The 57,671-nt window shown below is 38.1% G+C and carries 35 protein-coding genes (2 of these 35 only partly in view); 14 read left to right on the top strand and 21 right to left on the bottom strand.

What is annotated here, in order from left to right; all coding sequences use genetic code 11:
• From trxB to AAY42_RS01340, 21 genes are all read right to left on the bottom strand, one after another.
• Positions 1–582: the 5' portion of a thioredoxin-disulfide reductase gene (gene trxB, locus AAY42_RS01440; RefSeq protein ID WP_055392230.1), read on the bottom strand. The gene continues 393 nt to the left of window position 1, outside the view; 582 of the gene's 975 nt are visible here — the first part of the coding sequence; its start codon is at positions 580–582; the stop codon falls past the left edge of the window.
• A gap of 600 nt (positions 583–1,182) precedes the next feature.
• Positions 1,183–3,177 (bottom strand): protein-disulfide reductase DsbD family protein, encoded by a 1,995-nt coding sequence (locus tag AAY42_RS01435; RefSeq protein WP_055392229.1) that lies wholly within the window; start codon positions 3,175–3,177, stop codon positions 1,183–1,185.
• 128 nt (positions 3,178–3,305) lie between these two features.
• Positions 3,306–4,067, bottom strand: coding sequence for a formylglycine-generating enzyme family protein (locus tag AAY42_RS01430; RefSeq protein WP_055392228.1), 762 nt, complete (start codon positions 4,065–4,067; stop codon positions 3,306–3,308).
• A gap of 92 nt (positions 4,068–4,159) precedes the next feature.
• Positions 4,160–4,696, bottom strand: a complete 537-nt coding sequence (locus AAY42_RS01425; protein ID WP_055392227.1) for a DUF1097 domain-containing protein — start codon at positions 4,694–4,696, stop codon at positions 4,160–4,162.
• Positions 4,697–4,737: 41 nt separating this feature from the next.
• A complete protein-coding gene (locus AAY42_RS01420; protein ID WP_055392226.1) occupies positions 4,738–5,961 on the bottom strand; it encodes a Tm-1-like ATP-binding domain-containing protein in 1,224 nt (407 codons plus the stop codon).
• Between the two features lie 61 nt (positions 5,962–6,022).
• Positions 6,023–6,859 carry a phosphoenolpyruvate hydrolase family protein gene (locus tag AAY42_RS01415; protein WP_055392225.1) on the bottom strand — a complete coding sequence of 279 codons (837 nt, stop codon included), beginning with the start codon at positions 6,857–6,859 and terminating at the stop codon, positions 6,023–6,025.
• Positions 6,860–6,928: 69 nt separating this feature from the next.
• Entirely contained in the window at positions 6,929–8,374 is a 1,446-nt protein-coding gene (locus AAY42_RS01410) for a sulfatase family protein (protein ID WP_082433293.1), read from the bottom strand.
• Positions 8,375–8,390: 16 nt separating this feature from the next.
• The gene (locus AAY42_RS01405) at positions 8,391–9,947 is read right to left on the bottom strand and encodes a sulfatase family protein (RefSeq protein WP_082433292.1); all 1,557 of its coding nucleotides are present in this window, start codon (positions 9,945–9,947) and stop codon (positions 8,391–8,393) included.
• A 9-nt stretch (positions 9,948–9,956) separates the two neighbouring features.
• Positions 9,957–11,462, bottom strand: coding sequence for a sulfatase family protein (locus tag AAY42_RS01400; RefSeq protein ID WP_082433291.1), 1,506 nt, complete (start codon positions 11,460–11,462; stop codon positions 9,957–9,959).
• Positions 11,463–11,592: 130 nt separating this feature from the next.
• Positions 11,593–15,150 carry a TonB-dependent receptor gene (locus AAY42_RS01395; RefSeq protein ID WP_082433290.1) on the bottom strand — a complete coding sequence of 1,186 codons (3,558 nt, stop codon included), beginning with the start codon at positions 15,148–15,150 and terminating at the stop codon, positions 11,593–11,595.
• A 96-nt stretch (positions 15,151–15,246) separates the two neighbouring features.
• Positions 15,247–16,434, bottom strand: a complete 1,188-nt coding sequence (locus AAY42_RS01390; protein WP_055392221.1) for a FecR family protein — start codon at positions 16,432–16,434, stop codon at positions 15,247–15,249.
• A gap of 228 nt (positions 16,435–16,662) precedes the next feature.
• Positions 16,663–17,223 carry an RNA polymerase sigma factor gene (locus AAY42_RS01385; protein ID WP_055392220.1) on the bottom strand — a complete coding sequence of 187 codons (561 nt, stop codon included), beginning with the start codon at positions 17,221–17,223 and terminating at the stop codon, positions 16,663–16,665.
• A gap of 333 nt (positions 17,224–17,556) precedes the next feature.
• Positions 17,557–20,190: a hypothetical protein gene (locus AAY42_RS01380; RefSeq protein WP_055392219.1), complete on the bottom strand. Its 2,634-nt coding sequence runs from the start codon at positions 20,188–20,190 to the stop codon at positions 17,557–17,559.
• A gap of 13 nt (positions 20,191–20,203) precedes the next feature.
• Positions 20,204–21,712 carry a nucleoside hydrolase-like domain-containing protein gene (locus tag AAY42_RS01375; protein ID WP_222836829.1) on the bottom strand — a complete coding sequence of 503 codons (1,509 nt, stop codon included), beginning with the start codon at positions 21,710–21,712 and terminating at the stop codon, positions 20,204–20,206.
• A gap of 23 nt (positions 21,713–21,735) precedes the next feature.
• Positions 21,736–23,310: a 3-keto-disaccharide hydrolase gene (locus tag AAY42_RS01370; protein WP_055392218.1), complete on the bottom strand. Its 1,575-nt coding sequence runs from the start codon at positions 23,308–23,310 to the stop codon at positions 21,736–21,738.
• Positions 23,311–23,428: 118 nt separating this feature from the next.
• Entirely contained in the window at positions 23,429–25,720 is a 2,292-nt protein-coding gene (locus AAY42_RS01365; RefSeq protein ID WP_055392217.1) for a right-handed parallel beta-helix repeat-containing protein, read from the bottom strand.
• A 35-nt stretch (positions 25,721–25,755) separates the two neighbouring features.
• Positions 25,756–27,144, bottom strand: a complete 1,389-nt coding sequence (locus tag AAY42_RS01360; RefSeq protein ID WP_055392216.1) for a sulfatase family protein — start codon at positions 27,142–27,144, stop codon at positions 25,756–25,758.
• Positions 27,145–27,174: 30 nt separating this feature from the next.
• Positions 27,175–28,044, bottom strand: a complete 870-nt coding sequence (locus tag AAY42_RS01355; protein WP_139063606.1) for an SGNH/GDSL hydrolase family protein — start codon at positions 28,042–28,044, stop codon at positions 27,175–27,177.
• Positions 28,045–28,237: 193 nt separating this feature from the next.
• Positions 28,238–29,428 (bottom strand): redoxin family protein, encoded by a 1,191-nt coding sequence (locus tag AAY42_RS01350; RefSeq protein ID WP_055392214.1) that lies wholly within the window; start codon positions 29,426–29,428, stop codon positions 28,238–28,240.
• Between the two features lie 73 nt (positions 29,429–29,501).
• Entirely contained in the window at positions 29,502–30,443 is a 942-nt protein-coding gene (locus tag AAY42_RS01345; RefSeq protein ID WP_055392213.1) for a family 43 glycosylhydrolase, read from the bottom strand.
• Positions 30,444–30,490: 47 nt separating this feature from the next.
• On the bottom strand, positions 30,491–31,900 hold the full coding sequence (locus tag AAY42_RS01340) for a sulfatase-like hydrolase/transferase (protein WP_055392212.1): 1,410 nt from the start codon (positions 31,898–31,900) through the stop codon (positions 30,491–30,493).
• A gap of 443 nt (positions 31,901–32,343) precedes the next feature.
• Between AAY42_RS01340 and AAY42_RS01335 the strand changes: the two genes are divergently transcribed.
• From AAY42_RS01335 to AAY42_RS01275, 14 genes are all read left to right on the top strand, one after another.
• Complete coding sequence (locus tag AAY42_RS01335) at positions 32,344–32,901, top strand: RNA polymerase sigma factor (protein ID WP_139063604.1); 558 nt, start codon at positions 32,344–32,346, stop codon at positions 32,899–32,901.
• 124 nt (positions 32,902–33,025) lie between these two features.
• Positions 33,026–34,153, top strand: a complete 1,128-nt coding sequence (locus AAY42_RS01330) for a FecR family protein (RefSeq protein WP_055392210.1) — start codon at positions 33,026–33,028, stop codon at positions 34,151–34,153.
• 174 nt (positions 34,154–34,327) lie between these two features.
• A complete protein-coding gene (locus tag AAY42_RS01325) occupies positions 34,328–37,669 on the top strand; it encodes a SusC/RagA family TonB-linked outer membrane protein (protein ID WP_175288709.1) in 3,342 nt (1,113 codons plus the stop codon).
• Between the two features lie 11 nt (positions 37,670–37,680).
• Positions 37,681–39,318 (top strand): RagB/SusD family nutrient uptake outer membrane protein, encoded by a 1,638-nt coding sequence (locus AAY42_RS01320; protein ID WP_082433289.1) that lies wholly within the window; start codon positions 37,681–37,683, stop codon positions 39,316–39,318.
• Between the two features lie 536 nt (positions 39,319–39,854).
• Complete coding sequence (locus tag AAY42_RS01315; RefSeq protein ID WP_082433288.1) at positions 39,855–42,269, top strand: glycoside hydrolase family 95 protein; 2,415 nt, start codon at positions 39,855–39,857, stop codon at positions 42,267–42,269.
• Between the two features lie 20 nt (positions 42,270–42,289).
• Positions 42,290–43,489 (top strand): hypothetical protein, encoded by a 1,200-nt coding sequence (locus AAY42_RS01310; protein WP_055392206.1) that lies wholly within the window; start codon positions 42,290–42,292, stop codon positions 43,487–43,489.
• Between the two features lie 158 nt (positions 43,490–43,647).
• Entirely contained in the window at positions 43,648–45,174 is a 1,527-nt protein-coding gene (locus AAY42_RS01305; RefSeq protein ID WP_082433287.1) for a sialate O-acetylesterase, read from the top strand.
• A 32-nt stretch (positions 45,175–45,206) separates the two neighbouring features.
• Complete coding sequence (locus AAY42_RS01300; RefSeq protein WP_055392204.1) at positions 45,207–46,838, top strand: alkaline phosphatase D family protein; 1,632 nt, start codon at positions 45,207–45,209, stop codon at positions 46,836–46,838.
• 27 nt (positions 46,839–46,865) lie between these two features.
• Positions 46,866–48,398, top strand: a complete 1,533-nt coding sequence (locus tag AAY42_RS01295) for a sulfatase family protein (protein WP_055392203.1) — start codon at positions 46,866–46,868, stop codon at positions 48,396–48,398.
• A 48-nt stretch (positions 48,399–48,446) separates the two neighbouring features.
• Positions 48,447–49,994 carry a sulfatase family protein gene (locus tag AAY42_RS01290; protein WP_055392202.1) on the top strand — a complete coding sequence of 516 codons (1,548 nt, stop codon included), beginning with the start codon at positions 48,447–48,449 and terminating at the stop codon, positions 49,992–49,994.
• Positions 49,995–50,277: 283 nt separating this feature from the next.
• On the top strand, positions 50,278–51,132 hold the full coding sequence (locus AAY42_RS01285) for a glycoside hydrolase family protein (protein ID WP_175288708.1): 855 nt from the start codon (positions 50,278–50,280) through the stop codon (positions 51,130–51,132).
• A 736-nt stretch (positions 51,133–51,868) separates the two neighbouring features.
• Entirely contained in the window at positions 51,869–55,072 is a 3,204-nt protein-coding gene (locus tag AAY42_RS01280; protein ID WP_055392200.1) for a galactose-binding domain-containing protein, read from the top strand.
• Positions 55,073–55,316: 244 nt separating this feature from the next.
• The gene (locus tag AAY42_RS18675) at positions 55,317–55,469 is read left to right on the top strand and encodes a hypothetical protein (RefSeq protein WP_470295034.1); all 153 of its coding nucleotides are present in this window, start codon (positions 55,317–55,319) and stop codon (positions 55,467–55,469) included.
• A gap of 219 nt (positions 55,470–55,688) precedes the next feature.
• A protein-coding gene (locus AAY42_RS01275; protein WP_055392199.1) for a galactose-binding domain-containing protein crosses the window boundary here: on the top strand, positions 55,689–57,671 show its 5' portion. Its footprint extends 1,278 nt past the window's final position; the window shows 1,983 of its 3,261 coding nt (coding positions 1–1,983); its start codon is at positions 55,689–55,691; its stop codon lies off the right edge, out of view.

Genomic DNA, 57,671 nt, shown 5'->3' with positions numbered 1-57,671 from the left:
TTGCATTGCTTTGGAGGCTCTCATATGATCTTTTCTAACGAGCATGGTCACCTTCTTACAGATATTAGCCAAATAGGAAGCCTCTTCTGCAGCGGTATCACCAGCGCCAACTATGGCAACTTCCTGCTCTTTGTAGAAGAAACCATCGCAAACCGCACAGGCAGATACCCCACCTCCGCGCAAGCGTTGTTCGCTTGGTATATTTAGATACTTGGCAGAAGCTCCAGTGGATATAATTACACTTTCCGCCTCAATTAATTTGCTATCATCAACAGTAATCTTGTGTATCCCTCCAATCTCATCACTAAAATCAACCGCTGTAACCATTCCAATGCGAACTTCTGTTCCAAATCGTTCCGCTTGTTGCTGCAATTGAACCATCATTGTAGGGCCATCTATCCCTTCTGGATACCCTGGGAAATTGTCCACTTCTGTGGTAGTGGTCAACTGTCCACCTGGTTCCATACCTGTATACATAACCGGTTTTAAATCTGCCCTTGCCGCATATATCGCTGCTGTATAACCCGCTGGGCCTGATCCGATAATCAATGTTTTTATTCTTTCTATTTTTTGTTCTGACATGATAAAATACTTCGCTATGGTTTGTTTTACAAAAGTAGGATTTTTGGGTACATCCTTACACTATATACCCAGTAGATTTATTCCCACTTATCCACATTTATCAGGTTCAATGGCTAAATCGAAAAAGAGTTTTTAGCTAAATAAAGAAGAGCTATTAAAATAGCTCTTCTTTATTGACAGGTAGGTTAAGCAAATGAAATTTCATGTGTGTTTTTTTACCGTTACAACCAAGGAGCTCAACCTCAAAACTCCCTGGCGCAACGGAAACCTCTTTTTAAACAAGATACTATTGCATAATATCCTATTCTTGGGAGGTTATAACTGTATTTTCAGGAATGAGGTTGATACTAAACTAGAGTAAACTTAATCTGTAATATCTCTAAGAGACGACCTTAATTAATCAATGGGGCATATCTCTTAACGGATAGGCATTTTGGATCTACAGCAATTAGTTCTGACTACACTTTAGATGCTTTATTTCTGTTATAATTAAAAAAGTGAATCATTTTCATGATTCACTTTTTAATATGAAGTTGAGATTACAGTTTGAAACATGAGTCTATCATTACCCTGCATATCAGCTAATTTTCTATTCTTTATTTATTCAAAATTAGCAACCCCTTCTTTCAACCATGTATAATATTCCTTTGCATCTGGCGTATAAGCCACGGGGTCAATTAGATTTTCTTCATCATGGTCCATCAGCACATAAAAGGGTTGCGAGTTCGTTTGGTATTTGATGGCCTGTAGTTCGCTCCATTTTTGGCCAATATACCTAAGCTTTTTACCGGGCTTTAATTGAGACTCGGCCACCTCATCCTTCGGCAGTTTTCGCTTATCATCAACATAAAGGGATATCAAGACAACATCATTTTTAAGTATGTTCAGCACTTTTGGTTTTATCCAGACATTTTGTTCCATCTTTCTACAGTTTACACAAGCATGACCCGTAAAATCGATCATCACCGGTTTCCCCACTTTTTTGGCATGGGCCAACCCAGTTTCATAGTCATTGAAGGCCAGTATATTATGGGGAGGCATTAAATGCGCTCCCTCTGGAATTTCACCATTATAGTTACCTGCTATACTTCCTGACCCTAGCTCTGTATACCCAACACCATAAGGAGATTCGCTATAATGCTGTGGTGGCGGGAACGCACTAATCAAATTTAAAGGCGCACCCCATAGTCCGGGAACCATATAAATGGTAAAGGACAGCACTACCAATCCCAATCCTAAACGACCCACTGAAATATGGGTCAAGGGCGAATCATGGGGCAATTGTATCTTCCCAAAAAGGTAAAATGCCAAAACACCAAAAATGGCAATCCAAATTGCTATAAAGACCTCTCTCTCCAACCAATGCAATTGCAACACCAAATCTGCATTTGATAAAAATTTGAACGCCAGCGCTAATTCCAAAAATCCAAGCACTACTTTAACCGTATTCAACCAACCTCCGGATTTTGGCAAGGAGTTAAGCCAGCCCGGAAACGCCGCAAACAAAGCAAAGGGCAATGCTATGGCCAAAGAAAACCCTAACATTCCAACAATGGGGCCGATTTGACTGCCCCCTGCGGCCGCTTCGACCAATAGTGTTCCCACTATAGGACCGGTACAGGAAAAGGATATTATGGCAAGCGCCAATGCCATAAAGAAAATACCGACCATACCTCCCCTGTCCGCTTGCCTGTCCACTTTGTTCGCCCATGAATTGGGCAGCATGATTTCAAACGCCCCCAAAAATGATGCGGCAAATATGAGTAACAATATAAAAAAGGCAACATTGAACCAAACGTTCGTCGATAACGCATTTAAAGCGCCCGCACCAAAAATGAAGCTTACCAAGGTGCCCAACAGAACGTAAATTATGATGATGGAAAGACCGTAAATAATCGCATTTCGAATACCGGCCGCCCTATTCTTGCTTTGTTTGGTAAAAAAGCTTACCGTCATGGGAATCATTGGAAATACACAGGGCGTTAACAAGGCCGCAAAACCAGATAGAAAGGCAATGATGAAAATACTCCATAACCCTCTGGAACTTTTCCTCTTTTGGGGCTTCTCTCGGGCTCCATCCTTCAACTTTTCATTTTCTGCAATTGAAGCTGTTTTTACTTCATTTGCGCTTGCGATGCTTCCAGCATTACTACTTGATATTTTAAATTCAAGCGTTACATAATTCGGAGGTAAACACTTTTCATCATCGCAGACCATATATTCGACTTCCCCTTCAATAGTGTATATCGTATCCAATACTTTTATACGTTGCCTAAATGCTGTTTTATCTTCAAAGAATTTAATTCGCATCCCAAAAACAGGATCATCGATAATATGACCTTCTGCTTCTTTCATTTCATCGACCAATTCATAGTTTTCTGAATCCTGGAACGAAAAGCTTGTCGGTATGGGTCCACCTTCTGGGACATTTTGGGAATATAAATGCCACCCCGCATCAATGGTAGCTGTTGCAATGATATCGTATTCATTATCGGATACCTTTTCAACCGATGTTGACCATTTTACCGGGTCTAGGATTTGTGAATGGACATTGTGACCAAATAAAATAAGTAAACCTATTATCAAATTTCTCATACTATGCAATGTTTTGAAAAAAGCTAATCTCATTTAAAAAAATAAAATAGACAGCCTTAGGGAATTAGTGGTACCGGGTTTGCGATTCAGTAACTTATTCCCAACAGGTCTCTCACACCTTGTTTAGTTTAATCGGATGACACCAAGCGAATACCAACAGTATCATGGCGTTCGTCCGAGGTTACGGATGTGCGATAGGCACTACGGCTACGGGCCGCGGTGTTGTAATGACCAAAACTACCGCCCCGTATGGGATGTTTCTCCCCTGTTTTTGGACCTTTAGGATCTGTTTGCGCTTCGTGCGAATAAGGTGCATACCAATCGCTGCAGTACTCCCATACATTACCGTGCATATCGTGCAGACCAAAGGCATTGGGGGCAAAAAGACCAACAGGCGTGGTTTGCCCTCTATATTCACCCTTTGCATTTCCATTGTATGGGTATTCACCATTGAAATTTGCTTGCGATGTAGTTAAGTTATTACCTGTATGAAACGGTGTGAGTGTATTTGCGCGACAGGCATATTCCCATTCGGCTTCGGTAGGCAAGCGACAGCCCATCCATTCAGCAAAATCTGTAGCATCTTGCCAACTTACAAATATGACTGGACGATTACCTCTTCCCCAATCTTTATCGCCTACTTTTTCTCTACCTATGGCCTCACAATACGCATCATATTGTTTGTAGGTTACCTCATACTTACTCATTTTAAAAGCACTGACCGTTACCTGGTGTTGCGTCTCTTCGAGATTCCTACCAACTTCACAAGGAGCACTCCCCATGATAAAGGTACCTGCAGGGATGGACACCCATTCTACTTTGGGCTTGGCCTGGGCGGTTGAAAACAGCCAAGCACCCATAAATACTATAATCAATACATTTTTCTTCATTTGGTTTAGTTTAGTTTAAAAAATCACCTACTCTTTTAAAGGATTTTAAGTGTTCTCCTTTATCTATTTTCTACAGTTATTAATCGTTTTGGTTATGCTCCGAGCTGCGTTGCTATTTTACCGCCCCAAGCTTCCGATATCCACCCCAAGGACAGTCCAATAATCAAACCGAGGACCGTGGTAAGGATCACCGTTGGGGTTATTGTCGCACCAAGCGCGAAAAAGGTAGAGCAACCGATAAAGGCCCCAGGGATAAAGGCCAATGCTCTGGTATGAGCCTGTAAGCACATTCCGGCAGCACCAATACCTACGCCGACCAAAGCCCCAAGGTAGTTGGAGTAACCCCCGATCAAAGTCCATATCAATACAATTATGATACCCCAACCGATCCCGGTCAGGTTGGTCGCCAGGCCGCTTACAAAGCCTGCCTTTTTTCCGCCCGCTGCGTAAAAAGTCGCCCAGCCAAGAAAACCAGCTGTCCCAATGCCTTTAAAATTTAGAGGTTCTTCGATTCCAAGGCCTCCGTAGATCACTTCAAGCAAGATCCAAGATCCTGCCAAAATCCCTACGCTGATACTTACTCCAATAAGTCCTTTGTTCAAACGTGATACTTTTTTGGTTTCTTCCATACTGTCTAATTTGGTTGGTTTTTGTTTATTTTCTTACCTCTTTAAATCATATCTAGAAGTACCTCCACTGCCTTATTTGAAAAAATAGGGTCATTGATGTTCGCATCAACTTCTATGATATCTATTTCTGACTTGAGCTTGCTTTTAAGGCCTTCGACAAACGCCTTGTCAGCTGCCGGGTCCCAAAAGAGTTGGGGCTCATTTTTATCATCTATGGAATCCAGTATTGAATACCCTTTTAACGGGATGATAAATGCCACTTTTCCTGTTGAGGCATTTGCCTTTTCAGCAAATATTTCCCCAAGTTTCCAATTTTCCTCCGCTGTGGTCCTCATCAAGGTCACCTGTGGGTTCCATTCGTAAAAAAGCCGATCTTTATATTTGGAAGGTATGGTATCGGGATTTCCGAAATTGCACATGTCTATACAACCCGGGGCTATAAGATGTGTTATGCCCGCTTTTCCAGGCGCATCCAACCTAGTAGATCCTGCATCGAAAACACCCCCGCAAAGGGTATCGGCCCATTCGGTCGTCGTAATGTCTAGTGTACCTTGTACAAGTCCCTGATCGATTAATTTTTCCATGGTTTTTCCTCCAGCACCCGTTGCATGGAATACCAGTACTTCATATCCCTTTAGGTTAAGCGCTTCCCGACAGGCATCGATGCAGGGCGTGGTATTTCCGAACATGGACGCTGCAATGGTAGGTTTTCCTTTTGATCGTTCACTTCTTTTTATTTCCAACATTCCAACCAATGCACCTACTGCATTCGTAAAAACGGACTCGCTAAGCGGATTCAGACCGGAGATATCGACCAAGGAAGGAATCATGATAATATCACTTATACCTACATAGGGAGAAACGTCTCCCGAAGCTACCGTTGATATGCAGATTTTAGGTACGCCATAGGGTAAAGGCTGCATGCCGGAAGTAACAACATTTGTACCTGCAGTGCCACCCATTCCTATAATCCCGTCAAATTTTTCCTTTGTATAAAGATTTTCGATGACTGTTCTCAAACCATTGGACATGACGGCAATGGCATTTCCCCTGTCATTTGCTTTTCGCAAAATTTCAATATCGGTTCCCCCTGCCTTTGCAACCTCGTCCGCTTGAATATCAACAGAAAAAGTATCTGTTGACCCCATTACACCAGTATTGACAGTTATCACCTGAAAACCTCTTTCTTTTATGAGATCTATTATGAACTTGTACTCCTCAGCTTTGGTATCAAATGCACCAACAACAACGACTTTTTTTGTCATAATGCTTCTTGTTTAGTTATCTTCAGTTTGGTTTATTGATCATCAAAATTCACAGATGCTTTTACTTTTTTAGGGTCATCGCCTTGAACTTTTTGATTTGTTCGGTAATGGCAATTTCCGTTGGAAGCCGCTCCATGGAACTGGCTCCATAGAACCCGTCAATTCCTTGTACCCTTTCCAGCACATATTGTGCATCATCGGGCATGGCTATTGGTCCACCATGGCATAACACGATAACTTCAGGATTGATTTTTTTACAGATATCTACAATCTCCTGGACCAACACGACACTTTCATCAAGCGATTTTGAAGTTTGTGCACCGATCGCTCCGCTAGTCGTAAGCCCCATATGTGCCACGATGATATCCGCCCCGGCTTCTGTCATTTGCACTGCACTCTCTTTGTCGAATACATAAGGTGTGGTAAGCATGTCCAATTTATGGGCAGCTCTGATACAATCGACTTCCAGATCATAGCCCATGCCAGTCTCTTCAAGATTGGCCCTGAAAACACCATCGATCAACCCAACTGTTGGAAAATTTTGAACTCCGGCAAATCCTAAGTCCTTTAATTCTTTTAAAAATGAATCCCTTAGCATGAAAGGGTCCGTGCCGCACACTCCGGCGAGCACGGGAGTGTTCTTGACTATGGGTATCACCTCATGGGCCATTTCCTTTACAATATCATTGGCATTGCCATAGGATAATAATCCGGCCAACGAACCTTTACCGGCCATTCTGAAACGTCCTGAATTATAGATGATGATTAGATCGGCACCTCCCGCCTCTTCGCACTTGGCTGAGAGTCCTGTACCTGCACCTGCCCCGATTATAGGTTGGCCTTCGACAATTTTTGCTTTTAATTGTTTGATAATTTCCAATCTTTTTATTGCTGCCATAGTTTTATATATGTTTATTAATTGTATTTATATGAATAATTTTTTTATGCCATTTTTCTAAAAGACTAACTAGTAATCTTCACCTTTTGCACTTTTCTCTTGTGACTTTTTCCAAGATTTCCACGATGCGCTCATTGCGTTTAATTTTTCTGTATTCGTTTTCGCAATATCCTTCGTTTCACCGGGGTCTTCATCGATATTATAAAGTTCAAAAGAGTCACCTGCGTCAGCGCTATATATTTTATACTTGCCCTTAATCAAGGCCGCTTGTTGTTGTATTGCAAATGCCATTTCTTGATCTCTGTTTTTTTCGGTATCCAAGACAAATGGTAATATGTCAATGCCGTCATAAGGCCGTTTGTATTTTGCAATATCGATATTGAGAATATTGGCAATGGTTGGAAAATAGTCCGATGTAAAACAAGGCGTATTTACTTTGCTTCCCCCCTTTATCTTCGCTGGCCATTCCATAATACCGGGAACCCGTACTCCGCCTTCATAGAGGCTTCGTTTTCGGCCTTTTAAACCGTTTGTTAAACCTTGTGTCCTTCCGGATGGGGAATCTCCTTCCGGACCATTATCGCTTGTATAAAAGAGAAGGGTATTGTCGGCAATTCCTAGTTCCCTGAGCTTACTTCTTAAACGACCTATTTGGTCATCCAAAGCGGTCAACACCCCATAATAGTGTTTTTGATCTTCGGAAAGCCCAGCATATTTTTCAGTATACTCCTCCCCTGCCAATACCGGTAAATGCGGTGTGTGGAACCAGATAATACTTAAAAAAGGTTGCTGCTTATTTACTGCCTGTTCTATAAATGGAATGGCACGATCCATGATGACACGTGAATCGTCACCCTCAAGATTCTCGCTAGCTATCTCGCCCAGGCCTGTCCAATAATATGTCCCGAATGGTTTTCCTTCGGTTAATCTTTCATTGACGTCTTCAGAAGTTTTAGGGGGAGTAACCATAGGATCCCAAGTGGGCACTTTTGACTCCGTCACAAAAGACACGTCAAAACCATGTTCACTTGGAGGGGCATAATGCTTCTCATTACCGGGTACGCCACCTCTATTGGCGTCACGGATGTCTTTGGTCAAGGTACCCAAATGCCATTTCCCGAAATGCCCTGTGGTATATCCCTGTTCCTTAACCATTTCCGCCAACGTGATTTCCTCTTTTTTTAAATGACCACAATTGGCATAACAAATCCCAAATCGTTCTGGATGTCTTCCAGTCATTACACTTGCACGGGTAGGAGAACATACGGATGAGGCAGCATAAAATCTGGTAAACTCTGCGCCATTTGCCACCATGGCATCTAGATTGGGAGTCATCAAATGTGGATGGTCGTTATAACCCATATCCCCCCAGCCTTGGTCATCTGCCATCAAAAGGATAATATTGGGACGTTCGGCTTGTGCCGTCTCAACTGTTGCATCTACTGTTTTCTTGTGTTCGTTGCACCCTATAAGCAGGCACATTACCATTAGAACCGATGATACTTTATTCTTCATCTTCTCCTTTTATTCATTAGGGTGTTTTATCCAAACCAAACCCTCGCATCTGTCTTTCTTCTTCTGCCAAACCTCTCAAATATTCCACTCCGGCTTTGTCGACTTTATCTTTCCAAGCAGGTAAAACCGGAACTCCCCAACCTTCCTTTTTTAAATCGGCTTCGTCATTATTAAGGGTCATTTGCGCGGCCATGAGGTCAGTCATCATTTGAAATTGCTCTTTGAACTCTGGCTGTTCTGCCAGATTGGTCGTTTCCAAAGGGTCGTTTTCCAAATCAAAGAGTTGGGTCACTACCTTATTGTCCACATTGTATTTGATTAATTTGTATCGTTCATTGCGAACTGCCCTTTGGAAGTTTTTATAGGCAAAGAACATTCCATCGCGAACTTGTTGTACGGTATCCATCAGTACAGGTTTTAAACTTTGGCCTTCTACGGTCTTGGGAATACTGGTCTCAGTCAAGTCACACAAAGTAGGGTAGATATCAAAAAGGTAGGCGAAGCAATCCGTGGTCTTTCCTTTGGGAATTCCGGGGCCTTTAAACAGTAGGGGTACATTAATGCTATGTTCATATAGATTTTGTTTGCCCATAAGCCCGTGTTGTCCAACTGCCAATCCGTTATCCCCGGCAAAGACGATAATGGTGTTCTCCGCAAGCCCTTTCTCTTCCAGTTTATTTAACACCCTTCCTATTTGGGCATCCAAATGGGTAATCATGGCATAATAGGCAGCGATATTTGCCCTGACCTCTTCTTCCGTCCTAGGATAGCCGGCAAGCCATTCGTCGCGTATGTCCAGTTCTCCATTATCGAAGGGGTGGACCTCTTTGAAATTTTTCGGTACCGAAATCGAATCAGGATCATATCTATCCAAATATTCTTTTGGCATTTCCCGCGGATCATGAGGCGCCTGAAACGCCAAATACATAAAAAACGGTTTTTCCGAATCGTATGTATCCAAAAACGTCACTCCAGCATCCGCATAAAGCTCCGATGAATGCTTATCCGAAGGCGTGTTCAAACGTTCCTCAGAATAATCTTTTCCTTTATCGAATTCATAGGTAGGTACTTGGTATTGACGGTGCATGCCACCAAAAAATATTTTTGAACCGTCGTCAAAACTGCGGACAAAAGCGTTTTTTCCATTATGCCACTTACCTATATGAAAGGTATGGTAGCCTGCATTACCAAGGGTACTAGGCAGAGTCGTATGAGTTGTATCTATTGTATTTCCTGTTGGATCTATGTTGAATAATGCTCTACCTGTCATAAGCATGGCCCTACTGGGAGCACATACCGCACCGTTCATGGCTCCCATGATATAGGCGTTCTTAAAGAACGTGCCATCAGCGGCTAATTGATCTAAGTTTGGGGTAATGACCTGGGAATTGCCGAGAGCATTAATCGTATTTCGCGTTTGGTCATCAGCCAAGAAAAAAATGATGTTCGGCTTCTTTTTAGAATCTTCGGTCGTGGACTTCACTTCCGTTTTTGGTTTGCACGAACCCAAAATAAGCATGGACAATACCACTATATATGTGTTAAACTTAGTGCAGGGAATTTTTATCTTCATCCGTTTTTTTTATTGTTTTTTAGCCTCTTTCAATAAATTGGTCAGCTCTGCGACCACTTCTGAATGCTCCATGTAAAGGTTTACCGTTTCATTTATGTCATTTTCCATATCATACAATGTGCCTTTTGCTCCACTTTCGGATGGGACAGTAAGCTTTGGTTCACTGAACCCTCCAGACCCCAACTGGGTGGTCATTTTCCATTTGCCTTTTCTAATGGAGAAAAAACCATCAAGTGAATGATGAATGGTGTAGTCACGAATCTGCTTATCTGTATCGGTCTTGAGATAGGCATTCAGCATATCATAACTGTCTTCGCCTGCTCCTTGAGGTAATGGTTTCTCTATTATTCCTGAAAGTGTGGCCAATAAGTCCGTGGTACAGATTACTTGATCAGAGCTTGAACCCGGGGCAATATTCCCTGGCCACATAGCTATATAGGGTACATGATGACCCCCTTCATAAATATCCGCTTTTTGTCCTTTAAATATATAATTGGCACGGTGCGTATATTTTTCTTTATCCTCTGGTGTCCAATGCGAACCGTTGTCTGATGTTACTACTATCATTGTATTATCCAATTGTCCAGATTTTTCCAAAGCGTGCACAACCTTGCCCACTGCATTGTCAACGTCCAACACAAAATCACCATAAGTACCAGCCTGTGATTTTCCATTTATAGCATCTGTGGGAAGCCAAGGCGTATGAGGCCCTGTAAGTGGAAAGTAGAGAAAGAATGGGTTTTTGGTTTTTTTCTGATTGTGGATATACGATACAGCTTTATCAGTGATGTTATCCAATACTTCCTCAAAAACAAAACTAGGGGATACTTCTCCTGCTCTCCAAAAAACACCTCGACCGTCTTCCTCTTCCGATTTTCCTTCAGTATAGGCTGTAGGAAGTTCAACCGCTTTACCATTCTCAATATAGAGATAGGGTGTCATATCCAAGGAGGCAGGGATTATATAGGAATACTCAAAACCGAGTTCTTTTGGACCGGAAATTGGCTTGCTAAAATCCACATTGCTATCATCACCTTTTTCAAAAACCATGGTCCACTCATATTTAGCAATAGGTTTCGCTGGATTTTTAGGTTGCCAGCCCAAACCAAGATGCCACTTACCTATACAAGCCGTGTTGTACCCATTATCTTTTAAAAACGAAGCAACAGTTACCCTGTTTTCTTCAATTAGCGGTTGATCATAGCCCCATAGCACACCTTTCTTTAGGCGACTGCGCCAAGCATATCGCCCAGTAATGATACCATAACGGGTTGGTGTACAAACTGATGAATTGGAATGTGCATCAGTAAATTGGATACCATTCTCAACAATACGATCCATACTAGGTGTTTTAATACCAGATTGTGGATTTAAGGAAGAAAGGTCGCCATAACCCAAATCATCAGCAAGTATGTAGACTACATTTGGTAATTTCTTTATAACTACTTTGCTATCCTGTGCCTCACAATATCCAAGAATCAATATTGATATTGGTAGAATTATCCATTTTTTCATAATCCATATAAATAAAAAGGCATCACTTACTACTTATAGAAGTAAAACTGATGCCTTTAACTTAAACTAACTCATCACACTCAAAGTTTACTTTAGCAAAGTCTTTTAGGTGTTTCAATACAATTTTTATTTAAAAACCATATCGTAAACCCATGGTGACTATAGGTTCCAATGATATCAATTGGAAAGACTCATTTGGATTATTCCTAAAGAAAGACCTTTGATCTGCACCAGTAACATTCTGAACTGCCAAAGAAAGTTGCATTCCATCAAATATATTGTAGTTGCCACGTAAATCTAATTGACCTCTTCCTTCTGTATACTCAGGTAACGATGTTAACCCCTGTCCTGAAAGTGTTCTTAAAAAGTTACTTCGTATGTTGTAGGCAGCCCGTAAACCGAATTTTTCGTTTTCAAAATAGGCAACCGTATTAAAATTGTGTTTTGAAGTACCTGGAAACGCATCATCTGCATTGATATCGTCATTATCGAAATCTGCAGTAATAAAGTTATAGTTAGCCTGCACACCAAAGTTTCTCAAACCATCTGAAATGATATCCAAAGGCTGATTGAATCCGGCTTCAAATCCAAATACCTTTGCGTTACCAATGTTTCTAGGTTGGGAAACTTCATAAGTCTGGCTTTGAAAGTCATCTAAAACTCCAGCTGCTTGCATCCCTGTAGTATCAAAACCTCCATCTTCCAGAACCTGATCAAACGGAACTAGAGATTGAACGTTTGTACCGACGTAATCAGATATATCTTTGTAAAAGACACTAAAAACAACGGCACCTCCAAAATTATTGTACCATTCTAAAGTGTTGTCCAATTGCCAAGTAGTATAAGGCTTCAACTCGGTATTGGGTAGAGAAACAGCGCCATTGGTACCGTCAAACAGTGAATTTAAATTATTCATTCCACTTAAGGCTCCTCCAGGGGTCAATTCATTGTACTCTGGTCTTGAAAGTGTCTTTACTACACTAAAGCGGTAGTTTAAGTCTTTATTTAATTCAAACTTTAAGTTCAATGAAGGTAAAACTTGCCATTGATCATCATTGACTTCAGACTGTACTCTACCCAAATTTATAGGACCTCCATTTTCAGCATCAGGATCATTAAGGGTTACAGTAGTAAATGCCTTACCTGTGTACTCCGTGCGAACGCCACGGAAACCTAAGTTACCAGAAATAGGAACCTTACCCCATTTGGTGCGTACATTCAGCTGTCCATAGATTGCCAAGGTCTTTTCTTGAAATTCAAATAGCGGTGCATTGTTCTGTAGACGCCACCCATCATCTGTTCCATCAGCAATAGTCTGTTCTTCAATAGTTTCAGCATCAAATATGTTAACATTCTTACCAAAAAGAGGGTGACTACCTGGATTGTAATTGAAAAAGTCTGAATATGTGCTTTCATAAGCACTTATATTAGCTCTGGGCCAAGAATCCATTAAACCATAGTTATTGCCTGGCAAAAAATTTGTTATGTATTCCCCAAAGGCATCATTGGCACTAACTGTTGGTACTGTACCCCCATTAGTAGATGCCAAATAATCAGATAACGGAGTTCCATCTCTTTGAACCGCTGCGACAAAAAAGTCATTAGTCGATAGTCTTGATCCAAAATCCAAAGAAACATTATCACTCAATTCCTTTGAAAGATCTAGTCTAAAAGCATTATTGGTGGCTCCCACATATCTATTCCACTGAACAATGGGTGCGGCCAAATCGTTACTTGTAATCGATGATATCCAACTTGATTGAGCATCTTGACCTAACTCAAATCGAGGATAATCCGAACTGTCAAACACAAAAGGCCCATTATTAAAAGGCTGACCAGCAGCAGCACTTCTTCCCCCAACTTCCAATATTTGATTAAAATCCAAGTTAGAATACGAGTAATCTGCCTCTATTTTCCATCCATTCCTTTCCCAAGTGGCATTTAAACCACCAACCCAAGTATCGTTTAAATTATCATACCAAGTAGTTTGGAATAACATATTTGCGCCTTCAGTAAGCTCACCTGTAGCACTATTGAAGGCCCCTTCTGTATTATACCCCTGCAAAAAATTATCTACAATACTAAGATTTCCAGGTGCAAATACTTTGTCCGGGGAAATTACCCCTGTTACTGCATTTGTACCGGGATTAGGTCTGATCAAAGCCCGATTACTATACGTTTCAAATCTTGAAAACTGTAGATCGGCTACTATGTGCAACGATTCAACTGGTTTCCATTCCAAAGCAGCCGACATAGCCAAACGATCTTGTTCTTCTCTAATCGGATTATTTGTGACGTTATTGGGAATCAAAACACCTGTATACTCGGTATCACCTCCAGCGTCACCATCCCATACACCATTACCATTGGTATCCTCTTTTAAATTTCTGGCCGTTATTCTCGAAAAAACTTGATCTCTCGCACGCTCATTGTTACTGGTAAGAAAAGATACATATGCCCCAAAAGTATCGTCTTTTGTTTTACCCCCTACTATTGCACTTATTCGAGGTGTAAGGGTAAGAAAACCATCATGTTGGACATCCGACTCACCACGGACATTTACTGCACCAAAAAAATTACTGTCATTTTTATAGCTTGCCGATAAAGGCCTAAGCGTTTGAAAATTCACAAGCCCACCCAAACCTGGTTCAATAAGACCTGCCTCTGATGTTTTATAAACAGTAGCGCCTTGAAGAATCTCTGGTGGTATTACGTCTACATTAAACTGCCTAAATCTACTAATGCCTTCAACACCAGCTGAAAGTGGTTGTCTACCATTGACTGTTACTTGAACAAATGCCGGACCAATACCCCTAATCGAGACACGTGAACCACCATCTTGCCCACCAGATTGGTCTTCTTGAATCTGAACTCCTGGAACCCTGCGAAGTGCATCACCAATATTTTCATCAGAATAGTTTCCAATATCTTGGGGAGAAATGGATTCAACAACACTTGTGGCTCTCCTTTTTGTCTGAATAGCCCGTTGTTCAGCACCACGGAAACCAACCAGGACAACCTCGTCCAAACCTGCTGCTGATTCTTCTAGAGTAACGCTTATAGTACTTTGTGACTTCACAGGAATCTCCACAGTGTTGAACCCTATGAAAGAAATCACAAGAATAGCATCTTCATTAGCAACTTCGATGGAAAAATTACCATCAAAATCGGCTTGCACTCCATTAACCGTCCCTTTTTCTATGATATTGGTCCCGGGCAACGGGTTACCAGAACTGTCCGTTACCGATCCAGTAATTGTGGTCTGCAGTTGTTCTGAACGCGAATTGGAACTATATGAAATACGTTTAGCAGTAACTTTTTTAGCCCTATTCTTCTTTAGGATAATGATGTTTTTCTTGACCTTAAAAAAAATATTGGTGTTAGCAAACAGGGTTTCAAGAATATTGGGAACTCTATCATTTTTTACATGGATAGAGACCTTTCTGTCAATATCAACTTTGGCATGATTGTACAGAAATTCGAATTCCGTCAACGATTCTATTTCATCAAATACCTCCTTAACAGTAACATTTTCAAGGTCTAAAGTTACTTTTGTTCTTTGTGAATATGTGTTGGCATTCAAACTAATCAACGAAAACAATACTAAAAGTGTAGTGAGTTTCATCTTTAAGTCATATTTAAACGACACCCTTTTGGGGAATGTCCCAAATATCTTGAGATTTTTCATAATTTAGTTTTTGTTGGGTTATTTTTTGGTTTTTTCTTCGGTAATCTTTGCTTTTTTGCTTTTCGATTCTTTTTTCAGTGTCATATTAATTTGTGTTTAGTTTAAAATATTGGTTATTATAATTTTGTTATCTTCTTTACTATATTCATAGGAGAAAGGGGTGTCTTCTCTAAAAGAATCTAAAATTTCACTAAGGTTTTTTTGATTGGTAAAAGAGGCGGAGTAAATCTGCTTATCCAAAAATGAGTAGTTATTCTCTATGGAAACATTGAAATGTCTTTCCAATCTCTTTCTAATATTGCTGAATGGGATGTTTCTGAATAATAGTATTCCGTCTTTCCAAGCTGTATAAACTTTGGGGTCCACTCTTTTTACTGAGATTTCTTTGGTCTCCTTGTCCCAATTGGCCAATTGTCCAGGTGTCAATAGTACCTGTTTGCCAATGTCTTCTTTATCACCAGTTTCATATAATTTGACAGACCCTTCGATTAGGACGGTATTAATATCTGTGTCTGTAGGATAGTGTGATACATTGAACTTGGTACCCAACACCTGCACGTTCATGGAATTGGCATTCACTATAAATGGGTGGTCCTTGTCGCTGGCAACATCAAAATAAGCTTCTCCCTTTAGAAAAATCTTTCTTTCCATGCCCTTAATGAAGTGCACCGGATACTTAATTGAACTGCCCGAATTGAGTTTTACATATGTACCATCCGACAGCGATACATCGAATCTTTTACCATTGGGCACAGTCAACTCATTAAAAATAATTTCATCAGGTACAGGACCATGGCCATAATTCAGATGGCTCCCATTTTGGACTCCAATAAGTTTTCCTTTGGAATCAAGGATTTTGCGCTGTCCTTTCTCCGATAGTATTTGGGTTTGCCCATTACCAAAAGTCAGGGTAATATGGTTGGGGTTTGGAGAAACTGATTCTTTATTATCGAACACTTTATTATAGCCAAAAGTAAGCCCTATGAACACCAGTAAAACTGCCGCAATCTTATAAAGATTAGAAGTATTTATTTTTTCTAGTGAAAGAAAAGGCTTTTTCTTGGTGTCATCAATTTGATCCCAAATTCTATCAAATAGCATTTCAGAATCATCATTACTTCTTCTTTCTAAACTTTTGGTGCTTTTTGAGAAATTCCCTATCACCTTTTCAAAGCTATCTCTGTTTTCGGGATTTTTTATCAAATCCATAAACAGCTCATACTCCTCTTCTGAAATAGTGTTATCTATGAATTTTTCTAAGAGGACTTTAAAGTTTCCTTTCATTATGTAGTGAAATAAGATTTTTTAGATTGCCATTATCATATATAATACACTTGAAAATTGCAAAAGTCCCAGCTAGTGTATTGTTTTTTTTAGGATATGCTAAAAGCCAATGGTCCAAGACCCATATACCAACAGTTGGTTCCCAACGAAACCCGATTAGTTCATAGGTATCCGATTAAACTGAATTTTAAACCCAAAAAGAAGAAGAGTTTAAATATGAGGTATTGATTATTGCGTCTGTAAGTGCGGACGAAGTTGTTTCTTAATCAATCGCAAGGTTTCCCATAAATGATTTTTTACCGTTTTAGGACTAATGTTCAACAGGTCGGCGATTTCTTGATTACTTTTTCCCTGTTGCTTTGATAAAATGAAAACGCTTCTTTTTTGCAAAGGAAGCCCTTCAAGGATATCGCTAAGGATAACATCATATTCAACGGACAAAATCATATTTTCCGTTTGATGGTTGGAGTGCTCTAGGTTTCTCCAAACCTCTTGTTTTAATGATTCTTGGTTAGCAACTTTTCGAAGATAATTATACGTGTGGTTTCTAGCTACGGTATATATATATGAATCAAATGAGCGTGTGCAATCCAATGTTTTTCTGTTCGTCCAAATCTTTATAAATACCTCTTGAAGAATTTCTTCAGCTACGTAGCCCGATTTTGTAATAGAGACGATAAAACTATACAACCCCTTTTCATATTGATCAAATATAGATTTAAAAGCAGATTTTTCTCCCCGTTTGAGGGCCAATAAAGTATTGTTGCTATTTGAGAGGGGCTTTTTCATTTTTTTTGACCAATCCAACAGCGCCCATATAAAAGGGGCTTTATTTTAATAAAATTTAAATTATTAGATGTCATTTTTAAGAAAATACTAATTATCAAGTATCAATACTGCGACTCTTTTATTATTTAGAAGATAAAATTAAGTTGTTGTTAGGTAAACATCCAATACGATGCATACTAATTATGATACTTTTTTTGCCTATACAAGAATATTGCAATGCATTTTCTGATCTTTAAATATTTCGGTGTCATTTAGAGAAGTGAACTGAATACTTTGCGTATTCATTTATTCTAAACATGTGTATTTTTTAATTTCAAAATGAATCAGATAGGCCTATCTTTCCAATTGAACAACAACATAGGGTATCTCTACCTCCAAATCAGGATATATTTTACCGTTTCCTTTGGTATCCATAACTTCTACAAAATACATAACGTCATATATTCCGTCAAAAAATTGACTTGGTATGGTAGCTTCATAAGTGTCAGAAATATCCGTTTTTTTCATTTCTAAAGATTTGTAATCTTCAAACTGGTTCACATGTCGATAGCGCAGGGTAACATTTTTAACCCCTGATGCATCTGACACAGAAACTTTGATTTTTAAGGGTTTGTTCAATGGGGCACTTTTAATATGCTGCAATTCAACCGTGGGTGGCTCCTTGTCATCTGAAGCCAAAATTTGGATAGGCGCTGTGGTCAAATCCCTTCCAGTCTTGGGGTCTTTGATTTGTGACCTCATATGCCTTAAATCTTTCAGTTCATCCAAGAGTCGATAATACTCCTTGTTCCAATGCCCTGGAAATAAATTTACATTCGAACCAAAATCTAATTGCTGATTATAAATATCCCCAGCTGTTTCGGCCATTTTCCCATAGGCTTCAACAGCATTGGATTCAAAGGAAATTGCCCTATCAAAAGCTGCTAGATTCCCTGTTTCATGATACAGATTATAATTAACTGCGGCCAATAAACGTTGTGAGTGATACTGTGCCAAGTACGCGAGCATTTTCAAATCGGTTATGGTAGAAATAAACTCATTGCCATGATAAGTTCCAATGGTCTTTTCTGCATTTTCAACCTCATGTAAAATTTCTTTGGAAATACTTGAAAACCACTTGCTCGTTTGACTTGGTAAAATTCTGAAAGAGGGTTTGTTTTTTAAAATAAGTGCCGCTTCCTCTTTGGGAGAGGCAAACTGCTGAATATCCGAAGGCTTGGAATTTAGTGCGAAATGCTGTAAATCCTCCATCCGTTGTAATTCGGGCCAACCTTGTGGGCTTGCAAAACGTGGATAGAGATAGCTGGCCGTTACAATTCTTGGCAATACTTTGCTAGCTTTGTGCAAACCGGTCATAATAGATTGCCCCGCTTCTTTTCCAAAGCGTTTACCAAACTCCATTTCCCAAATATCAGGTGCTGTTTCCGGATTATAGCTCACTCTTCCCATGACCTGATAATAATGCCAGTACCGCTCAAATTCATAGTCGTAATAGCGATTTGTTGGATTTAATAAATCCGTAACCTTGGCATCGTGCTTGCTTCCATTCATCTTAAAATACAAGGGCTCATTGAATTCAAAGCCAACGGCATCATACAGATGAGAACCTTCAGCGAACATTTTAACCCAATCAGGATCTCCCCAAAGGAACAATCTGGTGGTACCTCCAGACCATACTCGCCATTTGAAGCCATATTGTTTTGGATAACGAAGCATATCGGCATAGCCATGACGCCGATCAAACTGATTGTCTTTATTGATATGGGTAGGATGAAATGGCATGCCCATTTGTTCCATCCAATGTTTGGTCGCTACCCGAAAATCGGCACCAGTGGCAACACCATCATATAAGGTCTCATCAGGAACATCTTTTGCCCGAGCTTCAATTTTTATATTTGGATTCTCCTCCTTGAGCATAGTGAATATTTCCTTCCAAAACTGCAAGGCTACATCGCCAGTAATTCCGGCTTCCCAATGCATTCGAAACTGTACCAAATCAATTTCAGGGAAATTCCTGAAAAATTTTCGCATTGCTAATTTGGTATAGGGTATGAGGTTTTCCTGTGTTAATCCCCAAATAATATTATCCGGCAAATCGGGAGGGATATCGCCCTCGGCACTGACCATTGCTTTGTATCTGGGGTCGCGTTCGATTTGGTCCCAAAGACCCACACCAAACTCGATACCACGAGCATGCGCCATCTCAATGATCCTTTTTAAGGATGCTGTATTTTGTTTTTGCTGCGCTAAGGTGACATTCCCTATTTTAACAAAAGGATACCCGTCAACATTAAAAAAATTAGGATAAGCAGGTGCCATAAAATTCGGTTCTCGCATCTGGTTATTCTTATAACCAAAAATCAACAGAAATTGATTCAATCTATTTTCGGCCATCATATCAAAATAGGTTTCCCAATATTTCATATCGTGAAGCTTTTGTTCAAAATAACCTCTATGAAATGTACCTGCTGATACAGCTCGCTCTTTTACATTTGGTGTTTCTGAAGCATCTTTCACATATTCAAAAAGGTTTTCCGTGTTCTTGCTCCAAGAGATTTGTTTGGCAACATCTAATGCTGCATACATTAATCCAACCTCATCTGCACCACAAAGCACAAGTGCAGGTTTCCCTTTGAATGTTGTTTTTTTAATGCGAAGGGCTTCCTTTTCGTCTGGTAAGGTCAGTTGTAACTCCTGTAACAGTTGAGTTGCTTCGTTTTTTTCAGAAGACAAGCCTACTAAAATGTAGTAATCGGCTGCTGAATCAATGGATTCAGGATATTGATTGATTTGTACTCCAGAAGAATCAAGGGAAGTAACCATTGAATTTATACCATGAAATGATGGGGTATTCTTTTCAAAGAATGTACTTATTATTTGAACTTTAGGAGTAGGCGTTTCACAGGCCTGAAGTAGCAGTAAGACCAATATTGATAGATAGTGCAAAAAAATCCATTTTTTTGTCATTGGTATTTCTTTTTTAGTTGCCCACGCTAATTATAATTCGCCGATAATCGAAAAGGGAGGCAATTGGGTTCGTGTCCTTAACTTCTAAAATCAAATGAATTTCTTTGGTAGCTGCCCCAGTAGGCACATATAATACTGTTTTAGCTTTGGAAGGGTCCTCAATATGCGCATCACCTGAGTAGGTACCGGCTTCTTCGTATATCCACCAAGAATATTCTAATTTATCTGTATCTGGGTCAGTAGAACGGCTTGCATCTATATTAACTCCCTGCCCAGGAATAGCCTTGATAAAAATAATGTCATCACTTACATCATCAAAAAATGCGGCCATAGGGTGGTGATTCGCCTTATCAAAGGGTTGTGTACACCAATCCATTCTACAAATAAAATCATTGTACATGGCTTCTCGCCAACGCCATACCGGTACAAAGTTACTATTGTAGGTTTCTTGGTCTTTTTCATTGAACCAAGAATCACTTACATCATTATGTGAATAAAATGGGGCGTGTTTTAATTCATCAACGCGAACACTTTGGTGTCTTGACCAAACATCTGCTTGCTTTGTATTACTGTAGCGACCTCCCCAACCACCCCAAGAGGGATGATTAATATCAAAAAGACCCTTATTGACCAACCCAATCCACGGAATGGTTCCGCCACCTTCCATAAAACCAAAACGTTTACCCCATCGCCGTTCAGGGTATAAATCTCCAAGTGGGCCATGCCCCTTCATTACATTTTCAATGAGCCAATCATTTTGCCCACTATAACTGTAGTCATATTCGCCCCAAAAATGAGGCCCTATTTGTAAAGTGCCACTTTCAGGAGGACTTTTTGGCCCGCCATAGGAATAGGTTTGATAGTTACTACGAATCCAATGAATGGCTGGATATTGTTTACAAATGTATGCGCCTGCATTGTCTTGTGCTCCATTTTCAAACACTCTAAGTTTAGAAATGGTTTTATTTAGTTCTACTATTGAATGAGATAGTTCGTAATCGTGTAGAGCTTGGGCAAGGGTATTGGAACCTGCATTTACGGCAATCCAGATAGGTCTTTCATCGTCTTTCTCAAAAGCTTCTACCAGTAGTTTTGAACCATCACTTGATTTTCCTTCGCCAACATCTGCAATACCATATCCTTTTTGTCCCGCACGAACTATACTATGCAAATACTCTGGAGTATGCCAACCACTTGCATGTTTTTGAAGGTTTGGATATACTTTGGCATATGCATCAATAAGTTGGGTAAATAGCTCAGGGTGGGTAATTCTGTGATATTCATTCTTCATTCCTGGATTTATATACTTGCCAGTTACTGCAAGTAATCCTTCAAGTTCAAATTCGTTGGAACACATCAACATGTGAATCATTTGCTGCATTTCATCAGGCTCACATCCCATATCAGCTAAAATAAACAAGCGAGTACGTTCATTTTCCTGAGCAGTAACTTCAGAAAAGAAAAGAAGAAAAGTCAATAAGGAAATTATAAAAATTGATATATTTTGACTTACTATCTTCATTTATAAATTAACATTATGATGAATTATTCTTTTAGAAATTTCTCAGCTGGAATGATTTCATCAAATTCTTTTATTCGGATATTTCTATAAAAAATTTCAGCAGTTTCTGACTGAAACCCAAAAATTCCAGCTCCCGGTTCTAGATTAAAAGCCATATTTACAATTTCACCGTTTAGCTTATGGATAGCATACTGATCTCCCATAACAATAATCTCGCACTGGTTCCATTTGTTGTTCAATGCATTGAAATTTTCAGTTGGTGATGCAAAGTGTAACCAATGTTTTTTAGTGTAAAGCTTTCCTCCATCATTGGGATGTAGATAGATTTCCTCTTCGTTACAAAACCAGTCATAATCAGCTCCCGATGGTCTAATTAAATCACCCGTATGGTTTCTTGATGTTGTATGGTCATAACGGATTTGATACTCTATACCTGTTGGCCAAACCTTATCATTGATCACATGGTAATACACCCCAGCATCGTATTGCCATTTATCAAAATTATTGGCTATTCTATCCCCCCATTTGTATTCAAACCGGAGTATATATTTACTATAGGCCTTTTCTGAATAGATAAGTCCATGCGTATCATTTGCCCCCGTATTTAAGTTGTACTCTTTGGGAAACGAATCTCCAAATACATGAATCATTTCATTTTCTACGGTAAAAACCTTTTTAGCCAGCTCTAGGTCTCTACTACGAATTTTCAGATACCAACCATCAAGATTCTTCCCGTTGAAAATTGTTTTGAATCCTTTCTCTTCAGTAGTTAAATTTTCTGGTAAACCCCTCTTTTCATTATCAGATATAGCATCTAAAATAGGTTTGTAGTCTTGCCAACCTGCATTTTCGTTGCCTCCATTTTCGGCACCAGTAACTACCCACCATAACATACCAGAATCTGAAGAATCAAATGTTTTTTTGGCATTTCTATTGTACAACCATTGTAGTTTAGGGTTTTTGGAGTCGCGCATCCAGAATACGTTTTCTTTTTTGGTGTTCCATTCCGTTTTGTTCTGATTTTTAATCCGAATCGTTTTAACTCCAAGGGCTTTAATATCTTCCCAGGTATGCGTCATCTCCGGAGGGGAAACATGGTCTTCGTTAAACCAAGAAGAATGGGAGATACAGGTAATAAATTTTCGCTTTTCCGGATCCACTGCATTAATATATTGCCAAGGAACCTCCATTGGACCGCCAATACAAAACCATAGGGGGTTATTTTCCGTGGATTTTTCAGCTTCTTTCTTAAAATTTGCTATAGCTGCATCCAATTGTGTTTGGACATCAAATATTTTAGTAGAGTCAATATTGAAATGCCTAACACCTTTAGTAACGCTTTCCAGCATCTCCATATATTGACTGTCCTTGTTTTTTAGGTGGTTTGAATGGTCAAAATGTACCAGTTTCGACTTTAAACCTGTGCCTTCCAACAAAGCCAAATTCATTGCAGCTGCTACATAATCGTCTTTATCATAATTATTTCCATCATGTGAAATGGCAATTCTGCCTCCAGGATAGTTAATAACATTTTTGTATTGCGCATTAATGGAAGTAGCAATTAAAGCTAAAACAACTGCAATTAAATTTTGTTTCATTTTTTCAATATCATATTTAAGGTTGACGTATAATAGAATCGAGTTCGCATATTTAAATGTTATTATAGGTCAATCTTTGAGTTCTTATCAGTTCAAAAGATATAATATGTAAATGGATTTAATCATATTTTAAAAATATGAGTCCACAGTCGTCAGCAAATACGCGCCCTTCCCCATCTGTTGTTCTTCGAATAAATACAGTTGCACTCGTACTGGACGGACCTGTTTTGAAATGCAAGGTAGAACGCGCCCAATTCTGAGGGATGCCACGGTGTTTTCCAAAGGATGGACTAAGTGTCTCCATTTCTCCGTGGTCGCGTACGCCTAATTCGGCTCGCTCCTCGTTTTCCGTCTTTAGAAATCCTGCAAATTCATACCATGTGTTTGGTGTAAGACCCGTAACAACTTGTGCAATTTCTGCATTTGGTCCCAATTTTATGCTGCTATTTCCCATACGCAGGTTTGCAGTATCGGGCGTTATCTGTTTTTTACGTCCCAATTCTGGAGTGGCTTCGCCAGATACTAGAAACCAAGGTGAAAGATGGTCACCGTATTCGAATGCGGTGTTTTCAAGACGGTTTCTATGCAAGGGTTTTGATCTGGTTGTATCAACTTTAGGTGGGTTATCAAAGTCATGACCAACCTTCCACTTGGGACCGTTGGTCTCATAAGCTCCTATGTCTGGTGCTTCATCTTTAAAATCTTCATTTATTCCGGCTAAAACGATACCATTATCAATGGCAGGGGAATTTTCCGGAAGGTATTTATTATCAATAAGGTCTTTATAACCGATTAGATTGTTGCCCCATGCATAATTATCTGCGGTTATACTGGCAGATGCAGAAAAGATATTGTTAAAGAACCTACAACCATGCAGATCTGGGGGGTACTTATTTCCCCAAGCCGATTCAAATCCGTGCTGTTCTGCCGAAAAGGTATTGTTATATACAAGATGGTAATAAGCATAGTGATTGATATGAAGCGCTCCAAATCCCACACCCCAAACCACATTATGGTGCGATATGATGTTCTGCGTGCCGTGGTCGTAGTACAGCCCCATGTCAAGGTTCTCATCCATATTATCGTGTAACCAGTTATACCGCACTTCGGAATTTCCACCTTCTATCACGTTCCCGTAGGTCAGCCCCAAATCGCTGGTAAGCATTCCAGACTCGCTCATGTCACAATATTGTATCAGGGCTTTGTGCATACCTGCATAGTCAATAACGGTTCGTCCACTGCGTCTCAACGTACTATGACTTATGACGTTGTTAGTGCCCCGCAACTGAACGCAACTAGCATACGAGCCAATATAATCGGTATCATGAATATAGCTGTTGATCACCTGATTGCTTTCTCCGTAAAGTGCAACGCCACATCCAGAGGTATAGGCAACTTCACTGTTCCTGAGAACACAATGTTTCCCCATGATTGGAATACCTTTATCGATTTGCTGTCCAAAATAGATATTGGCCTGTGATGAATGATACGGATAATAGACTTTCAAACCGTCCATTTCAATATGGGAAGATTCCGTGTTCATATTAATTGTTGCAGCACGAATTTCTATGTCTTTAACATGAATAAATGCTTTGTCTTTGAGGTCAAATGCATTCATGCGTTTTTTTATATAAATACTCTTATCCGGAGTTTTACCATTGGAACGATAGATGTATAGTGATTCGTCTTTTGTATCGTAGAACCATTCATTGTCGGTATCTAATGCATCCTTACAACCAAATACAAAAAACTCTTCACCCTCTTTTGCTACATGCCAACTGGTGCTTCCTTTGCCCGGAGCAATATTTTCAATCTCCAGTGAACCTTTGCCAAAACCGATAACTTTAGTTGTCCAATTTCGCCAGTGAGCACCTGCATGTATCCAAACGTGGGCACCTGTGTAATCGTAATTCGGTAAGCGGGAATCGAGAATATTTACAGGGGTGGTGTTGGCATCCATTACGTCCAATGTTGGTTTAAGTAAATCTTCACCTGTATTGGGCCAACGCGCCTCTATCATAACTTTCTCATTCATAAAAACCTGATTCTCATGATTAAGACCCATTTCTATTTTGGCCTTAAAAAGGTTTTTGGAATCCTTTTCCCAGAGGGTAGATGGTACCTCATCAAGTCCCGTAATAATAACTTTATCATTTTTGCTTAATGGTCGAAAAACAATAGGGGTTGACTTTGTCCCTGAGTTTACCGGCACAATTGTTTCAAAATAGATACCCTCTTTTATAAAACACACATCACCTGGCTTCATGATGTCCGCCGCTTCCTGAATAGTTTTGAAAGGGGAATTCTTGCTACCATCACCTGAACGGTCAGTGTTTCCATCGACATAATAATCGGTAGCGACACTTGTCTGTACATAGAACAAAAGAAGTAATATGATTAGGTTTCTCATAATTTGGATTTTGCTGGTTTCAAAAAGTTGGTTTTCTATTCTTCTTGCTTCGGATTGTTTCGATTTTCGGAGATACTATTCTCATCTGGAACAAGTGGCAATGTCTTTTTCCATGCATATACTTTCTCTAACAATTTCGCTACTACATCCGGGTGGTCTGATGACACATCCACTGCTTCCGTCCAATCGCGCTCCACATTATATAATTCAGTTCTAAGCGAATCTTTATTGGTAATTAATTTCCAACTTCCATCGCGGATACCCAATTTTGGCCAAATAGATTCCCGTAATTTTGGACCCTCCCATTCCCAATAAATAGGTTTTGTTCTTTTGAAATCACCTCCTTTAAGTGCTGTTAAAGCACTTTCTCCATCTGGTTCATAATTCTTGGGTAGTTCCAATCCTGCAATCTCCAGAAAAGTGGGCAATAAATCTACAGCGGTTACTACAGAAGTTGAATCTCGTTTACCCTGGGGGGCTACCCCCGGCCACCGTACAATGAAAGGTACACGAACACCGCCTGCATAAAGTGACCTTTTTTCACCCTTTAGGCCTCCGGTCTCTCCTACCGAGTAATACTCCCCATATCCTCCTTTTAGGAATCGTTCGGTATCGACCCTAGGATACTCAGGGCCGTTATCAGAAGAAAATATAACGAGTGTATTGTCATCAATATTTAAATCTTTAAGTATGTTTAAAATAGCGCCCACACCTGCATCGCCTTCTGCAATAATAGAAGCATATACTTGTTTTCGTTCCTCTATATCCTTATACTTTTCCAAATACTCTTCACGAGGATAAAAGGGTGTATGGGTTTCATGTATCCATACATTCATAAAAAAAGTAGTGTCCCGGTTTTTATTTATAAAATCAAGTGCCCGTGGAACACTTTCCTCGTATTTGATTTTTTCGTTACCTGGTACATTAAATGAAGCATATTCATCAATACCATAAGCTGTGGGCAATGGTGCATCACTTACCCTGCTGCCTGCTAGATGCCATTTTCCAAAATGGCCCGTTTTATACCCTGCTTTTTTCAACATCCTTGGCAGCATAGGTGCATTACGGTCCAACCAATCGGGCATGCCATTATCTATATGATGCTGTAAGCCTGAAAAATGTCTGTGAATAGCGTATCTGGCTGGGTAATGCCCTGTCATAACTGCTGCCCTGCTCGGAGAACATACTGGGTTATTTACTGTAAAGTTCTCAAAGTCTATCCCTTCACTTGCCATTTTATCAAGATTTGGGGTTTCAACAAAAGTACTTCCATGAATACCTAAGTCACCATAGCCCCAGTCATCGGCAAAAATGAAAATGATATTGGGGCGTTGGGAATTTTCAATATTTTGTTTCTTTTCCCGGCTGCTTGTGCATGACACTATAAGGACAATCACCAACAAACTGATAAACAAATTCTTCATAATCACTTAATCCTTTACTGTTTGTTTATTTTAAATCTTTCTTTCATATTGACTGGAACGTTCCTTAATAGTCTCAACTGTTGGGCATATAATCGGTTTCACTCCTATTACATCACTTATTACCCGGGCCACCTCTATTCCTTGCAAACGTGAACCTTCAGCTTTAAAATGCACGTTTCCTGGACCTACAGCAAATTCTTCCAAAACTGGAATCGAAAATTTATATAAGTCGTTTATCAAAATATCCTTGTGGTCATTCATTACTCTTAAAGCGATTGTATTATATCTTTTAGCATCGCCAGCGTTCCTGCCCCGTTCGCCTTCCGGCACTGGTGTTGTAGTGGCAAACACTAATTTTGCCTTTGGATACTTTGCTTTTAAATAGTTGATTATCGAGCGAAGGTTCTTTTCATATGTTTCCATGGAAGACACCTGTGTGCCATTTTGTTTATCGAGTTTTCCATCAACAACATATTTAAGGTCATGAAGCCCAACATTAAAATGGATGACATCCCACTCAAAATCCCAGCCTTGGGATAGATGAGGTTGAAACATAGCTTGCCTCATGGCTTCCATTTTTTTGATAAATTCATTACTTGAAGAACCATTTTCGTATATACGAAATACGCAGGCTTTATCTTCAAAAGAAGCCCTAACGTATTCGGTGTAGGCAATAGATATAGAGTCTCCATAAATAAATACCTTGGGTAAGGAATCTACAGGTTCAATGTATCTAAATGGGTATCTTTTTGTTGCAAATTTGCTCAAATTAGACCAAGCTTTCCTACATACATCACATCCTTTATTTATGGTTTTACCCATTGATTTCAAAGGGAAAAATAATACACAAGCAATGGCACCTAGGGTTTTCAGTGTTTCTCTTCTTGATAAACTACTCATATCGAAAATTTTAGCAGCGACTATAAAAAGTGATAGCTTTTTAAAATAGCAAAATCCAATTTGCCTTCAGATTTCGAAACGCTGGACAGCTACTTTTTTTGAAAGTGCTACTTCCATGTAAAATAGATATCATGCCCAGCACCTTTCATAAAATCAGACCTATATACCCAAAAATGTTGTTCTGAAACTATTGCTATCTATATCTGCGAATCAAATCATGGTCTACTATGGCCCTTCTCAACTCAAGCATGTCAAATGGTCCTTGATAGGCATAAACTTTTTCACCTCCGGGTTCTACCAACAATGTATATGGAAGTGCGCCGCTCCAATTAGGGTCAACCAACTCCACCAGTTCGTATAAATCATCCTGTGAATAAATGTAATTTTCAACAGCAGCCTGTTCTTCTTTCAAGAATTTTGAAACCTTATCCTTTATCTCCATTTTATCGACAGAAAGTGAAACAAATTGAAAGTCTTTCTTACCATACATTCGCTGTAATTTCACCAAATCTGGGAATTCCCTAACGCAAGGTCCACACCAAGTGGCCCAAACGTTGATCAACTTTAATTTTTCAGTATTATTTACCAATAATTCTTTTACGCCTTCATTATCAATTTCATTTAAAATTACTTCCCGCTTTGCCCATTCCTCATCAATAGCTTTGGAATTTTCTACTTTCCAAGACCATTTGGTGGAACAACCAATTGATTTGGTTGTAGGATTAGTAACCTCTTTTCCTGCCAATATTTCCTCAACTGCTTGAATCAAATCCTCAGATTTACCAACACCCTGCTTTTGATCAGCATCAATTCGTCCTTGGTAACGAAGCTTTCTTTCCTTATCCAAAATAAAAATATGGGGGGTAGCCATAGCACCGTATGCCAAGGATGCTTCTTGCAAATCACCATCATACAGATATGGGAAGTTGAATCCCCTATGCTTGGCCCTTACTTTCATATCCTCATAAGAATCACCAACATCTGACCATGAATGTTCTGCATACATTAGGCCCAACGGGCTTGCAGAATTGATAGCAACGACCGCCACACCTTTATCCTTGTATTCTTTTGTGAATTCTATCATTCTAGTCTCATAAGCCTGAGACGTAGGACAATGGTTGCATGTGAAAATAAGTACAAGTACTTCAGCATCTTCAAAGTCCTTTAAGCTCATAAACTCGCCTTTCAAATTCGGCAGCTTAAAATCTGGGCCATCCGAGCCTATTGGAAGGGTAACTACTTCCCGTTTTTCAATTATTACTGGATTAGCAACAAATCCTTCACTTGTGTCCTGGGCAATTGCTTGTTTTTTATCAGCTTCCTTACATGATGAAAACATGATCAGCAATGCTGAAAACAGAAATACAATTTTTTTATTGATCATTTTAGTATTGTTTTAATTGATTGGATAATTAGTATGAATTGTCTTTGATTTTATAATAGCAAAACCAAGATTTTTACTTATCTTTTTTGCTTACCGGTTTTGCCTTGTAGTCAGGGTCAAGACTGTAAACAATGGGCTGAATGGTACCATCTGGATTAAAGGCCATTTTTTCAAAACAAACAGAGGGACGGAAAAAAGTCCCGTTGTTCACATCGCCTCGATGATAGAAAAAATACCATTCCCCTTTAAATTCTATTACAGATCCATGGTTGGGAGCATCAGGAGCATTTTCTGCCAGTTTCCCTTTAAACTCCGCATATTTTGGCATGGGCGTATCTGATGTCCAATATACCGTTTCGCCTCCTACACTTGCATGAAAATAATAGATGCCGTTCCGTTTAAAAACATCGGTGGCTTCATGTACTTCTTCTTTACTTAATCTAACCCAGTCCCCATCCAGCTCGGTCATATTATCCTTAAGCTTTGCCCCCATGATATACGTTCCTGGTTCTCCTATATCAACTTTATGGTCATTACCATATATATAAGCTTGGCCATCATCATCAACAATTACGGTTGGATCGAATATGGAAGTTATCTTATCTGTAACCGCCTCTTCCCAAGGCCCTTCGGGATTGCGACTTTTGGCAACGCCAATATGCGTTTTGTCATAGGGGAAATAGAAATAATACCAACCATCCTTATACGCCACATCTGCGGCATTCATTTGTCCGTCTGCCCAAGCGTATTCCCGCGGTTTTAATACAGCCCCATGGTTGACCCAATTTGTCATATCCTCTGTTTCCAATACCACATAATCCTCCATGGTACCGTAAGTCGTTGCATCTGGCTGATTACGCGAGCAGTACAGATAGACTTTCCCGTTGTATACCTCAGCCGCTGGAAAAGCCGTATACAGGAATTTAGAATCCATATCCCGAAGAATAGGGTTTTGAGCATGGCCGAACTGATTGGCAGTCAGTAAAATTAGTAGTAGAAATGTGAAGTTTTTCATTTTTTTATACTGTTAGTATTTAATTATAACTTGAAAATCCAAATTGATTATTCAAGGGTTTCTCTTTCCTTGGAAAAACAATTATCTGGTGGACTTGTAGGCAATGTAGCTTCGAAAGTGTGCAGTTTTGCCATCATAGCAGCAACTCGTTCTGCGTTTTCGGCCGATACATCTTTCTGTTCTGCCCAATCTGTACTAATATTGTATAGCTCGGTCCTGTCTAGCTTCTTGTTGGTTAAAAGTTTCCAATTTGCTTCTTGTATACCAGCACTTGGCCAAAAATCAGTACGCCTATTATTAGGATATAACCAATTCCAATAAATTGGCTTAACGCGATTATATGTTTCACCTTTTAGCGCAGATACAATACTTTCGCCATCTGACTCATAGCCTTGTGGAGCAGTAACGCCCGCTAATTCTAAAAATGTTGGCAATAGATCTACCGTAGTCATTTCTGTAGCCTTATCTACAACACCTTTCGGGACAGTTCCCGGCCATCTAACGATAAACGGAATTCTAATGCCTCCCGCAAACAAAGAGCGCTTTTGACCTTTTAAACCAGCTGTTTCTCCAACAGAATAATATGTGCCAAGACCTGGCCCTGTTGAAGCATCATCTATAGTTTTACTTTTGCCCGTAATTTCAGGGCCATTATCCGAAGAGAAAATAACCAACGTATTTTTATCAATACCCAATTCTTTTAGTGTTGTAAACAACTCTCCAATACGGTCATCATATTCCGCAACTACAGCCGCATATACTTGTTGTTGTTCATCCAAGTGCGAAAATTGCTCCATATACTTATCTTTTGGATAATGAGGGGTGTGTGTTGCATGAATCCAAGCGTTGATGAAAAATGGTTTATCCTTGTTTCGCTTTACAAAATCAATTGTTTTATAAATGGTAGAGTCCGCTTGCATCTGATGCCGTCCACCTGATAAATTAAATGCACCATACTCATCATATCCATAAGCTAAAGGGGAAGGGCCATCTTTTACATGATCGTTGGACAAATGCCATTTACCATAATGAGCTGTAGCATAGCCAGCCTCTTTCAACATTCTAGGTAACATTGGTGCTTCTGGATTTAACCAATCGGGCATATTACGATTCATATGTGATTTTACAGAAGCAAAATGCCCATGAACAGAATGTCTTGCTGGAAATTGGCCGGTCATTACACCTACCCTACTGGGTGAACATACAGGATTAACAACGGAAACGTTTTGAAAATCAATCCCTTCAGATGCCATTTTATCTAGATTTGGCGTCTTACAAAAAGTACTGCCATGACTTTCTAAATCTCCAAAACCCCAATCATCAGCAAAAACAAAAATAATATTAGGTTGTTGTTTTTCTTCAATTACCGTGTTTGTTTCAGGTTTTTTAACCTTGGTATTGCAAGAAAATAAAACTGTTACTAGTGAGATACTAATTAGTGTGATTTTAAACTTCATTTTCAGATATATAATTTATTTAATACTTCTAAGTGAACTGAAGTGGACAGTTTTTTTTGATTTACTGTTGCAATAAAAACAAATAACAATTCATTTTTTTATAAAGTGAGATTTTTAGATTACCATTATCTTATATAATACACTTGAAAATTGCAAAAGTCCCAGTCAGTTTATTGTTTTTTTAGGATATGTTAAAAATTCTTCAGTCAAAACCTATATGTAGCATTTTGGTTCCTTACCAATCAATTTTTAAATCCAATATTCGCTTTATGAACAAATCTTAAGATGTAAGAAGATTCGCATTGGCCAACACTAAATTATATTTTGATACGCAACAAGGCTGTCTTTAATCAATCAAATGTTTGCTCATTTTGGCCATTTTGACCAAAACAGATAATTTATTTTATACATTTGATTACTTCCTAGGCATACTATTTTTTTCTATGAACCTTATTATTGAAGAAATAAAAAAGCAGAACCGGAGAGTTTATAAAGTGTTTTTTGATAAACATTATGAGAAACTGGTTATCTATGCTAACGGTTACCTTTTTGACAAAGATTCAAGCGAAGATATTGTACAGGAAGTATTTATTTATATCTGGGAAAATGCAGATAAATTAAATATTCAATCATCGCTAAAAGGTTACTTATATAGCATGGTTCGTAATAAATGTTTGAATTATCTTAAGTCCATAAAAATTACGGACAACTATGAGTTTCTTGAACTTAATATAAACCTTATCACTGAGCATGTATTTGATTCTACTGCAGCGGATGATAAAAAGATAATATATCATCAAATTCTAAAGATAGTAGATACACTTCCTGATAAAATGCAACAGGTCATTAAATTAAAATTTTTGCACAATTACAAGTATTCAGAAATTGCTGCAGAATTAGGAGTGTCCATAAATACAGTTAAAACCCAACTTAAAAGAGGGAAATTGAGAATTACGGAGCTAATTACTTCCATAATAATTCTTCTACAAGTAAATCAATAAAGTCTTCTTTATTAAGAAATTGATAATTTTTACTATTTTATTTTTAGGCATTCTTATTTTTTTGTCACCCTTTTTTTGATTTTAGTTGTCATAACAATAGAATTGGTATATAAATCCGATATAGATGGAATTCAAGCTAATTATAAAAAAACTCAATAATACACTTTCTGTAGAAGAGGAAATCATTTTTTTAAAGTGGTATAACGAATCAACTTCCCATAAAGATTATTTCAATTCGGTAAAGAAGAATTATAAAACCGATATAGATTATATAGATATTGAAAAAGGATGGCTAAGACTTCAAAATAGCTTAAAGGCACGTAAACAAAAGAGTCATTATTGGAAATATGCAGTGGCTGGCTCCGTAGCGCTACTCATCACCATTACATTTCTCTTAAATAAAGAGGATAATCCACAAATCAACACCCCGATTATTGTAAATAACACTATCGAAACAGGTACGGATAAGGCAACTCTAACCTTAGAAGACGGATCAGAAGTCCCACTGGAAAAAGGAATGACCTATCAAACAGACAATATAAATAGTAATGGCGAAGAACTAATTTACGATTCAAAAAATGAATCGAGAAATGAGATAGTCTATAATTATTTGACCATTCCTAGAGGAGGGCAATTTTTTGTACAACTGTCTGATGGAACCCAAGTTTGGTTAAATTCCGAATCACAGCTAAAATATCCCGTGACCTTTCTGCCTGGTATGACCCGTCAGGTAGAGCTCGTCTATGGGGAAGCCTATTTTGATGTTTCGCCGAGTACGGAAAATCAGGATTCAAAATTTAAGGTGCTAAATCGAAATCAAGAAGTAGAAGTTTTAGGAACGGAGTTTAATATTAAAGCATATAAAGAAGAAAATGTAATCTACACTACTTTAGTTGAAGGAGAGGTAGTTATAAGTAATTTAGATTCAAAACAAAGTTTAGTTCCTAACCAGCAATCAAGAATACATATTGACACGAAAGAAATATCCATCAATGAAGTTGATGTATATAGCGAGACATCATGGAGGAAAGGATTTTTTAGTTTTAAGAGTAAAACCTTAAAAGAAATCATGATAGTATTATCCCGTTGGTACGATGTTCAGGTAGAATTTGAAAAGGTGGAACTTGAAAAAGTTAAGTTTAACGGAGTGCTGAGCAAACGAAATACTATTGACGAAATATTGACTTCTATTCAGAACACTAACTTTATAAATGCCTATGAGATAAAAGACAAAACAATTACCATAAAATGATAAAAAAGGGGAACTGAAGATAATACCTCCACAGTAACATGCTTCATCCCCCATTTGTATTATTAATTAACTAAATCAACGTCTAACTAATTAACAACCAAATTTATGAAAATTAAAGTTACCAACTTTTCCAATAATTTTTTCTTGACGAAGAAAAAATTGTTAAAACTAATTATGAGAACTTTTTTACTCTTGTTTTGCACAACTGTTTTTAGCTTTTCTCCAAGCGATATTTTTTCTCAAAATGTTAAAATTTATATCGATGAAGATAAAATTTTAACTGTTGATGAAGTCTTCGATTTATTGAGACGACAAACAGATTTCACCTTTATTTATGAAGAAAATCTTTTTAAAGATATGCCAAAAGTTCATCTTAAAAAAGGAACTGTCAGGGCTAACAAACTGTTAAAAGAAAGTCTTTCTTCTAAAAATCTCGAATTGGATATTACCAACAATAATATGATTGTTATTGTTGAAACTCCAGAGCCTGTTAGTGTTCCACAACAGCTAAAAATATCGGGAACCATAAAAGATGTAAACGGAGCTCCTTTGCCAGGAACAAATATCCTAGAAAAAGGTACCACGAATGGTGTTCAATCAGATTTTGATGGGAATTTTTCAATTACTGTTTTAAATGAAAGCTCCGTTTTGGTTATTTCTTATATAGGTTTTGAAACAAAAGAAGTCGCTGTAGGGAATCAAACCCAGTTTTCAATCATTTTAAATGAAGATGCCGCTAGTTTAGATGAGGTCATTGTTATAGGGTATGGAGCTACAATAAGGAAAAAAGATTTAACTGGTGCTGTATCGAGTGCCAACTTAGAAAAGGTAAGTGAATTTGCCAATGTATCTGTTTTACAGGCACTACAAGGTAGTGTAGCTGGTCTTAATGTTGGCGCTACTCAAACGGCTGGGCAAAACCCTGTAATATCTATTAGGGGACAAAACACTTTATCCAGTAATAATGGTGCAAATGCACCACTTATTGTTTTAGATGGTATTATTTATAGAGGGAACATAGTAGATATAAACCCCGCTGATATTGGATCAATAGATATATTAAAAGATGCTAGTTCCGCCGCTATTTATGGTTCACAGGCCTCTAATGGGGTCATATTGATTACTACAAAAAAAGGAGAAACATCCCTTAAACCAACTATAGAGTATAGTGCAAGTTATTCTATTCAATCTCCAACAGGTAACGCTTTTGTTCCTATGCAGGCAGCAGAATACGAAGAGTTTTATCAAGATATTTTTTGGGCAGAAGGTGGTCGGTTAGGGCCAGATTTTCTTCAGGTAAATCCTGATTATGTTTGGCAAGGTAATTTTAAAACAAATGAAATAGCCCAAGGCTATGCCGATGGAATAGATATACCTTGGTGGGATTTGTTTACAGGAGACGGATTTGTTAATACCCACAATGTAAGTATTCGAGGTAAAACAGAGGCTTTTAGTTATTTTTTATCAGGTGGTATTACCGATCAAGAAGCCTTCTTGGAAAACGATGAATACACGCGATATAATTTTAGAGCCAATATCGATGTTAAAATTAATGATTGGCTTAAAATCGGTACGCAGGCTTTTGTATCCATAGGAGATTATTCAGGTGAAGATGCTGGGTTTAGCACACCATTTAGATTACAACCTTGGGCACCAATTAGCGACGAAAATGGAGAAATCATCCCTCAACCAGAGGGATTTGTACTAAATCCTTTCCTAACTACTGCCCAAGATGATTCAAATATTGACAAAAATTACTTTAGTAACTTATATGCAGATGTAAAGCTGCCTATAAAAGGGCTTTCTTATAGGTTAAATTTCTCCAATAACTATAGAACTCAGAACACTTATCGATTTAATCCTTCTGGAAATGGCTTCACAGGTAGTGGGTTCAAAGATTATGCAGAATCTTGGGACTGGACATTGGATAATATTTTAACCTACAAAAAAACGTTTAATCAAGACCATAACTTCAATGTTACACTGCTATATGGCGTTGAAAAAAGGAATATAAATTCTTTTAGAGCAACTGGTAATCAATATGACGTTGATCTTTTAGGATTTGATTTTTTAGAAGCAGGAGATCCACTTCAAAATGAAATTGAGTCAGAGAAGGAGGTGGAAAGTAGTTTATACACTATGGCTAGGTTGCTATATGATTATAAGAACAAATATTATTTTACGGGAACTATTAGAAGAGATGGTTTTTCTGGTTTTGGTACTAATGACAAGACTGCCGTATTTCCTACTGTAGGACTAGGTTGGGTTATAAGCAATGAAAACCTATTTAAAGATAGTTCTTGGTTGAATTTTCTTAAAGTAAGAGGTTCATACGGGCAAACTGGGAGAAGAGGTGTTGGGCGCTATGATACCCTAGGTGTTACGGAGAGAGAAGCAGATTACGTATTTGGTGATGGAAGCTCCCCCTTCCTTGGACAAGAAAACATCAGTCTTCCAAACGATGAATTAACTTGGGAAACAACTACGGGTACAAATGTAGGACTAGACTTTGCTCTATTCGATTCTAGAATCAGGGGAAATGTGGAATATTATAATAATAAGACTGAAAATATTCTTTTTAATATAGATATACCAGTTATTACTGGGTTCGATGATATAAATACCAACATCGCAGAAGTTTCTAACCATGGATTGGAGTTTACACTTTCCAGTACCATAGTAAAAACTGATGCTTGGAGTTGGGAAGCCTCAGTAAATTTCAGTCGTTATAGAAATAAAATTGAATCTATTTTGGGAGCTGATGTCGATGGTGATGGAATAGAGGATGATCTTATTGAAAACAGCTTGTTTATCGGAGAGCCACAAGGTGTAATTTACGACTATGAGGTAATAGGTATGTGGCAATTGGCAGATGAGGCCGATGGTTCAATCTGGCCAGGCTTTTTACCCGGAACTTACATATTAAACGATCTTGATGATAGTGGGGATATCTCTTCTTTAGATGACAGAAAAATAATAGGTAATCGAGATCCAGATTATCGTTTTGGTATTGCCAATACGGTTAACTATAAAAACCTTAGTTTGTATGTATTTATTAATTCAATCCAAGGAGGTAGTGATTTTTATTACGGTAATGACTCGCCACATGCTGGAGTCAATTGGGGTAATTCGGGAACTTTAGCAAGTGCTAATGTACCAAGTGGTGCTTGGGATTATTGGATGCCGGAAAATCCCAACGCTAAGTACAGACGTTTGGATGCAGCCTCAGCTTTGGGTGGCAATATCTACAATCAAAGAAGTTTTGTTCGCTTACAGGATGTTTCTTTATCCTATTCTTTTCCTAGTCAAATTCTAGAGGCTTTAAAGCTGAGTAAGTTAAATTTATTTGTTTCAGGGAGGAATCTTGCAACTTGGACCAAATGGAACGGCCAAGATCCAGAAATTGTTAATATTAACAATGTCAATCAAAACAATCAAAACATTGTCAATAGAGGCTTTAGTGCTGGAATACCGCAGTTGAAAAGTTATTCAATGGGTCTAAATGTTCAATTTTAAATAAAACTAAAATGAAAAATATCATATATATAGTATTATTATGCATGTTTATAACTGCATGTGATGAAGAAAGATGGCTGGAAGAAGAGGTTTTTAGCGACTATACTTCCGATAATTCCTATAGTACACCTCAACTCATAGATATTGCTGTGGTACAACTTTACAGAAATATTAGTGATATCCGCTATGGCCAAGTTACACAAGGTAGCACCTTTGCCTTTCAATACACAACGGACTGTGGATATAATTCCCTTAATTTAAACGCTGTTCTTAACGGGTGGGGAGATAGTATAGTACCTGAAGCAGGCCAAATTGAATATTTTTGGGAAAATTTTTATAAAATAGTCTATAACGCAAATGTAATATTAAATAGAATCGATGATGTTGAATATACCTCAGAAACTGAACGCAACATTAAAATAGGAGAGGCTAAATTTTTTAGAGCCTATGCTTATAGAAGTTTGGTTATTTTGTACGGTGGTGTACCATTGGTATTGGAAGAAATTACTAGTCCAAAAAGAGACTTTGTAAGGGCTTCTGCAGAAGATGTATGGGAACAAATAATTAATGACCTTACGGATGCAACGCAATTATTACCTGAAGCAGATGATGTGGAGCAAGATGGAAGAATAGCCAAAGGCGTAGCATACCATGCATTATCCGAGGCATATATAGTGGTAGAAGATTATCCAAAAGCGATAGACGCAGCATCAGAGGTTATAGATAATTTGGGTTATGAATTAATGAAAGACCGTTTTGGTACTAGAAGCTCTGAAGATGGTGATGTATACTGGGATCTGTTTCGAAGAGGTAACCAAAATAGAGCTACAGGTAATACAGAAGCTATTTATGTATCACAATATGAGTTTCTTACACCAGGTGGTGAAATTAATGATGTACTTCCTAGATTTTCAATAGCACAGTATTGGAGATTAATAGGTAATGATGGAGAAAATTTATTTACTGGGCCTACTAAGGGCAATGGTGGTAGAGGTATTGCCTGGTGGTCTCCATCTGATTATGTAATAAATCAAATTTGGGAAGATTCTCCAGGAGATATACGTAATTCTGAGTATAATGTTATTCGTGATTTGGTCGTTGATAATCCAGCATCGCCTTATTTTGGTCAAAATATGGTCGAAAGTGGTGCCTTGGATGGTGTAAATATTCCTTTTGGTCGCCGATGGCCTGGTGCTATTTTTGCAAAATGCACACCAATTGGTAATTTCCCTGAGGAAGTGGTTGATAATCAGGCTAACAATTCTCATCGCGATCGTTATGTAATGCGTTTGGCAGAAACATATTTATTGAGGGCAGAGGCATATATGCTTAATGGAAATCCTGGTGCAGCCGCAGATGATATTAATGAATTAAGGGCTAGGGCTTCGGCACCTCTTATTACTGGTAGTGATGTAAATCTTGAATTCATTTTGGATGAAAGAGCAAGAGAGTTGTTTGTAGAAGAAGAAAGATTGCTTACGTTAATGCGGACGGGTACTAATATAGAACGGGTTCGTAATTTCAATCCAGTGCATAACGGTATCTATGGGTCACTTCAAATTTTTGACCACCAAAATCTATGGCCCATACCAAATAGGGATATCATTGTAAATTCCGAAGCTGTAATAGAACAAAACCCAGGGTATTAAATTTCTTAATATTATTTGGTGAAAATATAATGGGTTGTTTTTGTAAAACAACCCATTATATTATTTGGAGTAATCATAATCAATTATAGGAGCAGCACATCAATAGCCATAAGTATATGGTCTTAAAAAATCATACCCTCTTTATTCTGGTATGAAAAAAATTAATGCACAAAAATGATATAATTGAGATCTTGTTTTTTCATAAAATAAAGACAAGTAAAATTATTGACCGATTCCAGCAAAAGATCTTTGAGTAGTCTAGATATTTTTATTGCTGTATTGAAAATAAATTTAATGTTCAGCTTTTCTTCTTATAAGAAATGAACAGATAAACAAAAATTCTATATGTTAGTTACAATTTGGAAAAAGTAATATGTGTGTGCATACATTTAGGAATGGAATCCCTAAAGTATAGCATCATCTAAAGGTGGAATATATATGAAATGCTTTACAAGCCCTAAATAAGTTTAATAAGCTAACCAACGCCAGTTGAGATTTTGAAACTAAGTAAAAAAGAGTGAAGATATATTGTGACAATGAAATACCTCTCAATTTGTATCCTGATTTTATGCGTGTTTTTTCAATTATCTTGTGATACCAATCCTAGAGAAAAAGAATTAAACCCCTCATTGGTTCTATGGTATGACAAGCCTGCCGAAAACTGGACTGAAGCTTTACCTATTGGAAATGGCAGATTAGGAGGTATGATCTATGGAGGTACTGATAAGGAGACCATCCAGTTTAATGATGAAACCTTGTGGACAGGACAACCGCATGATTATGCCAACGAAGGAGCGCATAAAATTTTAAAGGAACTAAGACAGTTACTTTGGAAAGGTAAGCAAGAGGAGGCTGAAAAATTGGCTAACGAAAATTATATGTCCGAACCATTAGGGCAGATGTGTTATCAGCCTTTTGGTAATATCTTATTGGATTTTATTGGGCATGAAAATGCTACTAACTTTAAAAGAAAATTGGATTTGGAAGAAGCCATTTCTTTTGTTTCGTATGAAGTTGATGATGTGAAATTTAAGCGGGAAATTTTTTCCTCTGAACCTGACCAAGCAATAATTATTCGACTTGAATCATCAAAAAACGGTACATTAAATTTTAGTGCTGGATTGGATTCACCTCATGAAAGATATAATGTGTCCGTTGATGGAAATGTAATAATAATTCAAGGGAGAGCTAATAATTATCCTAAAAATAAAGAACGTAAAGGGACGCCTTACCCTGAAAGTAAACTCACTTTTGAGGCAAGATTACAAATAATTAATAAAGGTGGTGAAGTTGTTCAAAACGATAAAACCATAAAAGTATCTAATGCCAATAGTGCTACCTTAAAATTAGTGGCAGCAACCAGTTTTGTGAACTATAAAAATGTTGATGGAAACCCATTTGAATTGTGTAAAAAGCAACTTAAAAAAATAGAAGGTAAGTCATTTTCTGAGCTAAAATCTAGACATGTAGAAGATTATCAAAATCTATTTAGTCGTGTAGACTTAGATCTTGGTAAGTCCGAAATTTCAAATCGTCCAACAGATAAAAGATTGGCAACTTTTCGGCAAGATGGAGACCCTAGTTTGGTGTCTTTACTTTATCAATATGGAAGATATTTGCTGATATCTTCTTCTAGAGCGGGAACTCAGCCAGCAAATTTACAAGGTATTTGGAATGATAAAATTTATCCTTCTTGGGATAGTAAGTACACCATAAATATTAATACCCAAATGAATTATTGGTTGGCAGAAATGACCAATCTTTCAGAACTGGTAGATCCTTTAATAGCCATGGTTGAAGATTTAACAGAAACTGGAGAAAAGATAGCAAAAGAGCACTATAATATGGATGGATGGGTAACGCATCACAATACTGATATTTGGCGGGGAGCAGCTCCTATAAATAGATCTAATCATGGTATTTGGCCTGTTGGTGGGGCTTGGTTAAGTCAGCATTTATGGTGGCATTATCAATTTACTGAGGATAAAGAATATTTGGAAAAAAGAGGGTATCCAGCTATGAAAAAAGCGTCTCAGTTTTTTATGGAATACTTAGTTCCTGATCCTGAAAATTCAGATTGGTGGGTAAGTGGTCCAAGCAATAGCCCTGAAAATGGAGGATTGGTTATGGCTCCAACAATGGATCATCAAATTATTCGTAATCTTTTTGCAAATACCATTGAAGCTGCAGAAGTTTTAGGAGTTGATGCTGATTTTGTTAAGGAATTAGAAGGAAAACGTTCAAAAATAGCACCCAATCAAATTGGCCAGTATGGGCAATTACAAGAGTGGTTGGAGGACAAAGATGATCCTGAAAATGAACACCGTCATGTTTCTCATCTGTGGGGTTTGCATCCAGGCAACGAAATTCACCCATTAACAACTCCAGAGTTGGCGGAAGCTTGTAAAGTGACCCTTTCACATCGTGGAGACGGAGGTACCGGATGGTCACGCGCTTGGAAAATTAATTTTTGGGCAAGACTTTTAGATGGAGACCATTCTTTTTTATTATTAAAAAATTTAATGAAACCACCATCAAAAGATGGAGGGTCTATTTACCAAAACAAAGGTGGATTATACAACAACCTATTAGACGCACACCCACCTTTTCAAATAGATGGAAACTTTGGGGCTACTTCCGGAATTACTGAAATGTTGTTGCAGTCACATTTACGCGATGACAATGGTGATTTTTATCAAGATATTCTTCCTGCGCTTCCATCAATACTGTCTTCTGGCAAAATAGAAGGAATAAAAGGTAAAGGAGGGTTTGAAATTTCTATTACGTGGAAAGATGGCGAGTTAGTTCAAGTAGATGTAAAATCCCTTCTTGGAAACAACCTCAATCTGAGATATGCAGGAAATTTAATTAAGCAAAGTACCGTTCCTGAAGAAATTTATTCATTTCTACTTAATGATTTTCAAGAGGTTAAGGTTAAAAATAAAAAATGATAAAACTTAAATTATAAAAAATGAAACAACAATTAATTACAATAATTTTTGCTCTGGGAATTTTAAATATCAGTGCTCAAACTTCTTCAGATTCAAAGTGGCTATCAGGTTCATGGGGAGTTCGCCTAATCGTTGAAGGTGGGGTAGAATTAGATAAAGCCAGTTCATATAGCGATTGGGTAAAAGGGGCACAGAATATTGTAGATAATCTGCCAACAGTTGGTCATGTATTTACAAATTTCACGCATCGTGCCCATGGTTACTGGTTTACCTTAAGGGAAAATCCTTATGTAGATGTTGCTAAGGAAATTCATCCTGAGTTTGTACCCTCTCTTGAAAATGAAAAAATCATTTTGGATGTCATTGATATATTACATAAAGGAGGAAAAAAAGTAATTCTCTACATCGCTACCGATGGTCCATCAGCAAGGTCAGGTACAAGAAATAATGCTGAATATAAGGCAGCTTGGGAAAACTATTACAATGCCAAATTTGATGGTGATGAAGGTTTGGCCTACCGTACTTTATGTAAAGGTTATATCGAAAGGTTTAAAGGTTTGGCAGATGGCTATTGGTTAGACCATGTGGGCGGAATTGCTGGAGAATTAACAGATTTCATTGATATGATTCGAGAGGTAGACCCATCTGTTATGATAGCTTCTAACGGCATAGTGGAAAATGAGAGCTCAAACAAATCAAAGTATTTCAAAGATGAAAATGGAGATGATTTGGAAGTGGATTCAGACGGGACAAATGACCCAGATGGTAGAAAATATAAAATAAGATCGTTTAATTTAAATGGTTCTTATGTTGATTTTACTTCCGGTCACCCTACTCCTCTAGCTTGGGGAGCTCCACCTAATTCATGGGCATATGAAGAGTTTACATTTCCTGAAATAGTAGACGCAATGGCTAGTTATGATCCAGTCAAACATACTATAAAACATGCTTGGATGCCAATGCGTATGAAATGGACAAGTCCAAGGGCAAATTTGATGTTTGATGTAGAACAAGCCTATCGTTTTGTACGGACTTTGACTGATGGAGGTTGTGCTATTACCTGGGGAAATACACAAACAAATGGGTCTATGACAAAAGAAGAAATGGATATTATGAAGGAAGTGGATAGAAGATTAAGAATGAGGCCGATGCCTGATTATATTCCATATAAAAGACCTGCAGGAGCAAAATTGGTTGGAGAAACAAAAACTAAAGATTAATTGTTGCCCATAAACGAGTAATCGTAACGGCCATATATGCCTAAAATACTGGTATTTAATGACTTTTTAAAAAACAGATATTAAATTATGATTCTATTTCATTAATTAAGAATTACAAATTTAACATGACAACTAATTAAAACAGAATAAGGAGATAAATGAAACTTCTAGCTACTACACTATTTCTTTTAGCTACAATCGGATTAAGCGCACAAACAAAGTTACCGGACATTTTATCCGACAATATGTGTTTGCAACAGTCTGCCGAAGTAAAAATATGGGGTTGGGACATACCTGGACAAAAAGTATTCGTTAATTCATCATGGGGAAAACAGTCGCAAACCATTACCGATAAAGAGGGTAAATGGCTAATACATATTAAAACACCAAAAGCCGGAAAAATAGGTGGAATAAAGGTAACAGGGTCTACACAACAAACTATTGAAAATATTGCGTTTGGTGAGGTTTGGTTGTGTTCGGGACAGTCGAATATGGAAAGGGAATTAGGCCTTCGTAACGGTCAAAAACCCATTATCAATTTTTGGGAAGAAGCTAAAAAGGCAAATTACCCGAACATACGCATGTTTAAAGTTGCTACAGTTGCTTCGGAAATTCCACTTAACAATTGCCAGGGGAAATGGGTGGTATGCAACCCAGAAACCGTGTTTAAGTTTTCGGCAGTAGGGTATTTTTATGCGCAGGCAATTCACGAAAATTTGTCCGTCCCAGTTGGCTTGATTCAATCATCCAGAGGAGGAACACCCGTTGAAGCATGGACACCAAAAACAGGAATCCATGAGGGATTACATGAAAAGTATAAAAATTTTGAAACATCCTTTCAAAAGGATAGAGATGAATACAACAGCGCATTAAATGATTTTAAGAGTGGACTTATATCGGAATTTCCCGATATACCAGAAAGTGTTGACCGGCTTAAGAACAAATACAGAAAGTTATCGGTGTTGTATAATGGTATGATTTCACCGCTAACCAACTACACCATAAAAGGCGCCATTTGGTATCAAGGCGAAGCAAACGTTCCATATTGGGAAGATTATAAAACAGTATTCCCTAGTATGATAACAAGTTGGCGAAAGCAATGGAGTATTGGCGATTTTCCATTTTATTTTGTGCAAATTCCTCCCTACGATTACAATGATAAATATGGGATGCCATTTGGGATGCCAAAAATTGTAGAGGCTCAGTGTGAAGCATTAAAGCTTCCAAATACAGGAGTTGCGGCTACACAAGACATAGGTACATTTTATGATATTCATCCGCCGCATAAAAAGGAAGTTGGTCGCCGCTTATCATTAATTGCCTTACATAAAACGTATAATAAAACAGATGTTGTTTACGCTGTCCCTTTTTTGAGTTCATATAAAAACGAGGGCGAAAGCATGGTTCTTCAAATTGAAACACCGGGTTCCGAATTGTATTTATTATCCGCTGCAATTGGAGGAATTTGGGCTTTCCATATTGCTGGTGAGAATAAAATTTTCTATCCAGCTAAGGTTAAGCAGGATGGGAATAAAATTCAATTAAGCTCGTCAAAGGTGGAACATCCGGTAGCGGTACGCTATAACTGGGCAAACAATGCAAATGCAACCATTTATAACAAACAAGGTTTACCTGCGCTTCCTTTTAGGACAGATGACTGGGACGAGGTTTTTTATGGAGAGTAAGGTTTTACTAAAATTATTTAAATATATTTTTTATGAAGAATATTTTCTTTTTAACGTTGATAGGATTCTTGTTTATTAATTGTCAAACAAAAAAACAGGAAAGCAAACCTGAATTGCAATACACACAAAACGACAAGGATTGGTACACACGTAAATCTGGCATAACAAAATATTTGATTGAGATTGACAAAGGAGACCCAAAAGTAGCCATTGACCATGCCAATAAACAAGATATTGACGCAGAAGCTTGCTTTGTAAAAGCACTTGCTTTTGCAAAAACAGGAAATGCAGATTCGGCTATGGCCCAAGTTAAAAAATCATTGAATTTGGGACTAAGTATCGACCGATATCAAGCGCCTCTCGAAATGCTTGTTCCTTTAAATAAGTTTCCAGCTTTCAGCAATTTTATCAAAAAAAAGGGGGAAGCAATTGTACACGGTCCAATGGTTGGCCATACCACTTCTAGTACTGCAAAAATTTGGTTACGAACATTTCAGGCATTAAAAGTTCAGATTGTTTTAAGTGAAAATGAAACTTTTGAAAAGGAGATTTTATCAAAGGAAGTACAAACCTCAAAATCTACAGAGTTTACTGCTAAGCTTGATGTTGAAGGGCTTACAGCGGATACCACATATTTTTATAAGGTTAAAATTGACGGCAAAACCCAAAACAAAGTTTATAAATTTAAAACACAACCTATTGAAGGGCAGGCCAATGAGTTTGCAGTAGCTTTTGGTGGTGGTTCTGCTTACATTCCCTGGCATTCCTATATGTGGAATACCTTAGACTCGCATAATCTAAATGCGATGCTATTGATGGGTGATAATGTTTACATCGACTATCCGGAGTACCCAGACATTCAAAAGTATTGTTATAATCGTAGGCAAAGTAAGCCCGAGTTTCGTGACTTTTCATCCAGAACACCAATCCTTTCAATTTGGGATGATCACGATTTTGGGGATAATGACGAATTTGGCGGAAAGGAAATCGATACTCCGAAATGGAAACGTCCGGTTTATGAAGTGTTCAGAAATCAGTTTGCAAATCCTTATTATGGCGGTGGCGATGAAAATCCTGGCGTATGGTACGATTTCCAAATGGCCGATGTTGATTTCTTTATGTTGGATTGCCGTTACTATCGTGAACCCTCAAGTGCAGATGGAAATATAACTGATCCCCAAATGTTGGGTCCAGTTCAGTTAAATTGGTTAAAAGAGAAACTACTGGCATCAAAAGGAACATTTAAAGTAATTGTTTCGAGCGTTCCCTGGGCCTATGGTGCAAAAAGTGGTATGTCAGGTCGATTTGATACTTGGCGTGGTTACAAAAAAGAACGCAAAGAGATTTTTGATTTCCTTGCTGATAATAAAATAGAGGGTGTTGTGCTTCTTTCTGCCGACCGCCACCGGAGCGACTTATGGAAAATTGAACGCGAAAATGGCTATCCTCTATACGAGCTAGAAAGCTCAAAACTTGTAAATACACATACACATGTATGTATGGACGACCCTGAAAGAATTTTATGCTACAACGAAAAATGTTCGTTTGGCAAAGTGATTTTCAATACCAAATTACCCGACCCAACATTGCAATATGAAATATGGAGCATTGATAATGAAAAAGTGGAAGAGTACACGATTAAACTTAGCGAACTGAAACATTAAATAATCCTGTTACTCAATTTTCAATATATGATGAAATTGGTATTGTCCCTTTATCTCCTTATGGCAATTGGCTGTACGGCTAAAAAAGAGGTCATAAAAAGTACTCCCAATATTATAATCATTTACGCTGATGATTTGGGGTATGGGGATGTGAGCTGTTATAATAAACAGAGTAAAATCTCAACACCAAATATTGATAAACTGGCCAAAAATGGTATTCTGTTTACAGATGCACATTCACCAAGCGGAATTTGTAGTCCAAGTAGATATGGTATTTTAACAGGTAGATACTCGTGGCGTACCATCCGTAAACGTGGGAATCCTAAACCTGGTGAACAACCATGGATAAACCAAGGACGCGTCACTATTGCCAGTATGTTACGAGATTACGGTTATAATACAGCCGTTATTGGTAAATGGGGACTCGGCTCTGATTGGAAAGCAGCTGCCAAACCAACTAGAGAAGGAATTGATATTTCTGCTAATGGTATAGACTATAACAAACCCATTTATAGTGGTAAGCCAGTAGGATTTACACATGAAGAGGTTCATCTCTGGTATGGGCAAAATTATTATAAGAGAAAATATCCTTGCCATGATGTGCCTGGGACAAAAGAACACTCTGATGGAGGTCGATGGTATTTTGAGAATGGTATTAGTAAGAACGGGAATCCTCAGTTTGATCAATTTGATATGGAAGAAGCACAAATGCATTACATCGCAAGAAGTGTTGATTACATAAATGCTGCGGCAAAAAACAGTAAGAGCACAGGATATAATCTTAAAAACGACGCACCTTTTTTCTTGTACTATGCACCTCATATACCTCATTATCCGCATGTGCCTGCTAAGCAATTTCAGGGAACTTCCGGGTTAGGATTATATGGCGATTTTGTAAAAGAATTGGATTGGGCTGTTGGTGAAATAATTACAGCTCTTGAAAAGAACAATATATTGGATGAAACACTCATAATTTTCACTTCGGATAATGGGCCTGAGTCTCAAACCTTTGGTTATATAAAAGAATATGGCCATTATGCCATGAAAGATTTCAGAGGTGTAAAGCGAGACCTTTGGCAGGGTGGGCATACTACTCCTTTTATAGTTTCATATCCAAATAAAATCACCAAAACGGGAACAGAATCAAACCGTCTTATTTCTCAAACAGATATTTTATCTACCATAGCTGATTATTTGGATATTAAACTAGATAATAAAGGTGCGGAAGACAGTTATAGTTTTCTTGATGAAATTATTGATGGTTTTGAGGTTAAGGATAAGCGTGAAGTTGCAATACACCATAGTGCAAGTGGAAAATTAGCAATAAGACAAGGCGATTGGGTCTTTATAAATAGTAATGAAGGAAGAGATAATGAAGAACCAGATTGGTTTAAAGAGAATATTGGTGTTGTGCCTCATAATGAAGATTTTGAGTTGTTTAATTTGAGGAAAGATGCACAACAAACAACAAATCTTGTAAAAGAGTATCCAGAAAAGGTAAAAGAGCTAAAAAAACTTCTAACACAGTATGTTGACGAAGGAAGAACATTGGTACGATAATCTGGCTTTTAACAAACCATAGAAACAATATACTTTAAAACAGTAAAAATGAATTTAAACAAGAAACTTATAATAGCAATTACAATACTACTATCATTTAGTTCTTACGGGCAAACAAAGGTTGAAAAAAACGAAAAACCCCCGAATATCATTTTTATCCTTGCGGATGATTTAGGCTATGGTGATGTTTCCAGTTATAATGAAAACTCTAAAATTAAAACCGTTAATATAGATAAACTAGCCTCTGAAGGTGTCATTTTCACAGATGCGCACACAAGCAGTGCTGTTTGTACACCTACTCGTTATGGTATATTAACAGGACGATATAATTGGCGATCAACTCTTAAAAAGCACGTCTTACAAGGATATAGCAAAGCTTTAATTAAGCCGGATAGAACAACTATAGCAGGTTTTTTAAAGGCTAAAGGATACAAAACTGCCGGTATTGGCAAATGGCATTTAGGATGGGATTGGGCAAATGTCGAAAAAGGAAAGGACGCTGTTGATTACACGCAAAAGATAAAAAATGGACCTATAACCCGGGGGTTTGATTATTGGTATGGATTTAATGGCTCATTGGATATGGCCCCCTATGTGTGGGTAGAAAATGACCAGCCTACAATGGTGCCTACTAAATTTACTAAAAATACTGATTATCAAGCTATGTGGCGAAAGGGACTAACATCTGATGACTTTGTACATGAACAAGTTTTACCAGAAATCACCACCAGAACAGTCAGTTTTATAAATGAAAATGCTAAAAACGACCAACCCTTCTTTGTATATATGCCTTTACCAGCACCTCACACACCTATACTTCCTACTAAGGAGTTTAAAGGTAAAAGCGGATTGGATAATCCTTATGGCGATTTTGTGTTGATGGTAGATTGGGTTGTAGGAGAAGTAATAAAAGCATTGGATGAACAAGGCATAACAGAAAACACCATTTTGGTTTTTACAAGTGATAATGGTTGTTCCCCTCGAGCAGATTTTAATCAATTAACTACTAAAGACCATAATCCTAGTTATATTTTTAGAGGGCACAAAGCAGATATTTTTGAAGGAGGCCATAGAGTACCATTTATAGTTAGATGGCCAGAAAAAGTAAAATCAGCCAAATCCAATCAATTGGTGTGCACTACAGATTTTTTTGCCACCATTGCTGATGTCTTAGATGTTAAACCTACCGATACTATGGCTGAGGATAGTTTTAGTTTTCTTCCAGCACTCAAAATCAAATCAAGTTTAACGGTTAGGGAAAGTATTGTTCACCATTCCATAAATGGCTCTTTTGCGTATCGAAAAAATGATTGGAAAGCTATTTTTTGTCCCGGTTCTGGCGGTTGGAGTTTTCCAAGACCAAGAGATAAAGCAGCCATTGATAGTTTACCAAAATTTCAATTATATAATTTAAGTAGTGACATTGGAGAAGAACATAATTTACAAGATGAGAAATCTGAACTGTTGGAAGAATATCGAAAAGAACTTGCTACAATAGTATTAAATGGTAGAAGTACAGAAGGAGAAAAACAAAAAAATGACGGCCCAGAAACTTGGTCCCAGTTGAGTTGGATGGATGAAAAAACAGATGATTAAAAAGGCACTGAAAATCTTAAAGCTTTTTATTTCAATACACTTTAGGGAAACAAAAAGAGATAGATTATAATAGTCTCTTATTGTATTTATATATAAAATTCAAATCTTAGTATCGATTGTAATAGTCTTTTTTTCCTTTTCTTGTAAAAAAGACCTATCCGTAAAGGAATCATCTTTCGTTAAATCTCATGTTGCAGGAGATTATATTCTTGATGCACCGGAGAATTGGTGGCATTGGTGTATGGCCCCAATTTATGATGACTCTGGGAAATTACATGTGTTTATGTCAGCCATTCCTAATGACGGGAACTGGACAAAAGATAGTAAAATAGTACATTATACAGCTAAATCCCCAGAAGGGCCTTATACTTTTGTAGATATCACTTTTGCTAGCAACACACTCACCTATCATAATCCACAAATATCCCAAGTAAACGACACCTATGTTCTAGTATACTTATTAAAGTCTAGGGAAACCCCTAATATAAATCAAGAAATAGGTATTGCAACTTCTAAGTCTTTGGATGGTCCATGGAAGGAAAGTCCATATAACCCTATAATTAAAGCTTCGGGTACACAAAAAGATGGTGCCAATATTATTCATGCCTCAAATCCTACTTTTTTAAAAGACAAAAATGGAAAATTCAGGATTTATTATAAATCCATATCAGATGCTTTTGGAACAAACTGGAATCGTGAAATTTCTTTAGCAATGAGCGATAATATTGAAGGGCCCTATGAAAATTATCAAGAAAACCCTCTTATTAGTTATGCAGATAAAGGTTTGGATATTGAAGATTGTTATGCCTTTTATTATAAAGACAGTTACTATATGATTGTGGAAGATAGAAAGGGGGTGAAAAATATGCTTGAAGGTAACCCTATTCCTGCGGAGGATATTGAACTAGGAGGTAACCGTCCAGGATTAATTTATAAATCGGAGGATGGAATACATTGGGGAAAGCCTGAGGTTGGTTATAAAACAAATGAACAATACTTTGGAGATAAATTGGCACGTACCGAACGCCCACATATTTTATGGAAAAACGGAGAACCAGAATATCTTTTTCTTGCATGTCATGATGAAGACCCTTCAGCTGGGTTCTTTGTTAAAATTGAAGGGTGGATTCCAGAGTAAAAGAAGAACTGAAAATAGATCTAAAATTTTCAGAATTAGTACTATTGTAATGCTACTGTCCTGTTTGCAGTACCTGCTATCGCATTGGCCCAAAACAAATCCCAACATCATCAATTATACAAACAGATGACCAAGGGTATAGTGATGTGAGCACATTATAACAGGTACGACAAAGAGTTTTTTACAACCTGAAGGAAAACGGTGATAGCCATAGACGGACTTTTTATCAACAGTGATGAAGTCTTCCACGCAAAAGGATTCAGATTAATCTTCGTCAAAATCAAAAAGCTCAAGAAAACCAAAAAACAAGATGCCCCACCATCTATAAATAGTAAAACTCTTAACCATGATTATTGTTCATTACAAGTAATCCTGTAAACTTGGAGTGTCCATAAATACATTAAATCTAAACTTAGAAAAAGATAGTATAAAAATCAATAAGATGATAACCTCAATATCATGTTTATTACAAATCAATTAAAAAGAGTATTGATTATTTGAGAATATATTGTTTTTTATTGTTAAAATTTTAAGTATTCCTATTTTTTTTGTCACCCATTTTTTCTTTTCAATTGTCATAGTATTAGTTATGATATAAATATCTGACTTCAATACAGTATAAATATCTTACTTAAATAAAATATAAATATCTGACATTAATATAATTTAAATCTGACTTATTATAAAGCCTATTAAAAACATGTTTATTTAAACTAAACCATTAAACTATGTAATCATGAAAAAAACAATTACCTCATTATTCATCCTTTTTGCTTTTACAGTATCAGCCCAACAACCCGATGACTCTTGGCTAGAGGGATCTTGGGGTATAACATTTCCTGTTTTTGGAGGAGCCAGATTAGATGCTGAGGTGGCAGGTGGTCTTGACCCTGTTTCCGGAGCTCAAGAAATTGTTGATGAATTATCAGAAGTAGGGCATGTTATTACAAACTTATCTTATTTCGCACATTCACATTACTTTACCCTAAGTCAAAACAATTATATAAACATTCGTAATGAAATACATCCAGATGTAGTTCCCAGTGCGGCGAATGATGATATTATTTTTGACGTATTGGACATTTTTAAAAATTCAGATAAAAAAATAATTTTATACATCTCTACTCAGTATTTCGCAAGAGCAGATGAAGACAATATAGATATTAAAACCAATTGGGATCAATTTGTCACACAATACCCAAGTCAAAACGATGCCTATGTAGAGCTTCTTAGAGGTTTTGTAGAAGTATTAAAAGATTATGCAGATGGCTATTGGTTAGATACTGTTACTGCTAACGTAGAAGACATCGTCGATATGATTAGAGAAGTAGATCCCACAGCTGTAGTTACTACCAACAAAGGTAAAGATTACATCAGATTAGACGATGGTACCAAAGCCGTTGTAGCATCCAATGGAGTTAGTATTACAGGTGAAACAAGCCCCAAAGTAGGCTACAATATCATTAGACATACTCTTGATGTTGCAAGCACTACTCAAGATTTCACCAATGGACATGTTACCTCTATTATAAAAGCTCCAACAGATTCATGGGGTTACGAAGAGTTTACAGTGGGTGATATGATTGAAGAGCCGTATACAGAATATCTTGGAAATCCAGTAATTAAACACGCTTGGTTTCCTGTAAGATATCGATGGCATACATCTACACGTGAATTACTTTATGACACGGAGAGATCATATAGAACTGTAAAAAGTATTATAGATGCGGGAGCCTCAGTAACGCTTGCTAATACAGTAGATTATAATACTGGTCGTATGATGCCAGATGAAATGGTTATGATGAAGGAAGTAAATCGTCGACTGTTGCTGAATGAGGATTGTGAAGCATATACAAGACCAGCTGGAGCGCGTTTAGAAGGTGAAGTTTTTGTGCCAGTTACAGGGGTTAGTGTTTCTCCAAGTAGTGTTTCATTAGATCCAGGAGACACTCAATCACTAAGCTCAACGGTTAGTCCATCAAACGCTTCTACTAGCAAAGTGGTTATTTGGAGTAGCAGTAATACTTCAGTTGCCACTGTAAATTCAAGTGGTGAAGTTACAGCCATAGCTGGAGGTACCGCAACCATTAGAGGAAGAACTTTGTATGGAGGTTTTATTGATTCATGTACAGTAACTGTCACTGGAGGAACAGGGGGAACCACCAACCTTGCCTTGAATGGAACAGCGACCCAATCCACAACATTAGCCGGGGCCGTAGCATCACGTGCCAATGATGGTGACACCAATGGAAACTTTGGGGGTAATTCCGTATCGGCTGCCGAAGGGCCCAACGCCTGGTGGGAAGTGGACCTTGGGGACAACTATGAGATTGACGACATCAATGTTTTCAACAGAACAAACAATTGTTGTTCAAGTCGATTATCCGATTTTACCGTATCCGTTATCAATAGCGGTGGTACCACAACCTTTACACAGACCATTACCACTGCACCCAATCCCTCTGTCACACTGGATGCTGGTGGTGTCACTGGTCAGGTCGTCAGGATACAATCCAACCTTACCACTACATTGAACCTTGCCGAAGTAGAGGTATATGGAAGTGAAAGTTCTAAGCTTGATCAAACCATTACATTTAACCTACCGGCGAAGCAACTTGGTGATGCGGACTTTGATCCTGCCACTGCCAGCTCAGGATACAATATTTCTTATACCAGCTCAAATACCAATGTGGCAACTATTGTCAATGGAAACATTAGAATCGTTGGTGTAGGAACTTCTGAAATAACGGCTTCCCAAGCAGGAAATGTTGTTTATAACCCTGCCCCAAGTGTAACCCGTACATTGGTCGTTACCGATGGGAACACGGGAGGAACCACCAACCTTGCCTTGAATGGTACAGCGACCCAATCCACAACATTAGGCGGTGCTGAAGCATCTCGAGCTATTGATGGTGACACCAATGGAAACTTTAGTGGAGGTTCTATATCTGCTGCTGAAGGGCCCAATGCCTGGTGGGAAGTGGACCTGGGTGGCAACTATAACATTGATGACATCAATGTTTTCAATAGGACAAACAATTGTTGTTCAAGTCGATTATCAGATTTTACCGTATCCGTTATCAATAGTAGTGGTACCACAACCTATACACAGACCATTACCACTGCGCCCAATCCCTCTGTCACACTGGACGCTGGTGGTGCAGTCGGTCAGGTCGTTAGGATACAATCCAACCTTACCACTACATTGAACCTTGCCGAAGTAGAGGTATATGGATCTCAATCGAATACCAACAATACCATAACGATCCAGGAAAACACGACTGGCTTTTGTGATGTGGACGGTGTGATACAAAGTGCCGATGCAGGCTATACGGGAAGCGGCTATGCAAACACATCCAATGCACTGGGAAGGGCGATAGATTGGGAAATAGACGGTACTGCCGGGTCTTATACTTTCGTATGGCGTTATTTGGTAGGCTCCGCTCGGACTGCCGACCTCATTGTTGACGGAACGACCGTGGCCACTGGTATTTCATTTGTGAACACACAAGGAGGTTGGTTGACCGCAGAAGCAACCGTTGGTCTAGGAGCAGGGGTGAAATCCGTCATCCTTAGTTCCACCAGTAGCACGGGTCTTGCCAAAATAGATTATCTCGAGGTAACAGGACCCAATGTCGTCGCTTCGGCATGTGCCTCAAGTTCGTTAAAAACAAGTCTTGACCTAAAGGCTCCTGACACGGACACCGAGGACATACTCCATTTCTACCCCAATCCCACAACGGACATACTCCATGTTGAGGTCAACGGTTCCAACGACGCCCAGCTCGATATCATAAACAGCTCGGGGCAGAACGTGATCTCAAAGCATATGGGGAACGGGAGAACTTCCGTTGACATGACCAGGCTACCCCTAGGGTTATATATCCTTAAGGTAACGGACCAAAAACAGGTTCGCACCAAGAAAATAATCAAAAAATAGAGCCGTGATGCCTGTGATTCAGTTCACTGGTAATATTAAAGTGATTCCATTAGTTTTTAGATAAGCTATAGGACTAAAACAAATCATAGGTGACGGTTTTGAGGATAGTATAACCTAAGGGATACAATAGTAGTCTCTGTTAATGACTACAAACAATAATAACTCAAAAACCCAAACCAATTGGTTATCAAAATATTGAAGAGCAACTTTCCCTTTATAAAGAGGCGCTCGTCTTAATGTCTAAATAAATAATGCTTATGACTATATAAAAGAGCTGCAGAAATCAGTGCAAAAATTACCTAGCGTTGAAGGCGTATTAACCAATTTTATAGGTAAGGCCAATGCACATCTTTTTACATTAAGAACAGACCCCAATTCAGAAGCTATTATGGGATAAACTGGTAAGGAACCAGCTAGGTAATTTGTGCCAAATTTAGAAAATGAACAGCCTATAATTGATGTAATTACTGTATGTAAACATGCTGGTATAGAAGTAATTTTTATATGAAAGACATGAATTTTCCATCAAGGGGATTAATGAAAAAGATTACCAATGACAATCCTATGTTGATTGATTTTTTTGAATGAATTAAACTAAACATTAAATAACAATATCATGAAAAACACTAACAAACTAATACTTATTTTTTTAAAAAAAGTACTGTTTTTACGAATAAAAGCAGTGGTCTTATTAACTTTTTTAATCGTTTGTTCCGATATAATAAGCGCACAGACCTCAGAAGTTCCATGGATGGAAGGCTCCTGGGGAGTACGATTAATTATTAGAGGCGGAGAAGATCTAGATACTTTTGTGACTAATGGTTATGACTATGTTGAAGAAGCTAGGCGGATAGTTAGAGATTATCCTACTATGGGTCACGTTATTACAAATTTTACTAACAATGCAAACGGTAGCTTATTTCTATTAAGAGAGAACCCCGATATACCTGGTTTGGCTAATCAACTTCATCCGCGATTTTTTCCAAGCATAGAGAATGAACAAATTATTCTTGATGTTATACAAGTATTTAAAGATGCAGGTATTAAAGTGATTCTATACATGAAGCACAGACCTGGAATGGGTGATGGTACTACAGCACAAATAAATTCTTGGAATAATTATACAGGAGGCACAAACAACTTTCAATATTTTGAAGAGATATGCGCAGGCTTTGCAAAGCGTTTTGATGGCCTAATTGACGGCTATTGGATTGATAATTTTGGGGGGGCAAATACAACTATTCCTGCAAAAACTAGTTTTGTTAATGCTCTTTTAGATGCCCATACTATACAAAAACCAGTTATTGCTACAAATTGGAAGAAATCATATTTCTCTGGTATTCAAGTGGATTCGGATGGTCCTGGTGAAAGAGATCCAGATAATTACCAAATAATAAAATATCAAGCTAACGATATCTGGTCTGATTATACACATGGTCACGTTACCTCAATAGGTGGACAAAAAGCACCATCAAATTCTTTTGGGTATGATGAATTTACACTTCCAGACTTTGAAGTTAGTGGTGTATCTGTAAGCTCTGAGTCAGGTAAAACACTTGTAAAACATATGTTTGCACCAATTCGTAGACGTTGGTCTCAATATACTGAACCATTATATTACGAGGAAGATCAAGCCTATAGATTTGTAAAAAGAATTACAGATGCTGGAGGAGCAATTACTTTTTCTACAACAATTGGGCCTGGTGGTATAGGTCCAGCAGATGAGATAAGGGTATTAAAGCATGTGGATGCACAATTGGCAGCTAATGCGGATTACGTGCCCTATGTGAGGCCAGCAGGTGCATTTTTGGTTGGTGAAACAACACCTAATTACAATCAAGTTATTGATTTCAAAGAGATAGATAATAAACAAGTAGGTGATCCAGACTTTTTTCCTTTTGCATATGCTAGTTCTGGAGCCTCAGTTACCCTTACCAGTTCAAATACTTCCGTTGCAACTATTGTAAATGGAAACATCCGTATCCAAGGAGAGGGTACTACCAATATTACGGCATCACAAGGTGGAAATTCAACATTTGCAGCTGCACCGAATGTAGTAAGACAGTTAACGGTTACAAGTGGAGGAACAGGGGGAACCACCAACCTTGCCTTGAATGGAACAGCGACCCAATCCACAACATTAGCCGGGGCCGTAGCATCACGTGCCAATGATGGTGACACCAATGGAAACTTTGGGGGTAATTCCGTATCGGCTGCCGAAGGGCCCAACGCCTGGTGGGAAGTGGACCTTGGGGACAACTATGAGATTGACGACATCAATGTTTTCAACAGAACAAACAATTGTTGTTCAAGTCGATTATCCGATTTTACCGTATCCGTTATCAATAGCGGTGGTACCACAACCTTTACACAGACCATTACCACTGCACCCAATCCCTCTGTCACACTGGATGCTGGTGGTGTCACTGGTCAGGTCGTCAGGATACAATCCAACCTTACCACTACATTGAACCTTGCCGAAGTAGAGGTATATGGAAGTGAAAGTTCTAAGCTTGATCAAACCATTACATTTAACCTACCGGCGAAGCAACTTGGTGATGCGGACTTTGATCCTGCCACTGCCAGCTCAGGATACAAT

The sequence above is a fragment of the Flagellimonas eckloniae genome (assembly GCF_001413955.1).
Classification (GTDB): Bacteria; Bacteroidota; Bacteroidia; order Flavobacteriales; family Flavobacteriaceae; genus Flagellimonas; species Flagellimonas eckloniae.
The sequence above is the reverse complement of the archived record's forward strand: the minus strand, read 5'-3'. Positions and strand labels throughout refer to the sequence as shown.

Coding starts and splice junctions, on each gene's coding strand:
- AAY42_RS01435 (WP_055392229.1), bottom strand. CDS start 3,177: ATGAGAAATTTGATAATAGGTTTACTTATTTTATTTGGTCACAATGTC.
- AAY42_RS01430 (WP_055392228.1), bottom strand. CDS start 4,067: ATGAAGAAAAATGTATTGATTATAGTATTTATGGGTGCTTGGCTGTTT.
- AAY42_RS01425 (WP_055392227.1), bottom strand. CDS start 4,696: ATGGAAGAAACCAAAAAAGTATCACGTTTGAACAAAGGACTTATTGGA.
- AAY42_RS01420 (WP_055392226.1), bottom strand. CDS start 5,961: ATGACAAAAAAAGTCGTTGTTGTTGGTGCATTTGATACCAAAGCTGAG.
- AAY42_RS01415 (WP_055392225.1), bottom strand. CDS start 6,859: ATGGCAGCAATAAAAAGATTGGAAATTATCAAACAATTAAAAGCAAAA.
- AAY42_RS01410 (WP_082433293.1), bottom strand. CDS start 8,374: ATGAAGAATAAAGTATCATCGGTTCTAATGGTAATGTGCCTGCTTATA.
- AAY42_RS01405 (WP_082433292.1), bottom strand. CDS start 9,947: ATGAAGATAAAAATTCCCTGCACTAAGTTTAACACATATATAGTGGTA.
- AAY42_RS01400 (WP_082433291.1), bottom strand. CDS start 11,462: ATGAAAAAATGGATAATTCTACCAATATCAATATTGATTCTTGGATAT.
- AAY42_RS01395 (WP_082433290.1), bottom strand. CDS start 15,150: ATGAAAAATCTCAAGATATTTGGGACATTCCCCAAAAGGGTGTCGTTT.
- AAY42_RS01390 (WP_055392221.1), bottom strand. CDS start 16,434: ATGAAAGGAAACTTTAAAGTCCTCTTAGAAAAATTCATAGATAACACT.
- AAY42_RS01385 (WP_055392220.1), bottom strand. CDS start 17,223: ATGAAAAAGCCCCTCTCAAATAGCAACAATACTTTATTGGCCCTCAAA.
- AAY42_RS01380 (WP_055392219.1), bottom strand. CDS start 20,190: ATGACAAAAAAATGGATTTTTTTGCACTATCTATCAATATTGGTCTTA.
- AAY42_RS01375 (WP_222836829.1), bottom strand. CDS start 21,712: ATGAAGATAGTAAGTCAAAATATATCAATTTTTATAATTTCCTTATTG.
- AAY42_RS01370 (WP_055392218.1), bottom strand. CDS start 23,310: ATGAAACAAAATTTAATTGCAGTTGTTTTAGCTTTAATTGCTACTTCC.
- AAY42_RS01365 (WP_055392217.1), bottom strand. CDS start 25,720: ATGAGAAACCTAATCATATTACTTCTTTTGTTCTATGTACAGACAAGT.
- AAY42_RS01360 (WP_055392216.1), bottom strand. CDS start 27,144: ATGAAGAATTTGTTTATCAGTTTGTTGGTGATTGTCCTTATAGTGTCA.
- AAY42_RS01355 (WP_139063606.1), bottom strand. CDS start 28,044: ATGAGTAGTTTATCAAGAAGAGAAACACTGAAAACCCTAGGTGCCATT.
- AAY42_RS01350 (WP_055392214.1), bottom strand. CDS start 29,428: ATGATCAATAAAAAAATTGTATTTCTGTTTTCAGCATTGCTGATCATG.
- AAY42_RS01345 (WP_055392213.1), bottom strand. CDS start 30,443: ATGAAAAACTTCACATTTCTACTACTAATTTTACTGACTGCCAATCAG.
- AAY42_RS01340 (WP_055392212.1), bottom strand. CDS start 31,900: ATGAAGTTTAAAATCACACTAATTAGTATCTCACTAGTAACAGTTTTA.
- AAY42_RS01335 (WP_139063604.1), top strand. CDS start 32,344: ATGAACCTTATTATTGAAGAAATAAAAAAGCAGAACCGGAGAGTTTAT.
- AAY42_RS01330 (WP_055392210.1), top strand. CDS start 33,026: ATGGAATTCAAGCTAATTATAAAAAAACTCAATAATACACTTTCTGTA.
- AAY42_RS01325 (WP_175288709.1), top strand. CDS start 34,328: ATGAGAACTTTTTTACTCTTGTTTTGCACAACTGTTTTTAGCTTTTCT.
- AAY42_RS01320 (WP_082433289.1), top strand. CDS start 37,681: ATGAAAAATATCATATATATAGTATTATTATGCATGTTTATAACTGCA.
- AAY42_RS01315 (WP_082433288.1), top strand. CDS start 39,855: ATGAAATACCTCTCAATTTGTATCCTGATTTTATGCGTGTTTTTTCAA.
- AAY42_RS01310 (WP_055392206.1), top strand. CDS start 42,290: ATGAAACAACAATTAATTACAATAATTTTTGCTCTGGGAATTTTAAAT.
- AAY42_RS01305 (WP_082433287.1), top strand. CDS start 43,648: ATGAAACTTCTAGCTACTACACTATTTCTTTTAGCTACAATCGGATTA.
- AAY42_RS01300 (WP_055392204.1), top strand. CDS start 45,207: ATGAAGAATATTTTCTTTTTAACGTTGATAGGATTCTTGTTTATTAAT.
- AAY42_RS01295 (WP_055392203.1), top strand. CDS start 46,866: ATGATGAAATTGGTATTGTCCCTTTATCTCCTTATGGCAATTGGCTGT.
- AAY42_RS01290 (WP_055392202.1), top strand. CDS start 48,447: ATGAATTTAAACAAGAAACTTATAATAGCAATTACAATACTACTATCA.
- AAY42_RS01285 (WP_175288708.1), top strand. CDS start 50,278: ATGTCAGCCATTCCTAATGACGGGAACTGGACAAAAGATAGTAAAATA.
- AAY42_RS01280 (WP_055392200.1), top strand. CDS start 51,869: ATGAAAAAAACAATTACCTCATTATTCATCCTTTTTGCTTTTACAGTA.